We start from the raw sequence: 55265 nt of genomic DNA, 5'->3' as shown, positions 1-55265 counted from the left end.
GAAGGCCGACAGTGGCTCGGGCAAATCCGTCAGCGGAAACCAGCCGAAATCCGAGAGCTTGTCCGGTTCGGTCAGTTGAGGCTCGCCATCGACGTCGCGGGCGAGATAGAGAATCGAGATCCAGTGTTGGCGATCAGCTTCGATGATCTGCTCGGTCATGCCAAGCCGTTCTATGCGGCCGATCGTCAGGCCGGTTTCCTCTTCGGCCTCACGGCGCGCGGCAGTCTCTGCCGGTTCCATGTGATCGACCTTGCCGCCGACGATATTCCAATAGCCGGCTTCAGGTGGACGCATACGTTTGTAGAGAAGGATCCTGGCGTCGCGGAGAATCACCAAGCCGACGCCGAGACCCGGAAAATCAATGCCGGGCCTGCCCATTGGAAGTTCAGACCTTGGCGCTGCCGGCGATCAGCATGAAGGCGGGGATATCGTCGCCAAAACCGACCGGAGTCGGGCCGTCGTCGTGGTCGCGATGACGGCGGCGGTCGCGGCTGTCATCGTTTGCCGGGTAGGGCCGATTGTTGCGCGCGTTGTTCTGCGGCTTCTGCTCTGCTTTGCGCTCGTTCTTCACGATGTCGGCCTTTACTGGTGCTGCTTCGATCACGTCTACGCCATTATCCTGTATGTCGATATCAGATTTATGACTCGCGGCAGCGCGATTGCCGCGTCCGCGCCCACGATCCTTGTCGCCATTCTCTCTCGGCGCACGATCTCGGCCTGCACCATCTCTGGCGCCACGTTCGCGGCTGTTGCGGCGCGGGCGTTCGCTGTCCCGGCTGTCTTCTGCCGGCGGCGGCAGCGACGTCAAGTCACCGCTCAGCCATTCGACCTTCTGGCCGATCAGCTTCTCGATGGCATCGACGAATTTGGTGTCGCGCTTGGTAACAAGCGTGAAGGCGGCACCCGAGCGGCCGGCACGGCCGGTGCGGCCGATGCGGTGGACGTAATCCTCGGAATGGATCGGCACGTCGAAATTGAAGACGTGGCTGACATCGGGAATATCGAGGCCGCGGGCGGCGACGTCGGAAGCGACCAGAAGCTGGAGATTGCCGTCACGGAAGCTCTGCAGCGTCATCGTGCGGGAACGCTGGTCCATGTCGCCATGCAGGGCGCCGACCGAGAAGCCGTGACGCTCAAGCGACCGGAAGAGATCGGCGACATCCTTCTTGCGGTTGCAGAAGATGATGGCGTTCTTGAGTTCGGTCTGGGCGCGGACGAGTTCGCGCAGGACGGCGCGCTTCTCGTAATCCTTGCCGTGCGAAGCAACGAAACGCTGCGTCACGGTCGCGGCGGCGGAAGCCGGCTTTGCAACCTCGATACGCTCTGGATTCTGCAGGAATCGATCGGCGAGCTTCTGGATCTCCGACGGCATGGTTGCCGAGAAGAACAGCGTCTGGCGGGTGAACGGGATCATCTTGGCGATGCGTTCGATATCGGGGATGAAGCCCATGTCGAGCATGCGGTCGGCCTCATCGATGACGAGGATCTCGACGCCGCTCATCAGGAGCTTGCCGCGCTCGAAATGGTCGAGCAGGCGACCGGGGGTGCAGATCAGTACGTCGGCGCCGCGCTCGAGCTTGCGGTCCTGGTCCTCGAAGGAAACGCCGCCGATCAGAAGGGCGACGTTGAGGCGGTGGTTCTTGCCGTATTTCTCGAAATTCTCGGCGACCTGGGCAGCGAGTTCGCGCGTCGGTTCGAGAATCAGCGTGCGGGGCATGCGCGCACGCGCACGGCCCTTCTCCAGAAGCGACAGCATCGGCAGAACGAAGGATGCCGTCTTGCCAGTGCCGGTCTGCGCGATGCCGCAAATATCGCGGCGCTCGAGCGCAAACGGGATGGCGCCCGCCTGAATAGGCGTTGGGATCGTGTAGCCCGCGTCCGTAACAGCGGATAGCACTTTTTGGCTTAAGCCAAGGTCAGCAAATGTCGTCAAAGGGAAAACTGTTTCCATTCCGTTCGGCCGAGCTCTGAACGAGTCGGCGGGATTGCATGCCGCAATGCAGCGCGACATAGCCCCGAATGGCCGGCAAGTCAAGAAATAGAGACGCCGCACCCATTGCAGAGTGAAGCGTTGGTTACCGGGCAGGAGTTACTTGATATAGGTGGCGAGTTTAAGGCCGGCATTCATGAAATATACTGGATCGACGGCATGACCGTCCTGGCGCACTTCATAATGCAGGTGTGTGCCTGTCGAGCGGCCGGTGCTGCCGGCAAGGCCGATGACGTCGTTGCGGTCGACCGTGTCGCCGACCTTGACCAGAACCTCCGACATATGCCCGTAACGCGTCGAGATGCCGTTGCCGTGATCGACCTCGACCATGTTGCCGTAGCCGCCGGTCCATCCGGCCGAAATCACCTTGCCGGGCGCCGTAGGACGGATCCTTTCGCCCGGCGAAAAGCGGAAGTCGATGCCGGAATGGAGCGCGAGGCGGCCGAGGAACGGATCACGGCGATTGCCGAAGGGGCTGGTCACGTCCTTGCCGATAGCGGGATTGCGGAAGGGCAGGGATTCCGCGGTACTGCGCACGGCTTCGAGCCGGGTCAGTGCGCCGTCGAGCGCCGCCAGCGAATTGTTGAAGCCGTCGTTGCTTTCAGGCTCGACATAGGGGCCGCCGACGGCATCGTCTTCGTCTTCGTCTTTCCTGGCAGCGGTCTCGGGCATCGGAATCTTGAAGCGGGTCAGCACCGTCTCGATGGCGTTGGCGGCATTGCCGGCATCGCTCGTCAACTGTTCGACACGGCTGCGCTGATCCTGTTCGACATCTTTGAGCGACAGCGTCACCTTGGAGAAGATGCGGTCGGCACGGTCGCCGACTGTGTCGGTGGCCGGCACATAGGCAAGCGTCGAATTGTCGGGCGTCGCGTCGGCAGGCGCGCCGTTTGCCATCATCTTCTCGATCGCCTCGGCGCCGCCGCTGAGCGAGGCGCGCTTGTCCTTGACATCGGGGGCGTAGGATTGGGCAGGCGATGACGGCGCGGGTACGGCGCCATCCTTTTCCGTCAGGCCGGAGCTTTCGGCCCGGTCGAGCAGATTGTCGAGCTTGCCATGGCGCGAGGTCAGCGCCATCTGCTGCTCCATCAGCTTGTCGACCTTGTCTTCGACCACCTGCTGGTCGAGAAGCTGGCGGGAGGTGATGCGATCGACCTGCGCGCGGAGCGCGGCGATGCGGTCTTCATAATCGTGCTGCATGCGGGCCTGGCGGGCCATGCTGGCGCCGATCAGGTCGTCGCGCAGCACGAGATAGGACGTCGCCAGGAGGTAGCCGATCGAGAAGACGCCGACGAAGCAGAAGGCAAGTGCTGCCATCCACGGCCGGACCGTCATATGGCGGACCTTGTCGCCGCTTGCGAGGATGAGGATATGTTCCTGCGCCCGCCTGCCGAATACCCGGTGCTGTTGTCCCCTGTTCACGCAGGCTCTCCCGATTGATGCTCTACGCCTCTTTCGGAAATTAGACACCGTTATGGTTAATGAATGCTTTCATTGTTGTCGTCACATCATAAATTTCAGTGACTTCAAGCGTGGCTGATCGATGCGAGCGATCGGTAGAAGGACGGCGTCAGTCCGGCCTCGGCACGGGCAAGATCGTTGAAGGGCGGCTTCAGCGGTCCGCGGAAATTGGCGCGCACCAACTCCTGGAAGGCCTTTGCCGGATCGCGCTTCTCGCGGGCGCAGAGGAAACGGAACCATTTGGCGCCGACGGCGACATGGCCTTTCTCGTCGTTGTAGATGACGTCAAGCACCGCTGCACTTTCGAGATCGCCTGTCTGGCGCATCTTCGCCTGCAGCGATGGCGTGACGTCGAGGCCGCGGGCTTCCAGAATCAGCGGCACGACGGCGAGCCTTGCCGTCAGATCGTTGCGCGTCGAATGGGCGGCCTGCCAGAGCCCGTCATGGGCGGGCAGATCGCCGTAATCAGCGCCGAGATCGTTGAGCCTGGCGCGCACCATGCGGAAATGCTTCGCCTCCTCGAAGGCGACCTGCATCCAGCCGTCGAAAAAGGAATTCGGCACCTGCTCGGTCGCGAATCGCGCGACGATATCGAGCGCCAGATCGACGGCGTTGAGTTCGATATGGGCGATGGCGTGCAGCAGGGCGATCCGTCCTTTGAGCGTATGCAGCGAGCGCTTCTCCACCTGGGTCGGCGGCGTCAGCACCGGTTTCTCAGGACGGCCGGGCCTGTCGGGCAGGGCGGCATCGCGCGGCGAGCGCAGTGACACCCGGCGGGCGAACCAGCGGGTGGCGCTTTCCTGCGCAAGTGCCGTCTTGCGATCGAGATCGGCGGAAGAGATCGCATCGATGGCGCCGCCGCGCAGCGAGGTTATCGTGAGATCCGCGCTCACGCCGCCAGGTTCCTCACGGCCTCGAGCACGGTTTCGGCATGGCCCTGCACCTTCACCTTTTGCCAGATGGTGGCGATCGTGCCGTCCTGGCGGATCAGGAAGGTGGTACGCTCGACACCCATGAAGTTGCGGCCGTACATGCTCTTTTCCTTCCAGACGCCATAGGCCTGCAGCGTCGTCTTTTCCTCGTCCGAGGCAAGCGCCACCGAAAGACGGTGCTTCTTGATGAACCTGTCATGGCAGGCAGCCGAATCGGGCGACATGCCGATGACGGCAGCACCCGCCGCTTCGAACTCGGCTGCTAATGCGGTGAAAGCCAGTGATTCGGCGGTGCAGCCCGTCGTGTCGTCCTTGGGATAGAAGAACAACACGAGCGGCTTGCCGTGGAATTCGGCCAGCGAAACGCGGCCGCCGCCGTCGCGGGGAAGGTTGAAATCAGGGGCCGAGACGCCGATGCCGGGAACCGCCATTAGGAAAACCTTTCTTTTGCCGGGTTTGTGGATGACACTTTCTCTCCCCGAATTATATAGTGGACGGATACCCGTCCAGCATGGCCGGGTTCAATTCTTCACTTAAAGGGAGAGCCCGAGGGCGCATGTCAGCCATCCGCGGCGAAAAGGTCACGTTTCGCAAGAAGGAAATCGTTGCGCTGGACCGCTTGCCGTCCGCCCAGGCCGAGGATCCGATCATCGTCCATTGCCCGCCGCCGCGTTCGCCGATGCGCCGCACGGCGAAGCTGACCGGCGGATTTCTGGGGCTGATCCTCGTTATTCTCGCTGCCATCGTTTTCACCGTCGAGAGCGGCATGTTCGACAAGCCGCTCTCGCAGCAGGCGCAGGCGGCGCTGAATGGCGTGGCCGGACCGCGCTACCGCGCCGAGGTCGGCTCCACCGTCATCCGCTTCACCTCGGATTTCCGGCTGGCGCTGGAAGCGCGCAACGTCAACATGATCGACCAGGAGAGCGGCGAGCATATGTCGACGACGCGCTCGATCAGCATGGCGCTCGATCCGCTCCAGCTTTTCCGTGGCCGCATCGCGGTCACCGCGATCGAGGCGGACGATATCGCGCTCGATACGGCGCTTCTGCCCTCGGGCGCACCCGTCACGCTCGGCGACCTGCGCATCGACGCGATGCCGGCGGCGATCGAGACGATCTTTTCGCATCTCGACCTGTTCGACAAGTTCCTGACGCGCGGTTCCACGGATTCGGTGCGCATCTCGGGCATTGACGTCAAGCTTGCCGATACCGCCAACGGCCCGCTGTCGCTCGTCATCGACAATATTGCCTTTGCCCGTGCCGGCCCGACCTCGCTGCAATTGACCGGCGAGATCGCGCTCAACGGCGAGGTGGCGGAACTCGACGTGCTGGCCGAGAAGGAAGGCGGGCATGTCTCCAAGGTCGTGGCGACGCTCAAGCATGCCGACCTCACGCCCTTTGCGCTGAAGCGCAACGATCAGGGCGTCATCCGGCAGGGGCTCAGCGCCTTCGCCGACCTGACGGTATCGGCCACCCGGGCCGCTGATGTCGTCGCGCCGACGCTTGCGGCGACGATCGACATCGATCCCGGCCTGATTTATGCGGATGGGGATTCGCAGGAGATCTCCGGCGCGCAGATCAACCTCACCTATGATTTCGACAAGCAGACGCTGGAGATCGCCCGGTCGAACGCCCGGTTCGGCGCCACCACGATTCCCTTCAACGGCGCGCTGATCGATCTCGACAAGCTCGACCCGCAGGCAGGCAAAGGCTTCGGCATCGACCTGCTCGTCAGCGGCGGCACGGCAGCACCCCGCGGCTCCGGCGAGCAGCCGCTTTCCTTCGATATCCAGGCGACCGGGCGTTATATGGTCACTGAACGGGAATTCCGGTTTCCCAACATGACCGTCTCCAGCCCGCTCGGCGCGCTTTACGGATCGCTTGATGTCAAGCTCGGCAACAAATCGCCGGAGATCAGCTTCGCCGGCCAGTCGGCGCAGCTGCAGACGACAGCGATCAAGCAGCTCTGGCCGTTCTGGATGGCGCCCAAGGTGCGCACTTGGGTGCACGGCAATCTCTTTGGCGGCACCGTCACCAACGCTACCATATCCGTCTTCATTCCTTTCGGCAGGCTGGACGAGGCAGCCGGCGGCAAGGGCCTGAAGCTCGACGCCAACCAGATCCGCATCGGCTTCGACATTGCGGAGGCGCGGATGAACGTCGCCGGCGACATTCCGCCGATCCGCGACACGTCAGCACATTTCGACCTGACCGGCCCGGTTGCGACGATCGCGATCAAGAGCGGTACCTCCTATTTCCCCTCCGGCCGGTCCGTCGGTCTCGGGCAGGGCACGTTCATCCTGCCTGCCACCTACGATAAACCGCTGATGGCCGATATCGATCTCGCGGTCTCCGGGGCGGCGGACGCCGTCGGCGAGCTTCTGACCTACCGGCCGATCCGGGTGCTGCAGCGCGCCGGCTTTACGCCCGACGATCTCAAGGGCCGGATCGAGGCGAATGTGAAGGCCCATTTCGGCCTGCTCTCCTCGCAAAACCCGCCGCCGGCCGAATGGACGGCGGCAATGAAGCTCACCGATATAGATCTTGCCAAGCCGTTTTCCGGCCGGATGATCAGCAATCTCGACGGCACCCTGAACGGCAACCCGAAACGGATCACGCTTGACGCCAAGGCCCAGATCGACGGCGTCCCGGCCGATATCGATCTTACCGAACCGGTCGAGGCATCCGACACGGCCGCCAAACAACGGGTGATCACCGCGACCCTTTCCGAGGACCAGCGCAACAAGCTGATACCCGGCCTTTCCGGCATCGTCGGCGGCAGCGTGAAGATGGTGCTGACGCGGATCGACGACGACCGGCAGGACGTCCAGCTCGACCTCACCAAGTCGCTGCTCGAACTGCCCTGGATCGGTTGGGCGAAGGGCAGCGGCATTGCCGCCACGGCCGAATTCGAAACATCCGGGCCGGCCGACAATACCCAGATCAAGAACTTCCGGCTCAAGGGCGACGGTTTCGGCGCCAATGGATCGTTGAACATCGGCAAGGGTGGGTTGATCTCGGCTGATTTCGACAGTGTCAAGCTCTCCTCGCTCGACGATTTCGCCCTGTCGGTGAAGCGCAGCAAGGGCAATTTCGACGTTTCGGTCTCCGGCGACAGCGCCGATGCGCGGCCGGTCATTGCGCGGTTGAAATCGGGCTCGGACGGTGATGGTGATGGGGATGCTGGTGACACCGGCGTATCGGTGCGCGCCAGGTTGAAAAACGTCATCGGCTTCAACGACGAGAAGGTCGGCAATTTCCAGGCGCAAATATCACTGCGGGGCGACAAGCTGCAGGCGCTCAATTTTTCCGCCGTTACCGACAGCGGCGAGGCCGTGGTCAGCCAGATGAAAGACGGCGGCGTCATCAACATCACCAGCGGGGATGCCGGCGCGGTATCGCGTTTCGCCGATCTCTACCAGCACATGCAGGGCGGGTTGCTTAATCTGGCGATCCGGCTGGGGGCGGAGGGCGGCTGGGACGGCTCGCTCGACGTGCGCCGCTTTGCGATCGTCAACGAACAACGCCTGCGCTCGATCGTCTCGACGCCCGTTGGAAGTGAGCAGCGCAGCCTCAACGAGGCCGTCAAGCGCGATATCGATACCTCGTCGCAGCGCTTCCAGCGCGGCTTTGCCCGTGTCGTCTCGCGCAATGGCATGGTCGGCATCGAGAACGGTGTGCTGCGTGGCGACCAGATCGGCGCAACCTTCCAGGGCATTGTGCGCGACCGCAAGGGCAACATGGACATGACCGGCACCTTCATGCCGGCCTACGGCCTCAACCGCCTCTTCGCCGAACTGCCGCTGATCGGCGTCATCCTCGGCAATGGCAGCGACCGAGGTCTGATCGGCATCACCTTCAAGCTGACAGGCAAGTTCGACCAGCCGAACCTGCAGATCAATCCGCTGTCGATCATCGCGCCGGGCGTCTTCCGGCAGATTTTTGAGTTCCAGTGAGGCGAGAGAATCCAGGACGGTAGAGAGGTCCTGGCGATCTCGCAAATCTCCTTGCGCCTAAGGAGATAGTCGAGGCAGCCGACGCGATACCAGCGATAGCCGTATGCATCGAGCATGACGGGGTGGCGTTTGTCTTCATCTGCCGAGCGCGATTGACAAGTCCGTCATCGACGCCCAACTTGATTTAGAGAAATCTGATATAAGATACGGTCCCGGCCTGGAACATGGGCCGGCGCAATGTCGGAGGATGCCATGCAGTGCGCCCGGACAGTTTCTTTTGCATCGGCCGCGGTGCTCGCGGTCACGATTGGCGACGCCTCGCTTTCTGCGGAAAAGAGCGTGCGGCTGAAATCGCAAGAGGCGGTCATCCGTTCCGACCACGTCCTGATGGTTCCTCTGGACGCGGTAATGACGCCGCCGATTTTCTCGATCAGCTGGTGGTCGCGGGTAAAGCCCGCTTCAAGCGTCGATCCGCCGGGTTACCTTCTTAAGAGGCCAGGCGAGATGACGAATAATACTGGCGGGGAGCAGAATGATCTTGCTCGCCGACCCGAATAGCGAGGCAAAGAAAAGCCGGCGCGGGCGCCGGCTTCGATATCGGTTCGGAATTGAAGGCCCTTACGCCGCGCGGCGGATCAGGATGTGCTTCTTCTTGCCGAGCGAGAGCTTGATCACGCCGTCAGCGGTGATTTCGCCGCTGCCGATCATCTTGCGTTCGTCGCTGACCGCCTCGTCGTTGATGCGGACCGCACCGCCCTGGACGTGACGGCGGGCTTCGCCGTTCGACGAGGCAAGGCCGGCACGAACGATCAGCGACAGCAGGCCGATGCCGCCGTCGAGTTCGGTGGCAGGGATATCGACCGAGGGCAGGTTCTCCGAGAGGCTGCCTTCCTCGAAGGTTTTGCGCGCCGTTTCGGCAGCCTGTTCAGCGGCCTCGCGGCCGTGCAGGATCGCCGTTACCTCGGTCGCAAGGATCTTCTTGACCTCGTTGATCTCCGAACCGCCGAGTGCGGCGAGACGGGCGATTTCATCCATCGGCAGCGTCGTGTAGAGCTTCAGGAAGCGCGAGACGTCGGCATCCTCGGTGTTGCGCCAATACTGCCAGAAATCATAGGCCGAGAGCATGTCGGCGTTCAGCCAGACAGCGCCCGTCGCCGACTTGCCCATCTTGGCGCCCGACGACGTCGTCAGCAGCGGCGATGTCAGCGCATAGAGCTGCGGGGTCCCCATGCGGTGACCGAGATCGATACCGTTGACGATGTTGCCCCACTGGTCCGAACCGCCCATCTGCAGGCGGCAATCGTAGCGTTTGGCGAGCTCGACGAAGTCATAGGCCTGGAGGATCATGTAGTTGAATTCCAGGAAGGACAGCGACTGTTCGCGGTCGAGACGCGTCTTGACGCTATCGAAGGACAGCATGCGGTTGACCGAGAAATGCTTGCCGACGTCGCGCAGGAATTCGAGGTAGTTCAGCGAGCGCAGCCATTCTGCATTGTTGATCATCAGCGCGTCCTTCGGACCGTCGCCGTAGTTCAGGTAATTGGAGAAAACGCGCTTGATCGAGGCGATGTTGCCTTCGATCGTATCGACGGTCATCAACTGGCGCGCTTCTTCCTTGAAGGAGGGATCGCCGACCATGCCGGTACCGCCGCCCATCAGCGATATGGCGCGATGACCGGTCTTCTGCATCCAGTGCAGCATCATGATCTGGATCAGCGAGCCGGCATGCAGGCTGGGTGCCGTCGGATCGAAGCCGATATAGGCCGTCACGGTTTCCTTGGCGAACAGGTCGTCGAGGCCGCTTTCATCGGAGACCTGATGAATGAAGCCGCGCTCTTTCAGCGTGCGGAGGAAATCGGACTTGAACTCGGACATGGGTTTCGTCTCTTGGTGTCTGCGCTCGCCCATCCGGGCATCGCGCAAGTTCGTTGTTGTTGATCTGTCGCGGCGCGTTTAGCACTGTTTTTATAAAAGTGCATCCGGGAATCGCGGGAAGGAAACCTCATGGATGTCATCAGGACCGCGATCGGTCTGATGAGCGGCACGTCGATGGACGGAATCGACGTCGCGCTGATCAGGACCGACGGCCGCGGCTTCATCGAGCGCGGGCCGTTCATGGGCGTGCCCTATGATGCGGATTTTCGCGGACAGCTCAAACGGGCGCTGGAACTGTCGCGTCCACTGACCGACAGGAGCGAACGACCCGCTGAGCTTCGCGAGATCGAGCTTGAACTCACCCTGCGGCATGCAATTGCCGTTACGGCATTCATGGAGCGTTTCGGGCTAGCGGCCGATGCCGTCGATGTTCTCGGCTTCCATGGTCAGACAGTGCTTCATCGCCCTGATGAGGGATTGACGATCCAGATCGGCGACGGCGGGGAACTGGCGAAGAGAACCGCCATATCGGTGGTCTACGACATGCGCGCCAACGACATGGTTCATGGCGGGCAGGGTGCGCCGCTGGTGCCGGCCTATCACGCAGCACTTGCGGGAAAATTCCAGCAGGCGGGACAGGCGGTGTGCTTCGTCAATATCGGCGGCATCTCCAATCTCACCTTTATCGGCACGGACGGCCGGATATCGGCGTTCGACAGCGGTCCGGGCAATACGCTGATCGACCAGTGGGTGGAGATGCAGACCGGCAGAACCTATGATCCCGGCGGTGAGATCGGCGGGCGAGGAAAGGTCGTGGCCAGCCTGGCGGAACGCTATCTGCAAAGCCCGTTCTTCCGCGGCAATGTTCGCCGTTCGCTGGACCGCGGCGATTTTGCGCCGCTTCAGTCCGAGGAAGCGAGCCTTGAAGACGGCGCCCGGACGCTGGCGCATGTCGCCGCCGCCTCGATCATCAAATCCGGCGGTTTCCTGCCGGAGACCCCAGCGCTCTATATCGTCTGCGGCGGCGGGCGCCTGAACGCCACTCTCATGGCGGAGTTCTCAGTCATGGCCGAAAGGCTGGGCTCGAGGGTGTTGACGGCCGAGGAGGCGGGCTTCGACGGCGATGCGATGGAAGCCGAGGCCTGGGCCTATCTCGCCGTCCGATCGCTGGACGGGCTGCCGCTGACATTCCCCGGCACGACGGGAGTGGGTGCGCCAGTCACCGGCGGGGTACTGGCAACACCATGAGAGAGCAAAGGGTCATACTGAAGACGCCAAGGCTTACCTTCGTCATGTGGGAAGAAGGCGATGCAGTCTTGGTACAGCGGCTGCATTCGACGATGGCGACGACCCGATATCTGTCCGGCAACGTGCCGTGGAGCCTCGATAAAGCTGAGCAGCGGCTGAGGGGCTGGTTCGAGGAGCAGGCGCGCGACGGCACGAGTAAATACAAGCTCCTCGCCGAGGACGGCAGCTTCGTCGGCCGCGCGGGGATTTCGAAATTCAGGAACGAGCAATTCGAACTCGGTTATTCCCTGCTCGAGGAGGCTTGGGGCAAGGGTCTGGCGACCGAAGCGGCGAGCGCGTTGGCCGACTGGTTCTTCGAACGGCAGTTTGCATCCGGCTTCATCGCCTTCACGCATCCCGAAAACATCGCCTCGCAGCGTGTCCTCAGAAAGATCGGCATGCATGAACGCGCGCCGATCCTGATCGATGGAGTGCTGGACACGGCTTTCGAGCTCACCGCCGATACACGGCCGGCAAAGCCCTAACTCTTTACGGCGACCGGCCGGACATGAGATTCGCGCCCAGCCTGATTGCCATCCTCGACGCCCCTGACCTGGGCGATGAACGAGAATTTCTTGCGAAGGCCGAGGATCGGCTTCTCGATGAAATGCCAGGACAGCACGGCAACGGCGAGAGCCGATGGCAGGCCGACGAGATAGAGCGCCAGCGCACCATATTTCGGATAGAGGAAAATCGACGGGAACGAGCTGATCCAGATCTGCAAAAACGGGTCATGATAGAGATAGACGCCGTAGGAATAGTCGCCTTTCCTGAAAAAGGCCGGGATGGGCACCTCGGACAGGCCGATGAAGACGGTGATGTAAACAAGAGAGGTGATGACCAAGGGCCGGTTGAGCACCGACTCCGTCGCCCGGCTGTCCAGGGTGAGGATGGCGACGATGCAGACCAGGCAGGCAGCGCCGAATATCCAGCGGGAATGCGGAATGATTGCCCTGAACTGAAAGGCGACGATGCCCATCATGAAGGCCGTTATCAGCTGGGAGCCTCGGCTCATGAACAGGAAGCGCGCGATCGGCTTGATCGAGCCTGGCAACAGATAGGGCATCTTCTGCACGACAAGCCCAATGACGATGTAGGCGATCGTCACCGCCAGCAGCTTGTAGCGCGTCTTCACGATGGCGGTGATCATCAGGAACGACATGATGATGTAGCAGAAGATTTCCCAGGGAACCGTCCACAGAGCGCCATTGACGCGCTGGCTCGGATTATCCTGGAAGACGCCCGGCAGCTCGTAATGAATCCAGCCGACGATATTCAGGAAGTATTTGAAAAACCGCTGATCGGTAAAATATTCGGAATGATAAACGACCGTGATGATCGGCCCGATGATCAGCGAACAAACGACGATATCGACCGCAAGGGCCGGGACGATGCGCAAGCCCCGGTTGATCAGAAAATTCCGCAGGCTCAGGCGCTGGGCGCTGCCGGCGATCAGAAATCCGCTCAACGCGAAGAACATCGGAACAAGAGCGTATTCAGTGAACCAGAATACTGACCCCCTGATGAAGTCATTGTTGTCGGTTAACAAAAAGGAATGGGTCAATACGATGGAAAAGGCGAGCCCTATTCGAAGGAAATCGAACCCCGGACCAATTCCCCTATACTTATCCAGGACTTCCCCGAACGACTTGGTCATTGCGGACCTCGCTTTTGTTAGGATCGCGAGGACCCTACCGCACTGCAACATGGATTGCAACACGGTAGGTGATCTGTTCCGGCACAGCCGGCCCGGTTGTGTTCCGGACCGTCATGGCATTGATGAGGCTGAGATTTGTGGTGTCAGCGAATCCGCTTGGCGGCCGGTTCCGGCACCAGTTCGCCGTTGAGGCGGCGGTCAAGATAATCCTCGCATTCGCCCATCAGCGTTTCCACCTGGCCGTTGAAGAAGTGGTTGGCGTTGGCGACGGTGCGATGGGTAATCAGGATGCCCTTCTGGGTCTTCAGCTTCTCCACAAGGCCGTTGACATCCTTCTCAGGCGCTACCTTGTCAGCCTCGCCGTTGATGATCAGGCCGGAGGAGGGGCAGGGCGCCAGGAAGGAAAAGTCGTAGGTGTTCGGCTGCGGCGAGATCGACATGAAGCCTTCGATCTCCGGCCGGCGCATCAGGAGCTGCATGCCGATCCAGGAGCCGAAGGAATAACCGGCGACCCAACAGGTCTTCGAATCAGGATGCAGGCTCTGCACCCAGTCGAGCGCCGAGGCGGCATCCGAGAGCTCGCCGGCGCCGTGGTCGAATTCGCCCTGGCTGCGGCCGATTCCCCGGAAATTGAAGCGCAGCGTCGTGAACCCGCGCTTCTGGAACATGTAGAAGAGCTGGTAGACGATCTGATTGTTCATCGTGCCGCCGAACTGCGGATGCGGATGCAGAATCAGGGCGATGGGCGCGCTTTTTTCCTTGGAGGGCTGGTAGCGGCCTTCAAGACGGCCGGCTGGGCCGTTGAAAATAACTTCGGGCATTGGTACTCCGGGTTTTATTTCGCGTTCGCGCTGCGTTGGATGACAACATGACTTGACTAGTGTTGTCAGCTTTTCTAAAACGCAGTTTAGAACAATTCGAAACTTGCATGGCGATCCACGCATCGTGGAACGTGTCATAAGGCAAGCCCGGCGGAAATTTCAAGAAAAATGAACCGCGGCCGCTGAAGCAAGCTCGTCAAGCGCAGGACTGAAGATCATGGCGCCGCCACGCCTTTATCTCGACTGGAATGCCACAGCGCCGCTGCACCCCGCAGCACGCGCGGCGATCATGCGCGCCATCGACGTATTTGGCAATCCGAACAGCGTGCATGGAGAGGGCCGCGCCGCGCGCGCTGCCATCGAAGGCGCACGACGCAAGGTGGCAGCACTTGCCGGCACCGATGCCGGCAATGTGGTCTTTACCAGCGGCGCGACCGAAGCCGCCAATCTGGTGCTGACGTCGGATTTCCGCATGGGCCGCACGCCGCTTCGCCTTGGCCATCTCTATTTTTCGGCGATCGAGCATCCGGCGGTGCGCGAAGGCGGCCGCTTCGCCAAAGAGAAGATGACGGAGATCCCGGTGACGGAAGCCGGCATCGTCGATCTCGACGCGCTCGGCCGCCTGCTCGATGCGCATGACAAGGCCGCCGGCCTGCCGATGGTCGCCATCATGCTCGTCAACAACGAGACGGGCATCGTTCAGCCGGTCGAGGCGGCGGCAAGGATCGTTCACGCCCATGGCGGGCTCTTCGTCGTCGACGCCGTGCAGGCGGCCGGCCGCATCGGGCTCGATATCGGCAAGATCGGCGCCGACTTCATGATCGTTTCCTCGCACAAGATCGGCGGGCCGAAGGGTGCCGGCGCGCTGATTGCGCGCGGCGAAGCGCTGATGCCCAGGCCGCTGATTCAGGGCGGCGGCCAGGAGCGGGGTCACCGCTCGGGGACACAGAATTCGCTGGCGCTGATCGGCTTCGGCGCGGCAGCCGAAGCGGCGGTCGACGAACTCGAGGCGCGCAATGCGGCAATCGGCGCGTTGCGCAAGCGGCTCGAAGCCGGCATGCGTCAGGCGGCAGCCGATGTGATGATCCACGGCGAGGGTGGCGAGCGTGTCACCAATACGATCTTTTTCACCCTGCCGGGGCTGAAGGCCGAGACCGGGCAGATCGCCTTCGATCTCGAAGGCGTTGCACTTTCCGCAGGTTCGGCCTGCTCATCGGGTCGGCTTGGCGAAAGCCATGTGCTGACGGCGATGGGACGTGACGCCAAGCTCGGCGCTCTTCGTATCTCGCTCGGCTTTTCGACGACGGAAGAGGATATCGACAGGGCGATTGCGGCTTTCGCCAAGATCGCCTGCCGGCGAAGATCGGCTGGCGAGGCGGCTTGAGCCGCTTCAAAACTTGCGGAAATGCAAATTTCCGCTTGCCAATTGGGCTGAAAAGTCCCTTTTGGCCTCTTACATAAAGGGCAAGACAATTGCCCAAACGCTACAAGCTGCCGGACCTTGTATCCGGCGAGATTGGAGAATGAGATGGCTGCGGTGCAGGAAACAATCGACCAGGTGCGCCTGATCGATGTGGACCAGTATAAATACGGTTTCGAGACCGTCATCGAGATGGACAAGGCGCCGAAAGGCCTGTCCGAAGATATCATCCGCTTCATTTCGGCGAAGAAGCAGGAGCCGGAGTGGATGCTGGAATGGCGTCTCGAGGCCTATCGTCGCTGGCTGACGCTGGAAGAGCCGACCTGGGCGCGCGTCGACTATCCGAAGATCGATTTCAACGACATCTATTATTACGCCGCGCCGAAGAGCACGCCGGGTCCAAAGTCGCTCGACGAGGTCGATCCGGAGCTGTTGAAGGTCTATGAGAAGCTCGGCATCCCGCTGCGTGAGCAGGAGATTCTTGCCGGCGTCGAGAAGCCGAAGATCGCCGTCGATGCCGTTTTCGACAGCGTCTCGGTCGTCACCACGTTCAAGGCAGAGCTGAAGAAGGCCGGCGTGATCTTCATGTCGATCTCGGAAGCCATCCGCGAGTATCCGGAACTGGTGCAGAAGTACCTCGGCTCCGTCGTTCCGACGAGCGACAACTACTATGCGACGCTGAATTCGGCGGTCTTTACCGACGGCTCCTTCGTCTTCGTGCCGAAGGGCGTTCGTTGCCCGATGGAGCTGTCGACCTATTTCCGCATCAATGAGAAGGGCACCGGCCAGTTCGAGCGCACGCTGATCATCGCGGAAGAGGGCGCCTACGTCTCCTATCTCGAAGGCTGCACGGCGCCGCAGCGCGACGAAAACCAGTTGCATGCCGCCGTGGTCGAACTGGTTGCGCTCGACGACGCCGAGATCAAATATTCGACGGTGCAGAACTGGTATCCTGGCGACAAGAACGGCAAGGGCGGCATCTACAACTTCGTCACCAAGCGCGGCGATTGCCGCGGCGACCGTTCGAAGATTTCCTGGACGCAGGTCGAAACCGGCTCGGCGATCACCTGGAAGTATCCGTCCTGCATTCTGCGCGGCGACGACAGCCGCGGCGAGTTCTATTCGATCGCCGTGTCCAACGGCCATCAGCAGATCGACAGCGGCACCAAGATGATCCATCTCGGCAAGAACACGTCGAGCCGTATCGTCTCCAAGGGCATCGCCGCCGGTGTGTCCAACAATACCTATCGTGGCCAGGTTTCGGCTCACCGCAAGGCGTCGAACGCGCGCAACTTTACCCAGTGCGATTCGCTGCTGATCGGCGACAAGTGCGGCGCCCATACCGTGCCTTACATCGAGGCGAAGAATTCGACGGCGCAGTTCGAGCATGAGGCGACAACCTCAAAGATCTCCGAGGATCAGCTGTTCTACTGCCTGCAGCGTGGCATCCCGACCGAAGCGGCGATCGCGCTGATCGTCAACGGTTTCGTCAAGGAAGTTCTGCAGGAGCTGCCGATGGAATTCGCCGTCGAGGCGCAGAAGCTGATCAGCATTTCGCTTGAGGGCTCTGTGGGTTGAGATGAGCGAAGCGGACAAGAAGCGCATTCTTGAACGTCTGACGAATATGCGCGGGGAGATATTGGCGAAAATTCGCCCCCGCGAGCTAAGAAACGAGACCGAAACGCCGCCGGAGCAGCCTTATGTGTTTCTCCGGCAGCGCATGGAAAAACCGGGAAAGATCATTCAGGGGATCTCGGATTTTCTCGAATGGGTTGGGCTCGTAACGGTCGCGGTTTTCCGCGTCGTCCGTTTTTTTGCACGATAGCGCCGAGCGCAACATGTCGATGTCCCTTAGAAATTACGCGAGGCTCTTAGTGAGCTGCGCAGAGAAAAACGCAGGAACCAAAGATGCTTGAAATTAAGAACCTTCATGCCCGTATCGCAGAAGACGGCACCGAGATTATCCGTGGCCTGAACCTGACGGTGAAGGCTGGCGAAGTTGCCGCTATCATGGGGCCGAACGGCTCCGGCAAGTCGACGCTCTCCTATGTGCTGTCCGGCCGCAGCGACTACGAAGTCACAGAGGGCGACATTCTCTACAATGGCGAGAGCATTCTCGAGCTCGATCCGGCCGAACGCGCCGCCAAGGGCATCTTCCTTGCCTTCCAGTACCCCGTCGAAATTCCGGGCGTTGCCACCATGCAGTTCCTGAAGGTGGCGATGAACGAGCAGCGCAAGGCGCGCGGCGAGGACGAGTTGACGACGCCGGACTTCATGCGCCGCGTCAAGGATGCCGCCGGCAAGCTGCAGATCAATACCGAGATGCTGAAGCGGCCGCTGAACGTCGGCTTCTCCGGCGGCGAGAAGAAGCGGGCCGAGATCCTGCAGATGGCGCTGCTCGAACCGAAGCTCTGCGTGCTCGACGAAACCGATTCCGGCCTCGACATCGATGCGCTGAAGATCGTCGCCGACGGCGTCAACGCGCTGCGTTCGCCGGACCGCGCGGTCGTGGTCATCACCCACTACCAGCGCCTGCTCGACTACATCGTGCCGGATACCGTCCACGTGCTCTACAAGGGCCAGGTGATCAAGTCGGGCGACAAGACGCTGGCGCATGAGCTGGAAGCCAACGGCTATGCCGACATCATCGGCACGGCGGCCTGAGTTTCGGGTGGAAAGGACGACGTCCATGAACATGCAGACGACGAGCCGCCTGACTGCGGCCGAGACGGCGCTGATCGAGGCTTTCAACCAGCAGATCGGCGAGCTGCCGGGCAATGGCGCGGTGACGGCACTGCGCGACCGGCTTCTCGACGACCTGAAGAAAGCCGGCCTGCCGACGCGCCGCATCGAGGCCTGGCACTATACCGACCTCAAGAACCTGCTGCGCACGGTCCCGCAGCAGGCGGGCGATGCCGGCTCGCAGGCTTTGGAGCCGCTCGTTGATGACGCCACGGTGCTGGCGGTGATCCAAGGCCATTCCAACCAGAAGGCTACGGTCGACGGTCTTGGCGTTTCGGCCTATTCCGAACGTCTGCTTGACGGCTCTGCCGCGGGCGGGCTCGATGCGCTCGGCAGCGACGACGCGGTAGGCCGCATCAATGGCAGCTTCGTGCGCGACGGCTATGTCGTCGACGTGCCTGCCGATACCGAGCTTGAAACCCCCCTTGAAATCCAGTTCATCCATGCCGGCGGGCAGACGCATACGCGCCTTCCCGTGTCCTTCGGCGCCGGCGTCAAGGCGACCGTCATCGAGCGTCACCTCACGGTGACCGGCGATGCGGCCCTCGTGTCCCATGTCAGCGACATCACGGTGGGCGAAGGCACGGAACTGACCTGGATCATCCTGCAGCAGCAAGGGGCCGACGATACGCATCTCGGCCAGATCCGCATCGATCTCGGCGCTGACGCCAAGCTCCGACTTTTCGTCATCAATGCCGGCGGCAAGCTGGTGCGCCAGGAACTGCATATCAAGGTGACGGGCGAGGGCGCCGATCTGACCCTGCGCGGCATCAACCTGCTCGGAGCCGAAAGCCATACCGACGTGACGATGGTGCTCGGCCACGATGTACCGAATACCGGCTCGACCGAAGTCATCCGCAACGTCGTCTTCGACCGTGCCAAGGGCGTCTTCCAGGGCATGATCCGAGTGGCGCCCGATGCGCAGAAGACCGATGCGAAGATGGCCTGCAACACACTGTTGATGTCCGACGATGCCGAATTCTCGGTCAAGCCCGAGCTCGAAATCTTCGCCGACGACGTGCAATGCGGCCACGGCGCCACGGTGACCGATATCGACGCCAACCATCTCTATTACATGATGGCGCGCGGCATTCCGGAGAACAAGGCGCGGGCGATGCTCGTCAATGCCTTCGTCGCCGAGATCGTCGAGGAACTTGATGATGAAGCCCTGGTCGAGGCGCTGGAAGGCGTGATTTCGGCCTGGCTCGAAAAGCACGCCTGATCGGATATATCAATGGACAAGATAGCGCCGGCCACCCAATACGACGTCGAATCCATCCGCCGGGATTTTCCGATCCTGGCGGAGAAGGTGCACGGCAAGCCGCTGGTCTATCTCGACAACGGCGCATCGGCGCAGAAGCCGCAGGTGGTGATCGACGCCATCTCGCATGCCTATTCCCATGAATATGCCAATGTGCATCGCGGCCTGCACTATCTCTCGAATGTGGCGACGGATGCCTACGAGGCAGCGCGCGAGAAGGTCCGCCGCTTCCTCAATGCGCCTTCGGTGAATGACATCGTCTTCACCAAGAATTCGACGGAAGCGATCAACACCGTCGCCTATGGCTGGGGCATGCCGAAGATTGGCGAAGGCGACGAGATCGTGCTGACGATCATGGAGCACCATTCCAATATCGTGCCCTGGCACTTCATCCGCGAGCGGCAGGGGGCCAAACTCGTCTGGGTGCCTGTTGACGACGAGGGCGCCTTCCATATCGAGGATTTCGAAAAGAGCCTGACGGAGCGCACCAAGCTCGTCGCCATCACCCATATGTCGAATGCGCTCGGCACGATCGTTCCCGTCAAGGAAATCTGCCGGATCGCCCATGAGCGCGGCATTCCGGTGCTGATCGACGGCAGCCAGGGCGCCGTGCATCTGCCTGTTGATGTGCAGGATATCGATTGCGACTGGTACGTCATGACCGGCCACAAGCTCTACGGCCCGTCCGGCATCGGCGTGCTCTACGGCAAGAAGGAGCGGCTTTTCGAGATGCGGCCGTTCCAGGGCGGCGGGGAGATGATCTTCGAGGTCGCCGAGGATATGGTCACTTATAACGACCCGCCGCATCGCTTCGAGGCCGGCACGCCGCCGATCGTGCAGGCGATCGGGCTCGGTTATGCGCTCGACTACATGGAGAAGGTTGGCCGCGAGGCGATCGCCCGCCATGAGGCCGATCTTGCCACCTATGCGGTCGAGCGGCTGAAATCCGTCAATTCGCTGCGTGTCTTTGGGACGGCGCCTGACAAGGGAAGCATCTTTTCCTTCGAGCTTGCCGGCATTCATGCCCATGACGTCTCGATGGTGATCGACCGGCAGGGTGTTGCGGTGCGCGCCGGCACGCATTGCGCCATGCCGCTCTTGAAACGCTTCGGCGTCACCTCCACATGCCGAGCATCCTTCGGCATGTACAATACCCGCGCCGAGGTCGATGCCCTGGCCGATGCGCTTGATTATGCGCGCAAGTTCTTTGCTTGAGGAGTGTCCGTGATGAGCCTGGACGAAAGCGAACAGAAGATCGACGTGCGCGAAGGCATCGTGCATTCCAGCATTCCGGCCGATGAGCTGGCGCGGCTGAGCGACGACGTCATCAGCGCGCTGAAGACTGTCTACGATCCGGAAATTCCCGCCGATATCTTCGAGCTCGGTCTGATCTACAAGATCGACATCGAGGACGACCGGATGGTGAAAATCATGATGACGCTGACCGCACCCGGCTGCCCGGTAGCAGGTGAAATGCCCGGCTGGGTCGAAAACGCAGTCGGCGCCGTCGAAGGCGTGTCGGGTGTCGAGGTGGCAATGACTTTCGACCCGCCGTGGACGCCGGACCGCATGTCGGAAGAGGCGCAGGTCGCTGTCGGCTGGTACTGACATCCCGCGGTATTGATCCGTTTACGAACGGGTACTACATTTGAGTCACGATGCGCCGGATCTTGACCCCGGTTGCGGAAGGAGAATGAGCCGATGGGCTTTGCAATCATGAGCATGACGGACGGTGCTGCGGCTCGCGTCAAGGCGATCGTCGAGAACTCGGGACCGGATGCCAAGGGTGTCCGCGTCGGCATCAAGAAGGGCGGCTGCGCCGGGATGGAATATACCATCGACCTGGTGACCGAGCCCAACGCCAAGGACGACCTGATCGAGCGCGACGGTGCCAAAGTCTGGGTCGAGCCATCCGCAGCTCTCTATCTGCTCGGCACCGAGATGGGCTTTGAGACGACGACGCTCCGCTCCGGCTTTACCTTTACCAATCCAAACCAGACGTCGGCCTGTGGCTGCGGTGAATCCGTCGAGCTCAAGCCTGCCGATCTCGCGGCCCTTGCCGCACAGCGCCAGGGCGAGCCGGTGCATTCCTGATAGGCTTCAGGGCGGCGGAAAATTCTCCGCCAGCAAGTCTCCGATGAAATCGGGCGTGTTCAGTCGCGCTTGATGCTCATGAGCATTTCCCACATGTCGGCGCCGGTCTCGAAGACCACGGCGTTCGCTTTGTAGCTTTGCTCGGCTTCGATCAGGTCGGCCAGTTCGGTGGCCGGATCGATATCTGACGCAGTCGGACTGACGACGGCCTGCACGCCGCCTGGTTCAACGGAGGTGAGGCTGGTGTTCAGCCTGGCATAGCCCGGCGTGCTGCTATTTGCGATGTTGTTGGCGATCGCGCTAACCCGCGTCGTCTGCGCTCGCATTCCCGAAAGAGCAGTGCTCGCAATACCCGATATGCTCATCAGCCGTTTCCCCAGAACTGGATGAAATTCTTGTACACGCAAGGGTTTAGGGAATGCTGAAGGCGTTGCGTTAGCAAAGACCTATAGGTTCGCGCATCTTAACATCCATCTGTTCCGGATTGGCACGGAACGGGGTCTGGAGCGGAGCCATGGCGAGCTTCGCTATCGCGACGCCACCCAGTCGTGCCAATCGCTCTCGTTGCCGTTGAACACGTTGAGGTCGATCTTGCCGTCGACGCCTTCGGAAAGGCCGGATCCGGAATACTGCCAGAAGACCCACTTGCGGCCGGGATAGACCTTGGAGGGATGAGCGGCCACCGAGCGCAGCCAGAAGGGATAGTTGAGCAGCTGACCCTTCAAATTGTCGCGATAGAAATCCGGCGCGGTATAGATGATCGGGCGCTGACCGTAATGGCGCTCCAGCTTATCCATGAAAACCTGCATCTTTTCCCGGACACGTGTGGGGGAGATGCGCCTCTTGCAGCTCGATTCGCCGTTCCATTCGACGTCGATGACGGGCGGAAGAGCGTTGGCTTCCCTTGGCACGTTGCGGATGAACCAGTCGGCCTGCTCGCCGGCTGTCCGGCACCAGTAGAAGAAGTGATAGGCGCCGTGTTTCAGCCCGGCTTCCTTGGCCCGGCGCCAATTCTTCTTGAACATCGGATCAAGGTGATCGCCGCCGTCGGTCGCCTTGATGTAGACGAAGTTCGCGCCTTGCCGCCGCAACGTCTCCCAGTCGATCTCGCCCTGCCAGCGCGACACGTCGACGCCGTGCACGGCAAGCTTTCTCGGCGAAGTGGAACCGAAGTTGATCGGCTTGGCATCGCGGAAGCGGTGGCCGTAAATTTGTCCGCGTGTCGGCGATCTCGTGCCGACATCGGGCATTGTATTGCCCGCGGGATTGGCCGGCATCAGCAGCGCGACCGGCTTATCTGTCGGCAGCGGCATGCCGACAGGCCTGTCGGCGGGCACGAGCGCCTTCGGCTCCGGAACCTCTCCCGCCCAGCGCAACGCCTGCTGCGGCGGGCTTGCCTGCGGCGCAGGATCGCCAACGGCGGCGGCAGGAATCGGGCCGCTCGGCTGGGCGATGGCATTGGTCGTTTCCGGCGACGGCACGTTGCCCAGCACATCTTCGGCGCCAGAACTGGCAGCGCATCCCGACAGGATCAGGGCGGCGAGGAGGATTGCTGGCACTGCCGATGGACGCATAAGAACCTGCACGCAAAACAAGGGATCGACGGTGATCCACTCTGATGGAAGCCGCCTTTCTGAATTGCTAACAGAGACTTGCTAAGAAAGGTTAAATTTGATCCTTGCGCGCCAATATGAGCACTGCCGGGGCCGAACCTCCTGCCATGGAAAGGCCAGCCCGCGAGCAGCCCCTCCCAACCCGTGGGAGGGGCTTGCCGAATTCCTGCTATTCTGCCGCCTCGGCGTAGCTTTCCACCGGCGGGCAGGTGCAGATCAGGTTGCGGTCGCCATAGACGTTATCGACGCGGTTGACCGGCGACCAGTATTTGTCGACGCGGAACGCGCCGGGCGGGAAGCAGGCCTGTTCGCGCGAGTAGGGCCTGTCCCATTCGCCGACGAGATCTTCCACCGTGTGCGGGGCGTTCTTCAGCGGGTTGTTCACCTTGTCCATGCGGCCATCCTCGATGGCGCGGGCTTCCTCGCGGATCGCCAGAATCGCCTCGCAGAAACGGTCGAGTTCGGCCTTGGTCTCGCTTTCCGTCGGCTCGATCATCAGCGTGCCGGCGACCGGCCAGCTCATGGTCGGCGCATGGAAGCCGCAGTCGATCAGGCGCTTGGCGACGTCGTCGACGGTGACGCCTGAGCTGTCGACCAGCGGACGGGTGTCGATGATGCATTCATGCGCGACACGGCCGGTCTCCGACTTGTAGAGCACGTCGTAGGCGCCCCTCAGCCGAGCGGCGATATAGTTGGCATTGAGGATCGCCACCTTGGTCGCCTGCGTCAGGCCTTCGCCGCCCATCATCAGGCAATAGCTCCAGGAGATCGGCAGGATCGAGGCCGAGCCGAAGGCGGCGGCCGAGACCGCACCCGGACGGCCGTCGGTTTCGGGATGGCCGGGCAGATAGGGAGCCAGATGCGCCTTGACGCCAATCGGGCCCATGCCGGGTCCGCCGCCGCCATGCGGAATGCAGAAGGTCTTGTGAAGGTTCAAGTGCGAAACGTCGGAGCCGATGTCTCCGGGGCGGGACAGGCCGACCATGGCATTCATGTTGGCGCCGTCGAGATAGACCTGGCCGCCATGCTCATGCACGAGATCGCAGATTTCCTTGACGGTCTCCTCGAAGACGCCGTGCGTCGAAGGGTAGGTGATCATGCAGCAGGCGAGGTTTGCTGCATGCTGCTCCGCCTTGGCACGGAAATCGTCGAGATCGATATCGCCGTTTTCACGCACCTTGACGACGACGACCTTCATGCCGACCATCTGGGCCGAAGCCGGATTGGTACCGTGCGCCGAGGTCGGGATCAGGCAGACGTCGCGATGGCCGTCGCCATTGGCGATATGATAGTTGCGGATCGTCAGCAGGCCGGCATATTCGCCCTGAGCACCGGAATTCGGCTGCATGGAGAAGGCGTCGTAGCCGGTGACGGCGCAGAGCTTTTCGATCAGGTCGTCGATCATCTCGCGGTAGCCGAGCGCCTGGTCGGCCGGCACGAAGGGATGGATGTCGGAAAACTCCGGCCAGGTGATCGGCAGCATTTCCGCCGTCGCGTTGAGTTTCATCGTGCAGGAGCCGAGCGGGATCATCGAGCGGTCGAGCGCCAGATCCCGGTCGGAAAGCCGGCGGATGTAACGCGTCATCTCGCTTTCGGCGCGGTTCATGTGGAAAATCGGATGGGTGAGGTAATCGCTGGTCCTGAGCAGGCCCTTCGGCAGGCGGTAGGAAGGCTCGAAATCGGCAATGGTGAAATTGCCGCCGAAGGCGCGCCAGACGGCTTCGAGCGTCGCCGGTCGGGTGCGTTCGTCGAGGCTCATGCCGATTTTGGTTTCGCCGACCTTGCGCAGATTGACGCCTTCGGCGACGGCGGCACGCAGGATGAGACCCTGCATATGGCCGACATCGACGGTGATCGTGTCGAAGAAGGTCTCGGGTTCGACCTTATAGCCGAGCTTTTCCAGGCCCTTGGCCATCAGCACGGCCTTCTGGTGCACCTGCTGGGCGATCGCCTTGATGCCCTTCGGGCCGTGGAAGACGGCGTACATGGAGGCCATGACGGCCAGCAGCACCTGCGCGGTGCAGATGTTCGACGTCGCCTTTTCGCGGCGGATATGCTGTTCGCGGGTCTGCAACGACAGGCGATAGGCGCGGTTGCCGCGGGCATCGACGGAAACGCCGACGAGGCGGCCGGGCATGGAGCGCTTGATGGCATCCTTGACCGACATATAGGCTGCATGCGGGCCGCCGTAGCCGACCGGGACGCCGAAGCGCTGCGAGGAGCCGACGGCGATATCTGCACCCATTTCGCCGGGCGATTTCAGCAGCGTCAGCGCCAGGATATCGGCGGCGACGATCGCTATGGCGCCGGTCTGATGCAGGCGCGAGATCAGGCCGGTAAAATCATGCACGTGACCGTGCGTGCCGGGATACTGGAAGATCGCGCCAAAGACGTCGACGGGATCGAGATCGGTGACGGGATTGCCGACGATGACGCTCCAGCCGAGCGGCTCGGCGCGGGTGCGGATCAGGGCAATGGTCTGCGGATGGCAGTCGGCATCGACGAAGAAGGCCTTCGCCTTCGACTTGGCGACGCGCTCGGCGATCGCCATGCCTTCGGCGGCGGCGGTCGCCTCGTCGAGCAGCGAGGCGTTGGCAACGTCGAGGCCGGTGAGGTCGCAGATCATCGTCTGATAGTTCAGCAGCGCTTCCAGGCGGCCCTGGCTGATCTCCGGCTGGTAGGGCGTATAGGCGGTGTACCAGGCCGGGTTTTCCAGGATGTTGCGCTGGATGACAGGCGGCGTGATGGTGCCGTAGTAGCCCTGGCCGATCAGCGAGACCAGCACCTTGTTCTTATTGGCGGTCTCGCGCAGCTTGTCGAGTGCCTCGCGCTCGGTCATCGGCGCGCCCCAGACGAGCGGCGCCTTCTGGCGGATCGAGGGCGGCAGCGTCGCGTCGATCAGGCCGTCGAGGCTGTTATAGCCGATCACCTTCAGCATATCGGTCATCTCAGCCGGCGAGGGGCCGATATGGCGGCGATTGGCGAAATCGTAGGGCTGATAGTCGGTGAACTGGAATTCTGTCGGCGTCGTCATTACGCAGTGAGCTCCTTGTAGGCCGCCTCGTCGAGCAGGCCATCGGCGTCGGCAGCATTTGCAAGCTTCAGCTTGAAGAACCAGCCGGCGCCCTGAGGATCGGAATTGACCAGCGACGGATCTGCAACGATGGCCGGATTGACCTCGGTGATCTCGCCATCCAGCGGACAATAGACATCGGAAGCAGCCTTGACGGATTCAACGGTCGCGGCATTGCCGTTCTTGGAGAAGGTCGCGCCGACTTCCGGCAATTCGACGAAAACCAGGTCGCCGAGCTGCTCGACGGCATAGGTGGTGATGCCGACCGTTGCAACGCCGCCTTCGATCTTCAGCCATTCGTGTTCTTCGGTAAATTTCAACATAGTTCGTCCTCTCTGGAAAAGGTTTAGCGTTTGTAGGTCGGTGTGACGAAGGGTAGGGCGCTGACGGTGATCGGCAGATATTTGCCGCGCACCTCCGCATAGACCAGCGTGCCTGCCGCAGCATGGGAGAGCGGTACGTAACCCATGGCGACCGGGCCTTCGACGCTGGGTCCGAAGCCGCCTGAGGTGACTTCGCCGATTTCGACCTTGCCCTCAGCATCGGCATAAAGCTTGGCATGGCCGCGCACCGGCGCCTTGCCTTCCGGCTTCAGGCCGACGCGCCGGCGCGAGGCGCCGTTTTCGAGTTCGGACAGGATGCGGCCGGAGCCCGGGAAGCCGCCGGCGCGCGCACCGTTGCCGCGCCTTGCCTTCTGCATGGCCCATTCCAACGCCGCCTCGACCGGCGAGGTGGTCGTATCGATATCGTTGCCGTAGAGGCAGAGGCCGGCTTCCAGGCGCAGCGAATCGCGAGCGCCGAGGCCGATCGCCTGGACGTCGGGATGTTCGAGCAGCCGCATGGTGGCATCCACGGCCTTGTCTGATGGAATCGAAATCTCGAAGCCGTCTTCGCCGCTATAGCCGGAGCGGGAGACCAGACAGGAAACGTCGTGCAGGCGGCAGTGGCGCACGTCCATGAATTTCATCGCCGCGACGTCGGCCCAGAGTTCGGCGAGAACCTCGACCGCGCGCGGCCCCTGCAGCGCGATCAAAGCGCGATCGAGCACGGTGATGTCGCACTGGTCGCCGATATGGGCCTTGAGATGGGCGACATCGGCTTCCTTGCAAGCGGCGTTGACGACGATGAAAAGGTGGTCGTCGAGATGGGTGATCATCAGATCGTCGAGAATGCAGCCGGTATCGTCGGTGAAGAAGCCGTAGCGCTGGCGGCCTTCGGCAAGGCCTAGGATATCGACGGGCACCAGACTTTCGAGCGCGAGAGCGGCATCCTCATAGCTGCCCGACTTCGCCTTCACGATGACCTGGCCCATATGGGAGACATCGAACAGGCCGGCCTCAGTGCGGGTGTGAAGATGTTCCTTCATCACGCCGGCGGGATATTGCACCGGCATGTCGTAGCCGGCGAACGGCACCATGCGGGCGCCGAGCGAAAGATGCAGGGCATGCAGCGGGGTTTTCTTCAGGGCAGCAGTATCGTCCAAAAGACGCCTCCGGGGTTTGCGCCTTCCCTAGAAGGCGCGGGCTCAAATCTGAAGGCGCGGTTGCGCACTTCTCTCCTGAGCCCCCTCTGTCCCTTTGCCTGAGATTGTTATCCCTTCGGCGAGCGTTTCAAGAACGCTTCTCTCCAGAGTTCCGTCTGCCCCTTGCTGGTCCTTTTGCCTGAGAGTTTCCGGGGCGGTTGCTCCTTCGGCACCGGTGGCGAAAGCACCGGCTTCTCCCAACAAGGTTGGCGCAATTATCCGGCGGGTGCAGCACTTGGCAAGACCAAATGTCGTGACCGGACAAATTTTTGTCGCCATATGCCGGCTGAGCCCTGATCTGCAGCAAATCTGATTTTGCATTTCGCGGAGAAAACGGCTATCGCGACATGCTGTTGAAGAGGATTTCATGCGACAGACCGGACTGAAAGCGAGGCTCTTCCTGCGCATGCTTTGCGCATTAAGCCTGCTTTTGCTCGGCCTCGCCCATCAGGCGCCGCAGGCTGTCGCCTCCGAAGGTTACGATGCCGCGGCCTATGTGCTGCCCGACGGCACTTTCGCCTCACTCTGCATCACCGTGAAGGACGCCGACGGCAAGACCTTCGCCTTCAAGTCGAATTGCGAAGCCTGCCGGTTGTCGGCCTCCACCCTCCTGCCGATGCCGGATGCCGGCTCCTGGCTCGAGCGCAAATTCGCCTCGCTGATCAACGCGCCGATCGAAACCTCAGCCGTTGCCGGTGCAAGCGCTGTCAGCCGGGCGAATTCGCGCGCGCCTCCCATCCTCGTCTGATCTTCCTCCACCGCCTATGATTCAGCATGCCGGTCCGCTCGAGAGAAGTCCGCGGCCGACGAGGAGACATCCGATGAAAGCCATCAAGAAATTTGGCAAGACATTTGGCAAGTCATTCGGGCTTGCCGCCCTTCTTTCCGTGGCCGCCTTTGCCAGCGCCGAGGCGCATGTGACCTTCCTCGACAGAGAGGCGAAGCAGGAGAGCACCATTCTCGCTACGCTGCAGGTGCCGCATGGCTGCGACGGCAAGGCGACCACGGAAGTGCGGGTCAAGCTGCCGGAAGGCTTCGTCTTCGCCAAGCCGCAGCCGAAGGCCGGCTGGGAGCTCGAGGTGATCAAGGGCGACTACCAGAAGACCTACGACAATCACGGCGACAAGGTGAAGACGGGCGCGATCGAAGTGCGCTGGAAGAACGGCAATCTCTCCGATGATTTCTACGACACCTTCGTCATCCAGGGTAAGGTATCGGGCGTTGAAGCCGGCACCTCGCTCGCCTTTCCGGTCACGCAGATGTGCGGTGATACACTCACGGCCTGGGACCAGGTGGCGAAAGAAGGCGGCGATGCGCATGGGATGAAAAGCCCAGCGCCGCTGTTGAAGGTCGTTGCCGGCGAAGATCATGGTCACGATCACGACGATATGGCCGGCATGGACATGTCTGGCATGGGCGGGGCCGCGCCGGCTGGCGAAACGGTCAAGGCCGGCGATCTCGAAATTTCCGGCGGCTTCGCCAAGGCAATGCTGCCCGGCCAGCCGGTCGGCGGCGGCTTTTTCACGGTGAAGAATAACGGCCAGACGGACGATCGCCTGTTGTCCGTCAGTTCGCCCGCAGCTGGCGAGGTTCAGATCCACGAGATGGTGACGAAGGACAATGTCATGCGGATGCGCCAGCTGAAGGACGGTATCGCCATCGGTGCCGGCGAGATGGTCAAGCTCGAGCCCGGCAACCTGCACCTGATGTTCCAGAAGGTGAAGACGCCGTTCAAGCAGGGCGATACGGTGCCGGTGACGCTGACTTTCGAAAAAGCCGGCAAGGTCGATTTGGTCCTGCAGGTACTCTCCGCCCAGGGCAAGTGAGAGCAGCGATTCAAAGTGCCACAGCGTCCTTTGCGCGTCTGAAAAGACGCACGACGCTGTCGTTTGGAAGGCGATGGCCTCAGAAGTCTTCGTAGGATCGCAGCGCCTGTTTCAGGCCGGCCTGCGGCTGGCGGTTGCCTTTGGCCATCAGGTCGAGGGCCACTTCGGTCGACTGGATGATGCTGGAGGGCTCGTCTATTTCCTGAGAGCCTTCGGCCTTCAACTGCCGATCGGCAACGCGGCGCGCATCGCGAGCGGCGGTGCTCGTCGCGACACGCTGCGGGATTCGGAGCGAGTCGAAGGCAACGGCGGCGGTGTTGGCCGATATGGACAAGAGTTGGGTCATGCCGGTCACCGTATCGGCATGAGCTTGGCGCCATCATAAGAAAATCATTGGCATTTTACAAAATGGTAAGAATTCATATGAGTTCGATTGGAATCACTTTTGTAACGCGGTAAATCCTGCTCATGATCCAGGCTATCCTTGTCGCCTTCGGCGGCGCTATCGGTTCCGTTCTCAGATATTATGTTGGCCAGTGGGCGCTGAGACTCATGGGGTCGGCATTTCCCTGGGGCACGCTCGCCGTCAATGTCGTTGGCTGCTTCGTCATCGGCGTCTTCGCCGAGTTGATCGCGCGGAAGTTCGACGCCTCGGTGGAGCTGCGCCTCCTGCTGATCACCGGCTTCCTCGGCGGCTTCACAACCTTTTCGGCCTTCTCGCTGGATGCGATCTCGCTGTTCGAGCGCGGCGAGGCCGTCGCCGGCGGTATTTACATCGCTGCGAGTGTCGGGCTTTCGATGGCGGCCGTCATCGCCGGGCTTGCCGTCATGCGCGCTTTGGCCTGATTTCTTTTCCGGTTTCCGTTTTGCTTGAAAATGCTCTAAAGGCTGCGGCAAGAACGCCGGCTCGGCCTGCGCTGCAATTTCCGAAAGATTTTTTATGGCTGGCATAGAACATATCAAGGTTGAACCCGACGAAGCCGGCATGCGGCTCGATCGCTGGTTCAAGGTGCACTTTCCCGGGCTCGGCTTCGGTCCGCTGCAGAAGCTCTTGCGCTCCGGCCAGGTGCGCGTCGACGGTGGACGTGTCAAATCGGATGCGCGCGTGCAGCCCGGCCAAACGGTGCGCGTGCCGCCGATGGATGTCGATGCGAAGCTGAAATCCGGACCGATCGCCGGCAAGGATCTCAAACATTCGACGGATTTCGAACTCTTGTCGCGCATGGTGCTGCACGAGGACGAAAAGGTGATCGTGCTCAACAAGCCCCCTGGTCTTGCGGTGCAGGGTGGTTCGGGTGTGGCCAGGCATATCGACCAGATGCTCGAAGCCTGGACCAGCCCGAAGGGCGAGAAGCCGCGGCTCGTCCATCGTCTCGACCGCGACACCTCGGGTGTTCTCGTCATCGCCCGCACCCGCGGCGCGGCGCAGAAGCTGACGGCGGCGTTCCGCGAGCGCGACACCAAGAAGACCTACTGGGCGCTGGTCAAGGGCGTGCCGCGCAAGCACGAGGACAAGATCTCGACCTGGCTCGTCAAGGAGCCGACCGCCGACGGCGACCGCATGCGCATCGCCAAGCACGGCGAGGACGGCGCCGACCATGCGATTTCCTTCTACCGCGTGCTGGAGACGGCGGCACAGAACCTCGCATGGCTGGAGATGGAGCCCTATACCGGCCGTACCCATCAGTTGCGCGTCCATGCCCTGCATATCGGTCATCCGATCATCGGCGATCCGAAATATTTCGACGACGATCCGAATTGGGATTTTCCAGGCGGCGTCCAGAAGAAGCTGCATCTGCACGCGCGTCACATCGACATCCCGCACCCCTCCGGCGGCCGCCTGCGCGTCAGCGCGCCGCTGCCGTCGCATATGGTGCAGACCTGGAATCTTTTAGGCCTCGATCTCGCGAGTGCCGAAAGGGAAGCCGAATGAAACTGGCGCTTTTCGATTGCGACGGTACGCTGGTCGATAGCGCCGGCCTGATCCACGAAACCATGCGCCGGACCTTCGACAAGTTCGGCAGGCCGGAACCGCGTTTTGAAGACACCAAGGCCATTATCGGCCTGTCCCTCGATATTGCGATCGCCCGCATGCAGGGCAGGCCGCATGTGGAGCAGCAAGACATCGACATGACGGCGCATTACAAATCGCTGTTCTCGATCGTGCGCCAGGATCTCGATTACAAGGAGCCGCTGTTTCCCGGCATCCGCGAAATGATCGACGCGATCAGCGGGCGCGATGACCTGCTGATCGGCGCGGTGACGGGCAAATCCAGGCGCGGGCTCAAGTTGGTGATGGAGACGCATGGTTTCGACAAGCATTTCATCGTCGCGCGCACCGCCGACGATTGTCCCTCCAAGCCGCATCCGGCCATGGTGACCGAATGCTGCGATGAAACCAGCATGAATGCTGCCGACACCATTGTCATCGGCGATGCTGTTTACGATATGCAGATGGCAAAGGCTGCCGGCGCCAAGGCGATCGGCGTTGCCTGGGGCTATGCCAGCGTGGATGAGCTGATCGCCAACGGCGCTGATGCGATCGCCTACCATCCGAACGAGATATTGCGTCATTTTTCCTGAGGTGAGCCCATGCGTGATCTGCTGAACGACCTTTCCGAAGGCTTGAGCCATCCCGATCCCATCCGCCGCGCGCAGATCCAGATGCAGAAGCCGCTGCCGAAGCGCTTCTACGCCGAGGTCTCCATCGCCCAGCACGAGGGTGGTTTCGCGATCACGCTCGACGGCAAGATGGTGCGCACGCCGGCACGGCAGGTTCTCGCCGTGCCGACCGAGGCGCTCGCGCGGCTTGTCGCTGCCGAGTGGCAGGCGCAGGGCGAGGAGATCAATCCCATGAGCATGCCGGTGACACGGCTCGTCAACACCGCACTCGACGGCGTTACCGCCAACGCGCAGGCGATCTTCGAAGATATCCTGCGCTTTTCCTCCAGCGATCTCATCTGCTACCGCGCCGAGGAGCCGGAACGGCTGGTCGAGCGCCAGGCCGAGCGCTGGGATCCTGTGATCGACTGGGCGGCGAATGATCTCGGCGCCCGCTTCATCCTCGTCGAAGGCGTCATGCACCATGAGCAGCCGCGCGAGGCGATCGCCGCCTTTGCCGTTACGCTCGCGAGACATGATAGCCCGATTGCGCTTGCCACCCTCCACACAGTCACCACGCTGACCGGCTCGGCAATCCTGGCGCTCGCCTTCGCCGAGGGCCGGGTGACGGTGGAGGAGGCTTGGTCGATTGCCCATCTCGACGAGGACTGGACGATCGAGCGTTGGGGCCGAGACGAGGAAGCCGAGGAGCGGCGGGCCAAGCGCTTTGCCGAGTTCAAAGCCGCAGCGGATGTTTTTTTCGCCCTAAGCGCCTGAAACATATTGCCTTCCAATGCATTATGACGAAGTCTGCGACTCCAACGGGGTGGTGCGGGATTTTGCAATGAATTGGCTGAGGTCGTGTTTTTGCCGGGCGACACTCGTCTGTGCCGCGCTCACGGCTTGCGGCAGCCTCTCGGCCACCAAGCCGGCGGCGCCGGTTTATGATGTGCGCAGCGCCGTTGTTCTCTCAGGTCCGAACATGCCGGCCGAGGTGCTTTCCGGTATCAACGACCGCGTCAACGCGGCGATCAACGCCACCGTGCGCGACACCGTGCTGCCGCGGGTGGTGCTGACGATCCGCGTGGTTTCCGTCCAGAAGGGCCTCGGCTTCCAGAAAGACCGCAACGTCGCCAAGATCAGCATCGACGCGGCCTCGGTCGAGGACGGCTCGGTCATCGCCGTCAGCGCCTTCGACGTCACCAGTATCGCTGCCGATCCCAAGCTTGCCGACGAGATCCTGGCCGAAGACGCCGCCGCAAGGATACGCTCGGTTTTCTCACTCAGCGGGCGCGGCGCCAAATAATTGGAGCATGATGTTGTCCGAAAACCGCTGACACTTTTCGGCAACATGCTCTAGCGCATAATCTAACCGCCGGATTGCCGCCCGCAGCGGCGAGGGAGATCGCATGAAGGAAATTCTCGAAGAACTGGAACGGCGCCGCGGCATCGCCCGCCTCGGCGGCGGCGAAGCGCGCATCGCCGCCCAGCACAAGCGCGGCAAGCTGACGGCGCGCGAGCGCATCGATCTCTTCCTTGACGAAGGCTCGTTCGAGGAATTCGACATGTTCGTCGAACATCGCTCCACCGATTTCGGCATGGACAAGAGCCGGATTGCCGGCGACGGCGTCGTCACCGGCTGGGGCACGGTCAATGGCCGCACCGTGTTCGTCTTCGCCAAGGACTTCACCGTCTTCGGCGGCTCGCTGTCTGAAGCGCATGCCGAGAAGATCATGAAGGTGCAGGACATGGCGCTGAAGAACCGCGCGCCGATCGTCGGTATCTATGATGCGGGCGGCGCTCGTATCCAGGAGGGCGTGGCGGCTCTTGGCGGCTATGCCGAGGTGTTCCAGCGCAATGTGCTCGCCTCCGGCGTCATTCCGCAGATCTCGGTGATCATGGGTCCCTGCGCCGGCGGCGACGTCTATTCGCCTGCGATGACCGATTTCATCTTCATGGTGCGTGATACTTCCTACATGTTCGTTACCGGTCCCGACGTGGTGAAAACCGTCACCAACGAGACGGTGACGGCCGAGGAACTCGGCGGCGCCGTGGTGCATACCGTGCGCTCGTCGATTGCCGACGGCGCCTTTGAGAATGATGTCGAAACGCTACTGCAGGTGCGCCGGCTGATCGATTTCCTGCCGCTTTCGAACACGGCGCCGCTACCGGAGATCGAATGTTACCAGTCGGTGACAGATATCGATGCCTCGCTCGATACGCTGGTGCCGGCGAGTTCCAACAAACCTTATGACATCAAGGAGCTGATCCGGAAGGTGTCGGACGAGGGGGATTTCTTCGAGATCCAGGCGAGCTTTGCCAAAAACATCGTCTGCGGCTTCGGCCGCGTCGAAGGCTCGACTGTCGGTTTTGTCGCCAACCAGCCGATGGTGCTAGCCGGCGTGCTCGACAGCGACGCCTCGCGCAAGGCGGCCCGCTTCGTGCGCTTCTGCGACTGCTTCAACATTCCGATCGTCACCTTCGTCGACGTGCCGGGCTTCCTGCCGGGTACGGCGCAGGAATATGGCGGCCTCATCAAGCATGGCGCCAAGCTGCTCTTCGCCTATGCCGAGGCGACGGTGCCGAAGCTCACCGTCATCACCCGCAAGGCCTTCGGCGGCGCCTATGACGTGATGGCGTCGAAGCATCTGCGCGGCGACCTCAACTATGCCTGGCCAACGGCGCAGATCGCCGTGATGGGCGCCAAGGGCGCTGTCGAGATCATCTTCCGCAAGGATACTGCCGATCCGGAGAAGATCGCCGCGCACACCAAAATGTACGAGGACCGGTTCCTCTCGCCCTTCGTCGCCGCTGAGCGCGGTTATGTCGACGAGGTGATCATGCCGCATTCGACCCGGCGGCGGCTGGCGCGCGGTTTGAAGATGCTGCGTAACAAGGATCTCGCCAATCCGTGGAAGAAACACGACAACATCCCGCTTTGACCATGGCGCGGGCGAATAAGACCGTCCATTCAGGCGTTTAGCTGCTGTCGAAAAAGTGAACGGATGTCAGCAATCCGTGTGTTCAATCATTGGCGAGGACAGGTTAACGCTCGGCTGTGTCTTTTAAAGAGGGGTTTTAATGTCAACTTTCGACCGTCTTTTCGCCTATCAGCCCTATGGGCTGGCTGCTCTCAGGATCATCACCGCACTGCTGTTCATCGAACACGGCACGATGAAGCTTTTCGGCTTCCCCGCTTCGCAGATGTCCGGCTCGCTGCCGCCGCTGATGCTTTTCGCCGCCCTTCTCGAGCTTGTCGGCGGCATCCTCATTCTCGTCGGCCTGCTGACGCGCCCTGTCGCCTTCCTGCTGGCCGGCGAAATGGCGGTCGCCTATTTCATGGCGCATGCCCCGAGCAGCTTCTTCCCGGCCGTCAACCAGGGCGACGCCGCCATCCTGTTCTGCTTCGTTTTCCTTTACCTGGTCTTCTCCGGTCCCGGCGCTTTTGCCGTCGATAACCGCAAGACAGCCTGAACGAACATCGAGGGGCGTCGGCGACGCCCCTCGATCTCATATCAGGCGGTAAGCTTGAGGCCGGCGATGCCGGCGACGATCAGCGAGATGCAGGCAAGGCGGGAGACACTTGCCTCATCGCCAAGCAGCCAGATGCCGAGAAAGACGGTGCCGACGGTGCCGATGCCGGTCCAGACCGCATAGGCGGTACCGATCGGCAGATGCTTCACCGCCAGGCCGAGCAGCACGATGCTGATCACCATCGATATGACGGTCATTGCCGTCGGCATCGGCCGTGTGAAACCCTCGGTATATTTAAGGCCGATCGCCCAGCCACATTCAAAAAGACCGGCGAGAAAAAGCAGAAACCAGGCCATGCGACTCTCCTTGTTCAAGAGCGAGGCCGTCCCCGCGACAGTTGCATCCCAGAGGATGCCGCAGTCGTCTGCGATAGTGCCTATATGCGTGAGGAAACGCCCGACTTCAAGGTAGGAATCGGCATGGCTGCCATGCCACCAGTTTCTTGCGAGCCTGTGCGAGCCACATCAAGATTGCCCGCCAGCCTCCGCGGCAAGGCTCTTGGCGCGGCGGCAGAGGCGATCGAAGGTTTCGAGGAAGCGTGAGCGGTCCTTCGGGCTGAAAGCGGCGTTGTAGCCCTTGCTCTCGCCGGTTTCGCGCAGGTGCGCGCCGAGATCGCGCATGGCGCTCGCCATGCCGATATTGGTCTCGTCGAAGACGCGCCCCGTGGGGCCGCTGACGAAGGTGCCGGTCGCGACACAGCGCACGGCAAGTGGCACATCGGCGGTGACGACAACATCGCCCGCGCCGGCGCGTTCGGCGATCCAGTTGTCGGCGGCATCGAAGGCGTTGGAGACGATGACGTTGTGAATCATTGGATCGCGCGAGGGGCGCAAACCGGAATTGGCAACGAAGGTGACTTCAAGGCCGTGACGTTCGGCGACCTTCAGGATTTCCGGCTTCACCGGGCAGGCATCGGCGTCGACATAGATCATGGTAATATCCTCATGCCGGTTGCGTGGCCTGCTGGCGGACCATATCGATGTGGGGAATGCCGTCTTCCAGATATTCCTGTGACACCGCTGTGAAACCGAAAGATTCGTAGAACCGCCGCAAATGGGCCTGTGCCGACAAGGCAATAGGATTTTCCGGATAAAGCCGCTCGCAAGCGGCAATCGCCTCGCTCATCAGTACATCGCCCAGCCGCTTGCCGCGATGGTCAGGCGAGACGACAACGCGGCCGATCTTCGACGGATCCTGTGGCTCATACGGTTTCAGGATTCGCGCCGCGCCGAGGAGTTCGGCACCGTCCAGCAGCCGCAGATGCAAGGCATCGATATCCTTGCCGTCAAGTTCCGGGTAGGGGCAGTTCTGCTCGACGACGAAGACATCGACGCGCATTCTCAAGAGGTCGTAGAGTTCCCGCGCGGGAAGTTCATCGAGACTCCTGAGGTCTACCCTATAGGTGGCAGCAGCCCCCGTCGCCTTGACCTCCACCACCAGCACTTCGCCGGCCGCCGACCCCTCCAGCTGCACGGTCGTCACTTCCAGCGGTTTTGCTGCCTGAGCGGTAACGGCGGCGCGAACGTCCATTTGATATCTCCCTGCTGATTTTGTCAGTACCCAGCTGCCTGTCAGGCTGAGCTTGGCATGGTCGGCAAGCCGGGCCGATGTGAAGCCGGCCGCCTGGCTTGTCTCTCAGGCGAATTCCATGATCACGGCATCGACGGCCAGGCTTTCGCCGGCTGCGGCATTGATCTTCGAGACGACGAGATCGCGGTCGGCGCGCAGCACGTTTTCCATCTTCATCGCTTCAACGATCGCAAGCGTCTCACCCGCCTTGACATCCTGGCCCTCGGCCACCGCGATGGCGACGACGAGGCCGGGCATCGGGCAGAGCAGGAGCTTGGAAGTATCGGGCGGCAGCTTCACCGGCATCAGCCTGTCGAGTTCGGCATGACGCGGCGAGAAGACCTTGGTATTCACCGAAACCCCCTGCCAGTCGATACGCAAGCCGTTCAGAACGGGGCGAATCTGCGCGGTGATGTCGCGACCGCCGACCTTGCCCCTCCAGACAGGATCACCCGGTCTCCAATCGGTGACAACGCTCTTGCTCTCGCCCTCTATCGCCCCCTCGATCGCGATATCCATATCGAACGGGATGGTGACGAGGCCGTCGAGCAATCTTGCAGCGACGTGGTTGTCGCCGATCTTGACCACCCAATCCTCGCGCAGCGCGCCCGCTGCGGCGCGCAGGCGATCGGCGAAACGTTCGCGGCGGTTGGTCTCGATCAGGCAGGCGGAGAGCGCGATGCCGGCAAGCACGGCTTCTTCCGCCTGGTCCGGTTTCATCGGCGCAAAGCCATCGGGATATTCCTCGGCGATGAAGCCTGTGGAAAGCCGGCCCTCGCGCCAGCGCGGATGTTTCATCAGCGCCGACAGAAAAGGAACATTGTGCTCGATACCATCGACGACGAAGCCGTCGAGCGCTTGTCCCATGGCCTCGATCGCTTCCAGCCGCGTCGGCGCCCACGTGCAGAGCTTGGCGATCATCGGGTCGTAATACATCGAGATCTCCGCACCTTCGAAGACGCCGGTATCGTTGCGGACGACGACATTGCCGGTCCGTCCTTCCGCCGGCGGCCGGTAGCGCGTCAGGCGGCCGATCGAGGGCAGGAAGTTGCGATAGGGATCCTCGGCATAGAGCCGGCTCTCGACCGCCCAGCCGTCAAGCCTGATGTCCTCCTGGGCAAAGGGAAGGGGCTCTCCCGCTGCGACACGGATCATCTGCTCGACGAGGTCGATACCGGTGACGAGTTCGGTCACGGGATGTTCGACCTGCAGGCGGGTGTTCATTTCGAGGAAATAGAAATTGCGGTCCCGGTCGACGATGAATTCGACGGTGCCGGCGCTCTGATAGTCGACGGCCTTGGCAAGCGCCACCGATTGCTCGCCCATCGCCTTGCGGGTCGCTTCGTCGAGGAAGGGCGAGGGCGCCTCTTCCGCAACCTTCTGGTTCCGCCGCTGGATCGAGCATTCGCGCTCGCCGAGATAGACGACGTTGCCATGCGCATCGGCCAGGACCTGGATCTCGATATGACGCGGCTCGACGACGAACTTTTCGATGAAGACGCGGTCGTCACCAAAAGAGCTTTTCGCCTCCGAGCGGGCGCGCTCGAAGCCGTCGCGCACTTCCGCCTGGTTCCAGGCAATGCGCATGCCCTTGCCGCCGCCGCCGGCCGAGGCCTTGATCATGACGGGATAACCGATCCCGGCTGATATTACTTCCGCATGGGCGGCATCCTCGATGATGCCGAGGTGGCCGGGCACGGTGGATACACCGGCGGCATTGGCGAATTTCTTCGATTCGATCTTGTCGCCCATCGCCATGATGGCTTTCGGCTTCGGGCCGATGAAGATGATTCCCTGTTTTTCCAGTTCAGTGCAGAAGGAGGCGCGTTCGGACAGGAAGCCGTAGCCGGGATGCACCGCCTCGGCGCCGGTTGCCTTGCAGGCGGCAATGATCCTTTCGGCAACCAGATAACTCTCCGACGCCGCGGCCGGGCCGATATGAACGGCCTCGTCGGCCATCTCGACATGCAGCGCGTCCCGATCCGCATCCGAATAGACCGCGACGGTCAAAATACCCATGCGGCGCGCAGTCTTGATCACGCGGCAGGCGATTTCGCCGCGATTCGCGATCAGGATTTTCTTGAACATCGAGACTCCACCCAGAAATGCATCCCGGAGTTTTACGCACAAAACACCGGAACGCACAATCAGGCTTGCGGAGCGTCAGGCGACGGCAGCTTCTGCGACGGGTTCCTCGTCGACGATACGCAGCCAGCGGCTGCGACGCGGCTCGGCATAGTCGCGCAACTCGACGGCGGCCATGATCCCCGCCCAGTGCGGATGATTGGCGCCGCGCAGCGTTGCCTGCTCGATCTGCTGGAGAACGCCGTACTCGACCGACGAGACCGGGATGACGCCGCCTTCGGCGACGCTTCTGAAGATGCGCATCGCATAGTCGATGTCCTGGCGGGTGATGCCCCGGCGATCGATGGCGCGCGACAGCTTGTAGCCACCGATATTGTCGGTGATCGCCAGGCGGAGCTGATCGAGGGCGAGCGCTCTCAACTCGACTGGGACATCGGCCGAAATCTCCATGACATGGAGAATGAGTTCGAGCTCGAGCGCCGAGTTGACGACACCATCGGTCGTGAACATGCGCATGATCCAGGCGACGTTGATTTCATCCAGCGAGCCCTGCGGATAGGTGTAATGGACAATGAAACCGGCGAGCTGTTCCACGAAGAAAGCGTTCCAGTCGGCACATTTTTCAGGGCAGGAATTGTTGAGCGCCAACATCGCCACGACATCGTCGGATGTCCGGATACCCTCCGGAAAACTATGTTTGCGCAGCAGTACTATATCTTCGGCCGTCAGCCGATGCTTGCCGGCCACGACACAGGCCGGAAAAGCGAGACGAAATTCGCTCATGTTTTAACTCCAGGCTTCATCATGAAACCGGAGACAGTTTTACCGTCTGCGAATTGACGATCCCTCAAGAAGAGGAGTTAACCCGATATTCCCCGGGTCCGGAAGATTTTAACGATTGCGCCTGCAGCCGCTCACGCCAGATGATGAAGAGGCCTGACGCAACGATGATGAAGATGCCGATCCATTTGGAAAAGCTCGGGAAATCGTTGAAAAACGCATAGCCGAGAACGGTCGCCGAGATGATCTCGAAGTACTGGAACGGCGCAAGCAGCGACAGCGGCGCGAGGCGGAAGGCCCGGACGATGAGCATATGCGCATATCCCGAGATCGAGCCAAGGGCGAGAAGCAGAACAAGGCCGAGGCTGGAGGAGGGTAGAGAGACGGCAAAATCGGCATTGCCGGAACTGTTGCCGAGGAAAAGGGCGGCCGCCATGAAGACCGTTCCGCCGATGCCGGCCATCGTCTGCATGGTCAGTGGCGAATCGGCTTCGCCGATGGCGCGGTTGAGAAAGAGATAGAGCGAGAACAGAAAGGCGCAGGCGACCGGCAGCAGCGCCTTCAGGCCGAAGATTTCGTAGCTCGGCTGAATGACGATCATCGCGCCGCCGAAACCGACGACGATCGCCACCCAGCGCCGCCAGCCGACTTTCTCTCCGAGAAACAGCGCCGACAGGGCGGCCAGCATGAAGGGCTCGACGAAATAGATGGCGAAGACATCGGCGAGCGGCATGTATTTGACGGCGACGAAGAACAGCAGGCTCGCACCACCATGCAGCACACCGCGCAGCAGGTTCATCCACGGCCGTTGGGCCGACAGCGCCTTCAGCCCGAAAAGGGCGAAAAGAATCGGCAGGGTGCAGGCGATCTGGATGAAGAATCGATAGAAGGTCACCTGACCCGGCGACATCGCCTCGAAGGTCGCCATGTATTTGGCGATGGCATCCATGATCGGCAGGATGAGCATGGCGCCGGACATGATGGCCATGCCCTGCAGGGAATTTTGGTGGGGCTCTGACATGGCTGCTGATTCTTGCGAGGATGACGCCATCAACCATGAGAAGGCAGGGCAATCAAGCCGAGCTATCGCAAATGGCTTCGAGGTGAAAACGAATTCGTCGCTTAGAGAGCGTTTCCCTGAAGGGAAATGGTGCGGTCGAGAAGACTCGAACTTCCACGGGTTGCCCCACAGCGACCTCAACGCTGCGCGTCTACCAATTCCGCCACGACCGCATCGTGGTAGGTGCCGATTTGCGTCGGCGGGGCAGCATGTAGCAAAAGCATCTGGGGTGCACAAGGGCGATATGACAGTTTTTTTGAAAACCGCTCACAGCATTTGAATTGGCCCCGAAACGGGTCCATATAGCTGTGCTGCCGCCCCTATTTTACAGGCATTTCGGGGAGAGCGGCAAGGAATGGCCATGCTTCGCACCGATCTCGAATTCTCCATGCTTCCCCAACTCGGTACCCGACCGGTCCGCTGGCGCTTTGCGGACGGCCTCGTTCCCTATGAGGAGGCGGTGGAGACGATGGAGCGCGAGGTGGCGTTAATCGCCGATGGCGGTGATGAACTCGTTTGGCTCGTCGAACATCCGCCGCTCTATACTGCCGGCACCAGCGCCAATGCGAGGGACCTCGTCCAGCCGAACCGGTTTCCGGTCTTTGCGACCGGGCGTGGCGGTGAATACACCTATCATGGACCCGGCCAGCGCGTCGCTTATGTCATGCTCGATCTGAAGAGGCGGCGCCAGGACGTGCGCGCCTTCGTCGCCGCCCTCGAAGATGTCGTCATCCGCACGCTTGACATGATGAATGTGCGCGGCGAGCGACGTGAAGATCGCGTCGGCGTCTGGGTGCGCCGGCCGGAAAAACCATTGCTGGCCGATGGGACGATGGCCGAGGACAAGATCGCCGCCCTCGGCATAAGGCTGCGGAAATGGGTGACCTTCCACGGACTGTCGCTCAACGTCGATCCGGATCTCGATCATTTCGGCGGCATCGTGCCCTGCGGGATCTCAGCCTATGGCGTGACCAGCCTCGTCGATCTTGGCCTGCCTGTGATGATGGCTGATGTCGATATCCGGCTGCGCACCGCCTTCGAGGCGGTTTTCGGCGAAACGACGGGCGAAATCTGACGCTTAAGGGAACATTCGCCGGCGTAGAGATGGATTGAAAAAGAGAGGGCCGATTTCCGGCCCTTTCCTTTATCGGATCCCAGCCTTTGTTGGATCAATGCGTCGCGCGGCATGCTTCGGTGCGGGAGGCGCCGCTGTCTGCACCCTTGGTGTGGGAGCCCTTCGGGCCAATCATGCTGTGGCATGGGGGCAGGGAGTTGATGCTGGCCGTTGCAGTCTTGTCGACGGCAGGAGCCGCCATGGCGCTTGGGGCGAAGCCGTCGCTGTCGTTGGTGTAGTCGCTGGAATAGGCCGGGGCCTTGCGGCTGCTATAGTGGACCGGAGCCGGCTTCGACATCGGGCTTGGGGCGAAGCCGTCGCTGTCGTTGGTGTAATCGCTGGAATAGGTCGGCTGGGCGAAGGCAGCGCCTGCAAGGCTGACGGCGAACAGGGACGCGGCAAGGGCAAATTTGATGCGCATGGGTCTATCTCCTCAATCTGCTGTTGAATTCCACAACATAAACTAACCCTCGGCGCATACGAGTTCGCGCCCCAATTCAGGCAATTTTGTGATAATATGACGGCGCAGCCGCGACCATTTGTCCTAATAAAATCACAGTGTTGTCAACGGAATTGATGTTCTCGTGACAGAAGCCGCCTAACAGAAATTGGCAATTGGTCTCGTGAATAAGACAGTTGTTGCTACAATCACAAATTGTTAACTTTTGGTAATGTTGAGAACGATCATCAACGGAAGGCGGCAGCCCTCCCGTTGATGATCTGCGCTGTGCGTAATGCGTTAGTCCTCGTTCGGGATATGCGCGTCGACACCGGTCAGCTGCAATTTGTTGCGGACATGATGGACGCCGTCGACCGAAAGCGCGCCGAGTTCGACCTTGCGGGCGATGCCGATCGTCTCCACCGATCCTTCCAGTGTAACGACGTGACCGTCTGCATGAACCTCGACGCTGTCGATATCGACCTCGGGAATGTTTTCGAGATTGTCGTTCACCCGCGCTTCGAGATCGTCGCTTTCATCGCGGTCGATCGTATCGGCGCGCAGCAAATCTTTCAGGCGGTTCTCGTTGCCGTCTTCATCCGTGCCATCTACCCGGAAGCCTTTGTTGGGATCGCTGTCGAAATTGGCCGCGGTCTCGCCGTAAGGACGATTATCCGGGCCGCCGGTGCCGGCGCCGCTGCCATCTGCATAGGGCCAGCCTTCGTCGAGATTGCGCTCTTCGAGGTCGCGATAATCTCCCTCCCGGGAAAGCTCAGGCTTCTCCCGGGAAAACTGGGTCTTGTCACCGATCCTTGCCATTGCATTCGCTCCTTGTTTCTTTGCTGGAAACGCCGGCAACGGCGAATGGTTCGGCGTGGACGGCGATTTGTCAGCCCATGATTGCTAGCCCTGGGCCTTCTCCCATTTCTTCACGAGACGGTCGCGCTTCAGCCGTGAGAGGCGCTGCAGCCAGAAAATGCCGTCGAGTTGGTCGACTTCGTGCTGGATGCAGATGGCGAGGAAATCTTCGGCACCGTCCTCGTGCACGGCGCCCTCGGCATCCTGATAGCGGAAGCGGATCGCCCGCGGGCGGGTGACCTCGTCTGTCGCGCCGGGCATCGAGACGCTGCCTTCGGTATGGTCCATCGTCTCCTTCGAAAACCAGGTGATATGAGGATTGAAGTAAAGGCGCACGCCGTCGGCCTTGTCGAGTTCCAGCACCGTGACACGGCTGAAGACGCCGATATGGGCGGCGGTGATGCCAACGCCGGGGGCTGCGCGCATCGTCGCCAGCAGGTCCTCGGCAAGCGCTGTGAGCGAGGAATCGAAGACCGTCACCGGCGCGCAGACAGTCTTCAGGCCCGGATGCGGATAACGCAGAATCGGACGGATGGGCATGGGGCAGGCTTCCTCTGCTTGGACGGGTGAGGAAACTATCGCCGGCCGCGTGCATTGTCATCACGAAGGACGGTTTGCCGCTTTACGACATGGATGCTTTGGGCTAGCAGGGGCCAAGAATTCCGGTTGCGGGAGCCTCGCGCGGGATTTGCTTATCCGCTTGTTGACAATGTGTTTTCGGCCGACATTTGCGAATGCGGCGCGGCAGTCGTTGAAATTCGAACCAGATGCGAGGGCGGCAGATGACGACGACCGACGGGGAAGACCGCATTCGCAGGCGTCCCGATGACGAGGAAGCCGATATCTACGACGAGGACGGCAATGTCCGCGGCGATTTCCTGGCGCTCGTGGGTGCTGCGATCGCCGACCGCGATACGTTGTTCCTGCGCCAGAACGTTGCCCGCCTGCATGAATCCGAAATAGGCGACCTGCTGGAGGCGATCCAGCCGGATCAGCGCCTGGCGCTGGTGCGCCTGCTAGGCGACGATTTCGACATGACGGCGCTGACCGAGGTCGACGAGGCGATCCGCCGCGAAATCGTCGACCAGATGCCGAACGCGCAGATCGCCGCTGCGATCGGCGAGCTCGATTCGGACGATGCCGTCTACATTCTCGAAGACCTCGACAAGGAGGACCGGGAAGAGATCCTCGCCCAGCTGCCGTTCACCGAGCGGGTGCGGCTGCGCCGAGCGCTCGACTATCCCGAAAGCTCGGCCGGGCGCCGCATGCAGACGGAATTCGTCGCCGTGCCGCCGTTCTGGACGGTCGGCCAGACAATCGACTACATGCGCGACGAAGAGGATCTGCCCTATTCCTTCTCGCAGATCTTCGTCATCGATCCGACCTTCAAGCTGCTCGGCGCCGTCGATCTGGACCAGATCCTGCGCACCAAGCGGCAGACGAAGATCGAGCAGATCATGCGTGAGACCAACCATCCGGTTCCGGCCGAGATGGACCAGGAGGAGGCGGCCCAGCTCTTCGAGCAGTACGACCTTCTCTCGGCCGCCGTCGTCGACGAAAACGGCCGGCTGGTCGGCGTGCTGACCATCGACGACGTCGTCGACGTCATCCACGAGGAGGCGGACGAGGATATCAAGCGCCTCGGCGGCGTCGGTGACGAAGAACTGTCCGACAACGTGCTCTCGACGGTGCGTTCGCGCTTCCTGTGGCTTTTGATCAACCTCGGCACGGCAATGCTGTCGGCAAGCGTCATCGGCCTGTTTGACGGCTCGATCGAGAAGATGATCGCGCTCGCCGTGCTGATGCCGATCGTCGCCTCGATGGGCGGCAATGCCGGCACGCAGACGATGACGGTGACGGTGCGCGCGCTCGCCACCCGCGATCTCGACATCTATAATGCCGGTCGCATCATCCGCAGGGAGGCGGGCGTCGGCGTCCTCAACGGCATCGTCTTCGCCTCGATTATGGGCGTGATCGCCGGCACGTGGTTTCACGACTACCAGCTCGGCGGGGTGATTGCGGCGGCGATGGTCATCAATCTGATGGCGGCAGCCCTTGCCGGCATCCTGCTGCCGCTGCTGCTCGACAAGATGGGGGCCGACCCGGCGATCGCCTCTTCCGTCTTCGTCACGACGGTGACGGACTGTACCGGCTTCTTCGCCTTTCTTGGTATCGCCACATGGTGGTTCGGCATCTGAACCGCCCAAAAATTGACTATTACGTAAAAGTCAATATTATCGTCTGTCCGACGACGGGGAACACATGCCGGTGAACAAATATTATAGCATAACGGAACTGACGCGCGAATTCGGGGTCTCGACGCGCACGCTCCGCTTCTACGAGGACGAGGGACTGATCCATCCGGAGCGGCGCGGGCGCACGCGTCTGTTCCGGCAAGCCGACCGGCGGCTGATCGGGGAAATTCTGCGCGGCCGGCGCATCGGCTTCACCATCGCGGAGATCCGCGAGATCATCCAGGTCTACAAGGAGCCGCCGGGTGAACTCGGCCAGCTGAAGCTCCTGATGAAGCGCGTCGACGAGAAGCGCGACGACCTGCGCCAGAAGCGCAAGGATATCGACGACACGTTGGCGGAACTCGACGCTATCGAGGAGACCTGCCTCGGCCGCCTCGCCGAAATCGGCGTCACTACCTGATCACGCGCCGAATTGTCGGCGAATTCATTCAGCCTCGGCGCTGCATTCGGCAGCGATCGTCTGGACCCGCTCGTCGTTCTGTATATCGATCGCGCCCTCCTGCAGCGGCGTGAACAGGGCTTGCGCCTGCAGTTTTCCCAACGTGCACTGGCAGAAGCTGTGGCAGAGCGCTTCGCCTTGCTGCATGACGCAAGAGGCGTTGCATTGCCTTAGGTAAGTTGCGACCGGATCCGGCGCCTGCGGCGGGACGACGAGAGAAATCCCATAAGCGATGGCGATCAACACCGGCTGGTGGATGAGATAGAAGGCAAGGCTGTGGCGGCCGAGCCTTGCCGGCCACCAGGAGCCGGTGCCGATGGCGGCAAGCCGGTGCAGCAGTCTGGTTCTGATGGCGATCGAGGCGATACTCAATCCAGCGAAGAAGGGCGTTGCCCAGGGAAACAGCGGCACATAGTCGTTGGACCGTTCCGTCACCACGGCAAGGCCGATCCAGGCGAGATATCGAGGATCGAAGAAGGATGAGCGAAGCAGGCCGGGTGGCCCGAAATTATCGGTGATCCAGGCGGCAAAGAGCGCGAGCGTGGCGATGAGCGTGAAGGCGAGCGGCAGTCTCAGGAAAACGACGCCGATGAGCGTGAGCACCGCAATACAATGCAGGATACCGAAATAGATCCACTCGTTCGGCATCGCGATGCGCGTGGCGATCGAGATCACCGCGGCTGCCGCGGCGATCATGCCGAAGCGCTTCCAGTAGGAGGGCCAGCGAATCTCAGGCGTGCTCGACAGCGCCAGGCTGATGCCGACGATGAAGAGAAAGGTCGTGGCGATCGCCCGGGCATAGATCTTCAGCCAACCGGTCTCGGCCGTGCCTGGCGCGAGATAGCCCATGAACTCCATGTCCCAGCTGAAATGGTAGCTCGCCATGGCGATCAGCGCGAGGCCGCGCGCCGTATCCAATAGACCGATGCGCGGCGGTCTTGCCGCCGCGTCGGTTTCCCTTGCCGGCAATGTCATCAAAGTCCCTCGGACAAATCATTTCCGTCGCTCGACGGCCTATCGCGGCGAATAGCAGAAAGGTGGAGATTTGATGGCGGGCCGGTATCCATGATCGCCAGTCGCGCTTGCGAGAAAAATTGCCGGCGTGTCAGCACGAAGATGACGATCGCCGTCGTCAGCATGAAGACATAGGGGTTGATGAACCAGCCGAGATAGCCGATCGACAGGAAGATCGCCCTGAGGCCCTCGTTGAAATTGCTGCCGGCAATGACGTTCATGCGGATGACGCGTTCGGCGGCCCGCTCGGCGGCGATGACGTCGCGCTCGGTGTCGCGCATCATCGGGATCGAGCCGAAGAGGATGGTGCAGTAGTTGAACAGCCGATAGGACCAGCCGAATTTGAAGAAGGCGTAGCCGAAAAGCGCTGCCAGCCCGCCGACCTTCATCTCGAAGACGGCATGGCCGCCATGGAAGACGAAGGGCAGGTCGGCGAAGACGGCGTCGACCTTCTCCGTCGCGCCGAGCAAAGCAAAGCAGCTGCCGATCGCGAAGATCGAGGTCGAAGCGAAGAAGGCGGTGCCGTTCTGCAGGCCGGCCATGATTTGCGTGTCGATCATCTTCAGGTCGCGGCGCAGCGAATTGTAAATCCACTGCCGGCGCCGTTCGGTCATGGCATGGGTCAGGCTGGTGCGCCCGAAGAAGGTACGGCCATGCAGCAGCCAGGAATAGCCCATCCAGACAAAGGCAAAGAAAGCCAGAGCGATATAATCCGCCGTCGTCATCAGTGATTCAGTCTCCGCATGAACGCGACCACTATGCCGCAAGTCGGATTATGCCGCATGGCCGAGTTCGGCGGCTTTACGCGGGCTTTCGGCCATGCGGCAGTTCGGCATAATCGAGCCGTCGGGAAACGACAAGGCTTGGTGGATAGCCGACCGGCATCTTCTGGAATGAACGACGGCAATGCGGTCATCCGTCAGCTTGCGGATTCGGGGCGGCAACCCAAAGAAGAAGAAACAAGACGGCGCTACACCTCCAGCGCCTCAATCATCCCCACCCGCGTCGCATGCCGGCCGCCCTCGAAACGAGCGGTCAGGAACGCATCCACGATATCGAGCGCCAGCCCTTCGCCGACCACGCGCACGCCAATCGAAAGCATGTTGGCATCGTTGTGCTGGCGGATCATGCGGGCTGAGAATGGGTCTGCGCAGACGCCGCAACGGATGCCCCTTACTTTGTTCGCCGCCATCATGATGCCCTGGCCGGTGCCGCATAGAATGATGCCAAACCGGCAATCGCCGGAGGCGACGAGACGCGCAGCCGCTTCGCCGTGCTGCGGATAGTGTGTGCTCTCCGGCGTTGTCGGTCCGATATCGACCGCTATCCAGCCTTGCGCCACGACATGGCCGGCAATGGCCTGCCGGAGCTGAATGGCGGCGTGGTCGCTGGAGAGGGCGATGCGGTTGGTGGCTGGCATGGAGAAGTGGTCCCGTTTTCCAAAGCAATTTTCTGTCCGGACGATGCACGCTGGCGCGAGGCCAGTCTAGAGGCGCGCCAGCAGGGTGCCGCGTTAACCGCTTATAAAGTCGTGATGGCCAATTCTTCAGGACTGAACCTGAACTCCGAATTCAAAAGTGACCCATGAGTCGGCCGGATTACATCCCGAGTCTTGATGGCCTGCGCGGTGTCGCTGCGCTTCTGGTCGTTGGAGCCCATATTGGCCTTATCTTTCCGATCAGAGCTCCACATCTCGTGACGATGGGCGACGAAGCTGTCGGTTTGTTTTTTGCTCTCAGCGGCTTCCTGATGGCTCATCTCTACGGCTCACGGCCGGTCACGAGAGAAAACGTGCTGGATTTTCTTGTGAGCCGCTTTGCCCGCATCTATCCGGTTTACCTGGTGGCCGTCGTTCTCGTAGCGATGCTGTCGAGCATGCAAAGTCTAGATTTTGTTCAGCCAATAGCTGGCGGCACGGATTTTGTGCGCCATGTCTTTCTGCTCGGCTCGAGTGGTGTTTTCTGGTCGATACCGCCCGAGATCCAGTTCTATCTGCTCTTTCCTGTCCTGTGGCTTTGCTTGGCCCAGCCGTACCGCTATAGCGGCATTATTGTGGGCCTCACCGTGGCCGTCGTCGTGGACGGCCTGGTTGAATTGCCAGGCCCGGGAATAGTGCTCGTCTCCAAGCTTCCTTACTTTCTTTTCGGCGCACTTGCCGGGATCATGCATTCCCACTGGAATAGATGGATCCCATCTGCCTTCACCGGAATATCAACGCTTGTCCTTCTGGCGGTGTTTTTCACTTACCGGCATATCTTGCCCGGTTTTTCCCCGGAATTCTGGAGCCTGCAAAGTGCGGTGGCCGCGGCCGTTATTGTCGGGCTCGTCGCTCGACAGCCTCCCATCGCAGCCCGTGTCCTGGCAGCTGCACCAGTACGGTTTTTCGGAAAGATCAGCTTTTCACTTTACCTTTTCCATGTCCCCATCATGTTCCTGGCGCGTCTGACCTTTGATGCCTTGATGCCGGAACCGGCGCTCATCCTGGTGACGCTTTGCGTTGCGGTCGTCGGGGCATGGTTCATCCACGAGACAATAGAGGTTCCAGGCCGGCGGCTGCTGGTCCTAATATGGCAGGATAATCGCTGGCGTCTGGTTTCGCGCGAGACTCCAGCCGACCAAATGGACCGCGCAATTCTCGACCTGCAGGAGATCGAAAAGCGGATGCTAAGCGACGCAACGTCAGCCACGGCCGATCAACCGCAAATCTCTGCGACGGCCGAACCCCGGGATGGAGCCGACGGCACGGTCATTCAAGATGATCGCGACGAGAAGCTTCGCGCATAGGTCAGCCAAGCTCTTGGGCGAGTCCGATGAGAAGCCCTCCAGGCCCGCGGATGTAGCAGAGCCGATAGGTGTCTTGATAATCCACGACTTCGCCGACGAGCTGCGCGCCGCGCTTGCGGAGCCTCTCAAGCGTCTCGTCGATGTCATCAAGCGCGAACATGACGCGGAGGTAGCCTAGAGCGTTCACCGGGGCATTGCGGTGATCCGCAACGGCAGGCGGCCTGAGGAAGCGGGAGAGCTCGAGCCGGCTGTGGCCATCAGGCGTGCGCATCATGGCAATCTCGACGTGCTGATCGCCCAGTCCAGTGACACGTCCAGCCCATTCTCCTTCGATCGTGGCCCGCCCTTCGAGTTCGAGGCCGAGGTCGCGAAAGAAATCAATCGTCTCTTCGAGGTCATCGACGACGATTCCCACGTTGTCCATCCGTTTGAGCGCCATGTATCCAATCTCCCAATCTACAAGATGTCGTCTAGCATCGACGTCAGCAGGACATTGGGAGTTGGTGCAGACTGTCAAGATAAGGCTACCAGTTCTTCCTCCGCATAGGCTTCATTGAATGCAGCAATGATTGGCAAGGCGGGCTGCTTGGTTTAGCGCATGACCGCGAAAATCGGATTCGATTTTCGGGAAGGATTATGCGCACACTCAAAGTGCCTGCGCGTCCTATTGGACACGCGGCGCTCCAGTGTGCAGCCGGAATGTCGCACCGGCTCCATGCGATGTCGGTGTGCTACACGGATTCGAAACCGACCTCGCTTAAGCTTGCATCCTCGTATTCAGAAGGCGCACCCATGTTTCTCTCGGTATTCGATGTCTTCAAGATCGGTGTCGGGCCGTCGAGCTCACACACGATGGGTCCGATGTCGGCGGCCAACCGGTTTCTCGAGTTGATCCTCTCGAACGAATGGCCGCGCCCGTCATCGGGCGTGCAGGTCACAGCCATCAAGGTCAGCCTGCACGGCTCGCTCGCCCATACCGGGATCGGCCACGGCACGGGCAGGGCTGTCATTCTCGGGCTGATGGGCGAAGCGCCCGATAGCGTCGATCCCGACAGAATGGACGGCATCGTCGACGCCGTGGAGCGCACCGGCCGCATCACGCCGGAGGGCCATCCCGCTTATCAGTTCCAGCCGAAGACCGACCTGATCTTCGACAAAAAACAGCCGCTGCCCGGCCATGCCAACGGCATGGTCTTTTCCGCCTACGACAGAGACGGCCGGCTTCTCGTCAAGCGTATCTATTATTCGGTCGGCGGCGGCTTCGTCGTCACCGACACCGAACTGGAGCAGATGCGGGCGAAGAAGAACGCGCCCGGCGGCACGCGTGTGCCCTATCCCTTCTCCACCGCCAAGCAGATGCTCGAGATGGCGGAGCGCTCGGGGTTGTCGATCGCCCAGATGAAGCGGGCGAACGAGGAGAGCCAGCGCAGCCAAGAGGAACTCGACCAGGGGCTTGACCGTATCTGGGAGGCAATGCGCTCCTGCATCGAGCGCGGCCTCAAGGTCGAGGGCATCATGCCCGGCGGCCTCAACGTCAAGCGTCGCGCCCGCAGGATTCACGACAAGCTGGAGGAGGAGTGGCGCAGCAACCGCATCAACCCGCTGCTCGCCAATGACTGGCTGAGTGTCTATGCGATGGCCGTCAACGAGGAGAATGCAGCCGGCGGGCGCGTCGTCACGGCGCCGACCAATGGTGCTGCCGGCGTCATTCCGGCGACGATCCGCTACTACGAGCATTTCCACGAGGACTGGGACCAGAACGGCATCCGCGACTATCTGCTGACGGCCGCTGCCATCGGCGGCATCATCAAGCACAATGCCTCGATCTCCGGCGCCGAGGTCGGCTGTCAGGGCGAAGTCGGCTCGGCGGCGGCGATGGCTGCTGCGGGGCTTGCGGCCGTCATGGGCGGCACGCCAGCGCAGATCGAAAACGCCGCCGAGATCGCGCTCGAACATCATCTCGGCATGACCTGCGATCCGATCGCCGGCCTCGTGCAGGTTCCCTGCATCGAGCGCAACGCACTCGGCGCGGTCAAGGCCGTCACGGCGGCCTCGCTTGCCATCAAGGGCGACGGCCAGCATTTCGTGCCGCTCGATGCCTGTATCGAGACGATGCGCCAGACCGGCCACGACATGAGCGAGAAATACAAGGAAACCTCGACCGGGGGACTCGCCGTCAACGTCGTCGAATGCTGAGTTTGTGGATGCCGGATGCTTGGTGCTTGACGCTCGCTGCCAAAAGGATTTCAACGGCAGCATGGCATTGCATCTCATCAAACTCTGTGTCGGCGCCGACTCGATAGACGATCTGCGCGAATGGGTGGCGGAACGCTCGCTGCGCGCCATCGCCGCCGGGCTCGAGCCGCATTCGGTGCATACGACGCGCATGGCGCCGAAGCGTATGGAGGAGCTGCTTGACGGCGGCTCGCTCTACTGGGTGATCAAGGGGCAGGTGCAGGCGCGGCAGAAGCTGCTCGACATCGAGACCTTCACCGACGGCGAAGGCATTTCGCGCTGCCGCCTGATGCTCGGTCCTGAGGTCATCGAGACGGCTGTGCAGCCGAAGCGTCCCTTCCAGGGCTGGCGTTATTACACTGAGGATGACGTGCCGCGCGACCTGACAAGCCTTGGCGCCGGCATTGCCGAAATGCCCGCGGATCTGCGCCGCGAGCTTACGGACCTTGGTCTGCTCTAATCCCCGAAAATCGGAGCCTACTTCCGGAAAGTTTCATGCGTGGATTGAATGTCTCCGCGCGCCTGAAATGACGCGCGGTACTTTGCAATTCACCGCAGGCGCAGTTGCACCGGCGCGCTGCCATCAGGCGAGGTCACATGCAGATGGATGCGGGCTTCAGGTTGAGAATAGCGCCAGGCGCGTGCACCATGGCAAAGCAGCAGATTGATGAGATCCCGGGTCTTCGGAGACTTCGCCTTCGGCCGCGGCAGGCCGATCTCGGCGAGGCGCAAAGCCGCCTCGTGCAGCGGATGGAGGGATGAGCGCCCTTTAGCCGTCATGCGGCGGTCTGAAGGCACTCCTGGAAAATTCTCATTGATCGCCATTGTTTTCCCCGTACGCAATACTGATCGAGTTCAAGAACGGTGGCCGGAAACGCAAACACCGATTCCGGCCGTCACCGATGCCGCCGGCCATCTTGCAGGCAGCATCGAATAGCTCATTGGGCCGCCGCCCAGCACTTGATGCCGGCCTTCTTCAAGGCCTTGCAGGCGTTGACGGCATCACGCTGATCGTCGAAGCCGCCGAAGCGGGCGCGGTAAAGCTGGTCACCACCGGCGGCATAGGCAACTGCGAAGGGCTTTGCCGAGGCCAGCGCCTTGCCGCCCTTGCTCCTGGCGCTTTCCAGAAGGTCCATGGCCATCTGCCGGCTCGGCGAGACGCCGACCTGCACGACCCAGCCGGTCGGTCCATTGCTGGTGGAAGCAGCACGAGTCGGTGAGGGAGTGGTCGAGGCGGTCGTGACCTCATCGACCGATGTATCGCCCTGTTCCTGCGGCATGTAGGCGGGTGCCGGCGTCGGCACGGCGACCGATGCCTGTTGCTTGAAGGTCATGGTCTTGACTTTGGTTGGCGCCGGCATCGGCTGTGCTACCAGCGGATTGTCGGATTTCCGCGCGGCGGTCTCGGCATAGGCGACCTCGGTCTCGGCGATCTGGTAACGCGCATCCGGCATCGGCCCCCTGTGCGGCAGGCTGAGATCGGCGGCGGCTGCCGAAATCGGCGGCTGCGCTGCGGTGATGGTCTTCGCCATTTGCTGAGCCTTCTTGGGCTGGACCGGAGCCGGCGTCACGATCATCGCCGGGGCAGGGGCTGCCTGGGCGATCAGCGCCGACGATCCGCCACGGCTCGACGCCTTCGGCAGGTAGCTGGCGATCAGATTGCGCATCTGGGCATCGCGGGCGGGCGTCGAGGCGCCACCCATCACGACGCCGACGATCGACTTGCCGTCCACCTGCACGGAGCTTACCAGATTGAAGCCCGCAGCCCGCGTGTAACCGGTCTTGATGCCGTCGACGCCGCGCACCGAACCGACCAGGCGGTTGTGGCTGCGGATCGTGCGGCTGCCGAACTTGAAGGCGCGGGTAGAGAAATAGCCGTAATATTGCGGGAAATGCTGGCGAAGGGCGATGCCGAGCCGGGCCTGGTCGCGCGCCGTCGTCATCTGCGCCGTATTCGGCAGGCCGTTGGCATTGCGATAAGTGGTGCGCGTCATGCCGAGCGCATGCGCCTTGGCGGTCATCAGTTGGGCGAAGCGATCCTCGCTGCCGCCGCCCAGCATTTCGCCGAGTGCGGTTGCGGCATCATTGGCCGACAGGGTGACGAGACCGAGAATGCCTTGTTCGACGGTGATCGTGCCGCCAGCGCGCACGCCGAGTTTGGTCGGCGCCTGGGCTGCCGCATGGGCGGAGAAGGGGACCGGCGTATCGAGGCGGATGCGACCCTGCTCCAATGCCTCGAAGGTCATGTAAAGGGTCATCATCTTGGTCAGGGAGGCGGGGTATTGCAGCCGGTCGGCGTTCTCACTGTAGAGAACGTTGCCGGTCTTGGCGTCGACGACGATGCCTGCATATTTCGGATTTGCCGCTTCCGCGTCGGCATTCACCGAATCGACCATGACGATCGTGACGGCCACCGAAAGGATCGCCAGCAGCCTTGCGAAAAAACTGCCGGATCGGGACGATGATACGGAGGAGACTGACCTTGACACTATTCCACTCTTCGCTTGCATTTCAGATATTTGACACTTCAGATTTTGGCAGGAACCGAACACCTCCCGCCGCACAGCTCGTCTTCTAAAATTACCGGTTGGGCGTTACCAATCCGTTTATGATGAATCGTTTATTTCGCTGTCCGGAGAGCATTTTAGGGACTTGTCGCAGAACGGTTCACAAGACGCGCGTCTACAAAGGTGCGGATAGCGGCATCAATATGTTCCCAGTCGTCGAGATGGCTGCTTGAGAAGCGGTAGAGAACGCTGAGATCCCGACCGACTTTGATATCGCGCTGACAATCTCCACCCGCCGCCTTATCCGGGGCTGACGGCAATATGCAGCGCACGACGTAATCCGGCCCGCCCTTGACGGGCGCCGTCAGCAGCACCTCGTCGCCGTAACCCGCATCGGCGCGAAGACGGTGCAGCGTCAGCCCGTCGCGGTAGGGCTCCGCAGGTCCTTCGAGCAGATGCGAA

At 61.5% G+C, this 55265-nt stretch carries 57 protein-coding genes, 1 tRNA gene and 2 riboswitches (2 of these 60 cut by a window edge); of the genes, 27 read left to right on the top strand and 31 right to left on the bottom strand.

Annotation, left to right across the window (positions count from 1 at the left end; genetic code table 11):
• The 5 genes from RL_RS13375 to RL_RS13355 form a co-directional block, all read right to left on the bottom strand.
• Positions 1–378, bottom strand: partial view of an NUDIX domain-containing protein gene (locus RL_RS13375; protein WP_011652145.1) — the 5' portion only. 45 nt of this gene lie to the left of the window's left edge; only the first 378 of its 423 coding nucleotides appear in the window; it begins with the start codon at positions 376–378; the stop codon falls past the left edge of the window.
• A 7-nt stretch (positions 379–385) separates the two neighbouring features.
• Positions 386–1951 carry a DEAD/DEAH box helicase gene (locus RL_RS13370; RefSeq protein ID WP_011652144.1) on the bottom strand — a complete coding sequence of 522 codons (1566 nt, stop codon included), beginning with the start codon at positions 1949–1951 and terminating at the stop codon, positions 386–388.
• A 138-nt stretch (positions 1952–2089) separates the two neighbouring features.
• Positions 2090–3412 carry a peptidoglycan DD-metalloendopeptidase family protein gene (locus RL_RS13365; RefSeq protein ID WP_011652143.1) on the bottom strand — a complete coding sequence of 441 codons (1323 nt, stop codon included), beginning with the start codon at positions 3410–3412 and terminating at the stop codon, positions 2090–2092.
• A 104-nt stretch (positions 3413–3516) separates the two neighbouring features.
• Positions 3517–4344, bottom strand: coding sequence for a ferritin-like domain-containing protein (locus RL_RS13360; RefSeq protein ID WP_011652142.1), 828 nt, complete (start codon positions 4342–4344; stop codon positions 3517–3519).
• Positions 4341–4814 (bottom strand): peroxiredoxin, encoded by a 474-nt coding sequence (locus RL_RS13355; protein WP_011652141.1) that lies wholly within the window; start codon positions 4812–4814, stop codon positions 4341–4343. Before RL_RS13355 ends, RL_RS13360 begins: the two co-directional genes overlap by 4 nt.
• Positions 4815–4939: 125 nt before the next feature.
• On the opposite strand from RL_RS13355, the gene RL_RS13350 reads away from it, so the two are divergent.
• Both RL_RS13350 and RL_RS13345 read left to right on the top strand, forming a co-directional pair.
• On the top strand, positions 4940–8338 hold the full coding sequence (locus tag RL_RS13350) for a DUF3971 domain-containing protein (RefSeq protein ID WP_041936336.1): 3399 nt from the start codon (positions 4940–4942) through the stop codon (positions 8336–8338).
• A 237-nt stretch (positions 8339–8575) separates the two neighbouring features.
• Positions 8576–8896, top strand: coding sequence for a hypothetical protein (locus RL_RS13345; protein ID WP_063822443.1), 321 nt, complete (start codon positions 8576–8578; stop codon positions 8894–8896).
• 60 nt (positions 8897–8956) lie between these two features.
• On the opposite strand, the gene tyrS is transcribed toward RL_RS13345, so the two are convergent.
• On the bottom strand, positions 8957–10213 hold the full coding sequence (gene tyrS, locus RL_RS13340; RefSeq protein WP_011652138.1) for a tyrosine--tRNA ligase: 1257 nt from the start codon (positions 10211–10213) through the stop codon (positions 8957–8959).
• Between the two features lie 129 nt (positions 10214–10342).
• Here tyrS and RL_RS13335 point away from each other — a divergent pair, with 129 nt between their 5' ends.
• Positions 10343–11461: an anhydro-N-acetylmuramic acid kinase gene (locus RL_RS13335; RefSeq protein WP_011652137.1), complete on the top strand. Its 1119-nt coding sequence runs from the start codon at positions 10343–10345 to the stop codon at positions 11459–11461.
• Complete coding sequence (locus tag RL_RS13330; protein ID WP_011652136.1) at positions 11458–11985, top strand: GNAT family N-acetyltransferase; 528 nt, start codon at positions 11458–11460, stop codon at positions 11983–11985. Before RL_RS13335 ends, RL_RS13330 begins: the two co-directional genes overlap by 4 nt.
• On the opposite strand, the gene RL_RS13325 is transcribed toward RL_RS13330, so the two are convergent.
• Positions 11982–13157 carry an acyltransferase family protein gene (locus RL_RS13325; RefSeq protein ID WP_011652135.1) on the bottom strand — a complete coding sequence of 392 codons (1176 nt, stop codon included), beginning with the start codon at positions 13155–13157 and terminating at the stop codon, positions 11982–11984. The genes RL_RS13330 and RL_RS13325 overlap by 4 nt on opposite strands.
• 143 nt (positions 13158–13300) lie before the next feature.
• Positions 13301–13978 (bottom strand): alpha/beta hydrolase, encoded by a 678-nt coding sequence (locus tag RL_RS13320; RefSeq protein ID WP_003540001.1) that lies wholly within the window; start codon positions 13976–13978, stop codon positions 13301–13303.
• Positions 13979–14195: 217 nt separating this feature from the next.
• On the opposite strand from RL_RS13320, the gene RL_RS13315 reads away from it, so the two are divergent.
• The 8 genes from RL_RS13315 to sufA all read left to right on the top strand — a co-directional run bounded on the left by RL_RS13315 (position 14196) and on the right by sufA (position 21495).
• Positions 14196–15362 carry a cysteine desulfurase family protein gene (locus RL_RS13315; protein WP_011652134.1) on the top strand — a complete coding sequence of 389 codons (1167 nt, stop codon included), beginning with the start codon at positions 14196–14198 and terminating at the stop codon, positions 15360–15362.
• A 144-nt stretch (positions 15363–15506) separates the two neighbouring features.
• The gene (gene sufB / locus RL_RS13310) at positions 15507–16976 is read left to right on the top strand and encodes a Fe-S cluster assembly protein SufB (protein WP_003539987.1); all 1470 of its coding nucleotides are present in this window, start codon (positions 15507–15509) and stop codon (positions 16974–16976) included.
• 1 nt (position 16977) lies between these two features.
• Positions 16978–17223 (top strand): hypothetical protein, encoded by a 246-nt coding sequence (locus RL_RS13305; RefSeq protein ID WP_011652133.1) that lies wholly within the window; start codon positions 16978–16980, stop codon positions 17221–17223.
• A gap of 83 nt (positions 17224–17306) precedes the next feature.
• Complete coding sequence (gene sufC, locus RL_RS13300; protein ID WP_003539985.1) at positions 17307–18062, top strand: Fe-S cluster assembly ATPase SufC; 756 nt, start codon at positions 17307–17309, stop codon at positions 18060–18062.
• 25 nt (positions 18063–18087) lie between these two features.
• Positions 18088–19362, top strand: a complete 1275-nt coding sequence (sufD, locus tag RL_RS13295; RefSeq protein ID WP_041936335.1) for a Fe-S cluster assembly protein SufD — start codon at positions 18088–18090, stop codon at positions 19360–19362.
• Positions 19363–19374: 12 nt separating this feature from the next.
• Positions 19375–20616 (top strand): cysteine desulfurase, encoded by a 1242-nt coding sequence (locus RL_RS13290; RefSeq protein WP_011652131.1) that lies wholly within the window; start codon positions 19375–19377, stop codon positions 20614–20616.
• A gap of 12 nt (positions 20617–20628) precedes the next feature.
• Positions 20629–21009, top strand: coding sequence for an SUF system Fe-S cluster assembly protein (locus RL_RS13285; RefSeq protein ID WP_003559708.1), 381 nt, complete (start codon positions 20629–20631; stop codon positions 21007–21009).
• 93 nt (positions 21010–21102) lie between these two features.
• The gene (sufA, locus tag RL_RS13280) at positions 21103–21495 is read left to right on the top strand and encodes a Fe-S cluster assembly scaffold SufA (RefSeq protein WP_011652130.1); all 393 of its coding nucleotides are present in this window, start codon (positions 21103–21105) and stop codon (positions 21493–21495) included.
• A 59-nt stretch (positions 21496–21554) separates the two neighbouring features.
• On the opposite strand, the gene RL_RS13275 is transcribed toward sufA, so the two are convergent.
• The 5 genes from RL_RS13275 to gcvT all read right to left on the bottom strand — a co-directional run bounded on the left by RL_RS13275 (position 21555) and on the right by gcvT (position 27664).
• A complete protein-coding gene (locus tag RL_RS13275; RefSeq protein ID WP_011652129.1) occupies positions 21555–21860 on the bottom strand; it encodes a flagellar basal body rod protein FlgC in 306 nt (101 codons plus the stop codon).
• Positions 21861–22022: 162 nt separating this feature from the next.
• Complete coding sequence (locus RL_RS13270) at positions 22023–23069, bottom strand: glycoside hydrolase family 25 protein (RefSeq protein WP_041936334.1); 1047 nt, start codon at positions 23067–23069, stop codon at positions 22023–22025.
• Positions 23070–23277: 208 nt separating this feature from the next.
• Positions 23278–26142 carry an aminomethyl-transferring glycine dehydrogenase gene (gene gcvP / locus RL_RS13265; RefSeq protein WP_011652127.1) on the bottom strand — a complete coding sequence of 955 codons (2865 nt, stop codon included), beginning with the start codon at positions 26140–26142 and terminating at the stop codon, positions 23278–23280.
• On the bottom strand, positions 26142–26504 hold the full coding sequence (gcvH, locus tag RL_RS13260) for a glycine cleavage system protein GcvH (protein WP_003539971.1): 363 nt from the start codon (positions 26502–26504) through the stop codon (positions 26142–26144). Before gcvH ends, gcvP begins: the two co-directional genes overlap by 1 nt.
• 23 nt (positions 26505–26527) lie before the next feature.
• Positions 26528–27664, bottom strand: coding sequence for a glycine cleavage system aminomethyltransferase GcvT (gene gcvT, locus RL_RS13255; protein WP_011652126.1), 1137 nt, complete (start codon positions 27662–27664; stop codon positions 26528–26530).
• Between the two features lie 76 nt (positions 27665–27740).
• Positions 27741–27821, bottom strand: a riboswitch (glycine riboswitch).
• A 3-nt stretch (positions 27822–27824) separates the two neighbouring features.
• A riboswitch (glycine riboswitch) is annotated at positions 27825–27913 on the bottom strand.
• Positions 27914–28070: 157 nt separating this feature from the next.
• On the opposite strand from gcvT, the gene RL_RS13250 reads away from it, so the two are divergent.
• Both RL_RS13250 and RL_RS13245 read left to right on the top strand, forming a co-directional pair.
• Positions 28071–28451 carry a hypothetical protein gene (locus tag RL_RS13250; protein WP_011652125.1) on the top strand — a complete coding sequence of 127 codons (381 nt, stop codon included), beginning with the start codon at positions 28071–28073 and terminating at the stop codon, positions 28449–28451.
• A 73-nt stretch (positions 28452–28524) separates the two neighbouring features.
• The gene (locus RL_RS13245; RefSeq protein WP_011652124.1) at positions 28525–29529 is read left to right on the top strand and encodes a DUF1775 domain-containing protein; all 1005 of its coding nucleotides are present in this window, start codon (positions 28525–28527) and stop codon (positions 29527–29529) included.
• Positions 29530–29608: 79 nt separating this feature from the next.
• Here RL_RS13245 and RL_RS13240 read toward each other — a convergent pair whose 3' ends face one another.
• Positions 29609–29875, bottom strand: coding sequence for a hypothetical protein (locus tag RL_RS13240; protein WP_011652123.1), 267 nt, complete (start codon positions 29873–29875; stop codon positions 29609–29611).
• Between the two features lie 122 nt (positions 29876–29997).
• On the opposite strand from RL_RS13240, the gene crcB reads away from it, so the two are divergent.
• The 7 genes from crcB to RL_RS13205 all read left to right on the top strand — a co-directional run bounded on the left by crcB (position 29998) and on the right by RL_RS13205 (position 35604).
• Positions 29998–30375, top strand: coding sequence for a fluoride efflux transporter CrcB (gene crcB, locus RL_RS13235; RefSeq protein WP_011652122.1), 378 nt, complete (start codon positions 29998–30000; stop codon positions 30373–30375).
• A 94-nt stretch (positions 30376–30469) separates the two neighbouring features.
• On the top strand, positions 30470–31462 hold the full coding sequence (locus RL_RS13230) for an RluA family pseudouridine synthase (protein WP_011652121.1): 993 nt from the start codon (positions 30470–30472) through the stop codon (positions 31460–31462).
• Positions 31459–32112 (top strand): HAD-IA family hydrolase, encoded by a 654-nt coding sequence (locus tag RL_RS13225; RefSeq protein WP_011652120.1) that lies wholly within the window; start codon positions 31459–31461, stop codon positions 32110–32112. The genes RL_RS13230 and RL_RS13225 overlap by 4 nt, the downstream gene beginning before the upstream one ends.
• A gap of 9 nt (positions 32113–32121) precedes the next feature.
• On the top strand, positions 32122–32907 hold the full coding sequence (locus RL_RS13220) for an ATP12 family chaperone protein (RefSeq protein ID WP_011652119.1): 786 nt from the start codon (positions 32122–32124) through the stop codon (positions 32905–32907).
• A gap of 67 nt (positions 32908–32974) precedes the next feature.
• Positions 32975–33436, top strand: coding sequence for a hypothetical protein (locus tag RL_RS13215; protein ID WP_011652118.1), 462 nt, complete (start codon positions 32975–32977; stop codon positions 33434–33436).
• 103 nt (positions 33437–33539) lie between these two features.
• Positions 33540–35072: an acyl-CoA carboxylase subunit beta gene (locus RL_RS13210; RefSeq protein WP_011652117.1), complete on the top strand. Its 1533-nt coding sequence runs from the start codon at positions 33540–33542 to the stop codon at positions 35070–35072.
• Positions 35073–35211: 139 nt separating this feature from the next.
• Positions 35212–35604 (top strand): DoxX family protein, encoded by a 393-nt coding sequence (locus RL_RS13205; protein ID WP_011652116.1) that lies wholly within the window; start codon positions 35212–35214, stop codon positions 35602–35604.
• Between the two features lie 41 nt (positions 35605–35645).
• Here RL_RS13205 and sugE read toward each other — a convergent pair whose 3' ends face one another.
• From sugE to RL_RS13170, 7 genes are all read right to left on the bottom strand, one after another.
• On the bottom strand, positions 35646–35960 hold the full coding sequence (gene sugE / locus RL_RS13200) for a quaternary ammonium compound efflux SMR transporter SugE (protein WP_011652115.1): 315 nt from the start codon (positions 35958–35960) through the stop codon (positions 35646–35648).
• Between the two features lie 168 nt (positions 35961–36128).
• Positions 36129–36596 carry a YaiI/YqxD family protein gene (locus RL_RS13195; protein WP_011652114.1) on the bottom strand — a complete coding sequence of 156 codons (468 nt, stop codon included), beginning with the start codon at positions 36594–36596 and terminating at the stop codon, positions 36129–36131.
• A gap of 10 nt (positions 36597–36606) precedes the next feature.
• The gene (locus tag RL_RS13190) at positions 36607–37194 is read right to left on the bottom strand and encodes a GNAT family N-acetyltransferase (RefSeq protein ID WP_086935548.1); all 588 of its coding nucleotides are present in this window, start codon (positions 37192–37194) and stop codon (positions 36607–36609) included.
• 105 nt (positions 37195–37299) lie between these two features.
• The gene (locus RL_RS13185) at positions 37300–39321 is read right to left on the bottom strand and encodes an acetyl-CoA carboxylase biotin carboxylase subunit (protein ID WP_011652112.1); all 2022 of its coding nucleotides are present in this window, start codon (positions 39319–39321) and stop codon (positions 37300–37302) included.
• A 75-nt stretch (positions 39322–39396) separates the two neighbouring features.
• The gene (locus RL_RS13180) at positions 39397–40101 is read right to left on the bottom strand and encodes a hypothetical protein (protein WP_011652111.1); all 705 of its coding nucleotides are present in this window, start codon (positions 40099–40101) and stop codon (positions 39397–39399) included.
• A 64-nt stretch (positions 40102–40165) separates the two neighbouring features.
• Positions 40166–41149: a DMT family transporter gene (locus RL_RS13175; RefSeq protein ID WP_011652110.1), complete on the bottom strand. Its 984-nt coding sequence runs from the start codon at positions 41147–41149 to the stop codon at positions 40166–40168.
• Between the two features lie 97 nt (positions 41150–41246).
• Positions 41247–41331, bottom strand: a tRNA-Leu gene (locus tag RL_RS13170).
• Between the two features lie 182 nt (positions 41332–41513).
• On the opposite strand from RL_RS13170, the gene lipB reads away from it, so the two are divergent.
• A complete protein-coding gene (gene lipB / locus RL_RS13165; RefSeq protein ID WP_028741290.1) occupies positions 41514–42233 on the top strand; it encodes a lipoyl(octanoyl) transferase LipB in 720 nt (239 codons plus the stop codon).
• A gap of 94 nt (positions 42234–42327) precedes the next feature.
• Here the strand turns inward: lipB and RL_RS13160 are convergent, their stop codons facing one another.
• The 3 genes from RL_RS13160 to RL_RS13150 form a co-directional block, all read right to left on the bottom strand.
• Complete coding sequence (locus tag RL_RS13160) at positions 42328–42693, bottom strand: hypothetical protein (RefSeq protein ID WP_011652108.1); 366 nt, start codon at positions 42691–42693, stop codon at positions 42328–42330.
• A gap of 318 nt (positions 42694–43011) precedes the next feature.
• Positions 43012–43530 (bottom strand): BON domain-containing protein, encoded by a 519-nt coding sequence (locus RL_RS13155; RefSeq protein ID WP_011652107.1) that lies wholly within the window; start codon positions 43528–43530, stop codon positions 43012–43014.
• Positions 43531–43614: 84 nt separating this feature from the next.
• Positions 43615–44109 carry a peptide deformylase gene (locus RL_RS13150; protein ID WP_011652106.1) on the bottom strand — a complete coding sequence of 165 codons (495 nt, stop codon included), beginning with the start codon at positions 44107–44109 and terminating at the stop codon, positions 43615–43617.
• A 242-nt stretch (positions 44110–44351) separates the two neighbouring features.
• Here RL_RS13150 and mgtE point away from each other — a divergent pair, with 242 nt between their 5' ends.
• Together mgtE and RL_RS13140 are read left to right on the top strand one after the other, a co-directional pair.
• A complete protein-coding gene (mgtE, locus tag RL_RS13145) occupies positions 44352–45767 on the top strand; it encodes a magnesium transporter (RefSeq protein WP_011652105.1) in 1416 nt (471 codons plus the stop codon).
• Positions 45768–45831: 64 nt separating this feature from the next.
• Positions 45832–46224, top strand: coding sequence for a MerR family transcriptional regulator (locus RL_RS13140; RefSeq protein WP_011652104.1), 393 nt, complete (start codon positions 45832–45834; stop codon positions 46222–46224).
• 24 nt (positions 46225–46248) lie between these two features.
• Here RL_RS13140 and RL_RS13135 read toward each other — a convergent pair whose 3' ends face one another.
• From RL_RS13135 to rpiB, 3 genes are all read right to left on the bottom strand, one after another.
• A complete protein-coding gene (locus RL_RS13135) occupies positions 46249–47238 on the bottom strand; it encodes a heparan-alpha-glucosaminide N-acetyltransferase (protein WP_011652103.1) in 990 nt (329 codons plus the stop codon).
• Positions 47238–48002 carry a DUF599 domain-containing protein gene (locus RL_RS13130; RefSeq protein ID WP_011652102.1) on the bottom strand — a complete coding sequence of 255 codons (765 nt, stop codon included), beginning with the start codon at positions 48000–48002 and terminating at the stop codon, positions 47238–47240. Before RL_RS13130 ends, RL_RS13135 begins: the two co-directional genes overlap by 1 nt.
• A gap of 245 nt (positions 48003–48247) precedes the next feature.
• Positions 48248–48697: a ribose 5-phosphate isomerase B gene (gene rpiB / locus RL_RS13125; protein WP_011652101.1), complete on the bottom strand. Its 450-nt coding sequence runs from the start codon at positions 48695–48697 to the stop codon at positions 48248–48250.
• Positions 48698–48861: 164 nt separating this feature from the next.
• Between rpiB and RL_RS13120 the strand changes: the two genes are divergently transcribed.
• On the top strand, positions 48862–50061 hold the full coding sequence (locus RL_RS13120) for an acyltransferase family protein (protein ID WP_011652100.1): 1200 nt from the start codon (positions 48862–48864) through the stop codon (positions 50059–50061).
• A 1-nt stretch (position 50062) separates the two neighbouring features.
• Here RL_RS13120 and RL_RS13115 read toward each other — a convergent pair whose 3' ends face one another.
• Positions 50063–50500 (bottom strand): VOC family protein, encoded by a 438-nt coding sequence (locus RL_RS13115; RefSeq protein WP_011652099.1) that lies wholly within the window; start codon positions 50498–50500, stop codon positions 50063–50065.
• A 353-nt stretch (positions 50501–50853) separates the two neighbouring features.
• On the opposite strand from RL_RS13115, the gene RL_RS13110 reads away from it, so the two are divergent.
• Both RL_RS13110 and RL_RS13105 read left to right on the top strand, forming a co-directional pair.
• The gene (locus tag RL_RS13110) at positions 50854–52257 is read left to right on the top strand and encodes an L-serine ammonia-lyase (RefSeq protein WP_011652098.1); all 1404 of its coding nucleotides are present in this window, start codon (positions 50854–50856) and stop codon (positions 52255–52257) included.
• A 61-nt stretch (positions 52258–52318) separates the two neighbouring features.
• Positions 52319–52756, top strand: a complete 438-nt coding sequence (locus tag RL_RS13105) for a DUF1489 family protein (RefSeq protein WP_003559632.1) — start codon at positions 52319–52321, stop codon at positions 52754–52756.
• Positions 52757–52845: 89 nt separating this feature from the next.
• Here RL_RS13105 and RL_RS13100 read toward each other — a convergent pair whose 3' ends face one another.
• The 3 genes from RL_RS13100 to RL_RS13090 form a co-directional block, all read right to left on the bottom strand.
• Positions 52846–53121: a hypothetical protein gene (locus RL_RS13100; protein WP_011652097.1), complete on the bottom strand. Its 276-nt coding sequence runs from the start codon at positions 53119–53121 to the stop codon at positions 52846–52848.
• A gap of 113 nt (positions 53122–53234) precedes the next feature.
• On the bottom strand, positions 53235–54806 hold the full coding sequence (locus RL_RS13095; protein WP_011652096.1) for a D-alanyl-D-alanine carboxypeptidase: 1572 nt from the start codon (positions 54804–54806) through the stop codon (positions 53235–53237).
• Between the two features lie 134 nt (positions 54807–54940).
• On the bottom strand, positions 54941–55265 hold the 3' end of the coding sequence (locus tag RL_RS13090; protein WP_041936331.1) for a hypothetical protein. It continues 461 nt past the right edge of the window; the window shows 325 of its 786 coding nt (coding positions 462–786); the start codon falls outside the window, past its right edge; the stop codon is at positions 54941–54943.

It is taken from the genome of Rhizobium johnstonii 3841, assembly GCF_000009265.1.
Lineage (GTDB): Bacteria > Pseudomonadota > Alphaproteobacteria > Rhizobiales > Rhizobiaceae > Rhizobium > Rhizobium acaciae.
This window is presented reverse-complemented; position numbering and strand designations above follow the sequence as displayed.

What these genes read in the sequence shown, in the direction of transcription:
- RL_RS13220 (WP_011652119.1), top strand. Translation starts at nt 32,122, where the DNA reads ATGCGTGATCTGCTGAACGACCTTTCCGAAGGCTTGAGCCATCCCGAT.
- RL_RS13330 (WP_011652136.1), top strand. Translation starts at nt 11,458, where the DNA reads ATGAGAGAGCAAAGGGTCATACTGAAGACGCCAAGGCTTACCTTCGTC.
- RL_RS13100 (WP_011652097.1), bottom strand. Translation starts at nt 53,121, where the DNA reads ATGGCGATCAATGAGAATTTTCCAGGAGTGCCTTCAGACCGCCGCATG.
- RL_RS13345 (WP_063822443.1), top strand. Translation starts at nt 8,576, where the DNA reads ATGTCGGAGGATGCCATGCAGTGCGCCCGGACAGTTTCTTTTGCATCG.
- RL_RS13175 (WP_011652110.1), bottom strand. Translation starts at nt 41,149, where the DNA reads ATGGCGTCATCCTCGCAAGAATCAGCAGCCATGTCAGAGCCCCACCAA.
- RL_RS13250 (WP_011652125.1), top strand. Translation starts at nt 28,071, where the DNA reads ATGCGACAGACCGGACTGAAAGCGAGGCTCTTCCTGCGCATGCTTTGC.
- RL_RS13355 (WP_011652141.1), bottom strand. Translation starts at nt 4,814, where the DNA reads ATGGCGGTTCCCGGCATCGGCGTCTCGGCCCCTGATTTCAACCTTCCC.
- RL_RS13205 (WP_011652116.1), top strand. Translation starts at nt 35,212, where the DNA reads ATGTCAACTTTCGACCGTCTTTTCGCCTATCAGCCCTATGGGCTGGCT.
- sufA (WP_011652130.1), top strand. Translation starts at nt 21,103, where the DNA reads ATGGGCTTTGCAATCATGAGCATGACGGACGGTGCTGCGGCTCGCGTC.
- RL_RS13180 (WP_011652111.1), bottom strand. Translation starts at nt 40,101, where the DNA reads ATGAGCGAATTTCGTCTCGCTTTTCCGGCCTGTGTCGTGGCCGGCAAG.
- RL_RS13120 (WP_011652100.1), top strand. Translation starts at nt 48,862, where the DNA reads ATGAGTCGGCCGGATTACATCCCGAGTCTTGATGGCCTGCGCGGTGTC.
- RL_RS13195 (WP_011652114.1), bottom strand. Translation starts at nt 36,596, where the DNA reads ATGATCTATGTCGACGCCGATGCCTGCCCGGTGAAGCCGGAAATCCTG.
- sufD (WP_041936335.1), top strand. Translation starts at nt 18,088, where the DNA reads ATGAACATGCAGACGACGAGCCGCCTGACTGCGGCCGAGACGGCGCTG.
- RL_RS13210 (WP_011652117.1), top strand. Translation starts at nt 33,540, where the DNA reads ATGAAGGAAATTCTCGAAGAACTGGAACGGCGCCGCGGCATCGCCCGC.
- RL_RS13155 (WP_011652107.1), bottom strand. Translation starts at nt 43,530, where the DNA reads ATGGCAAGGATCGGTGACAAGACCCAGTTTTCCCGGGAGAAGCCTGAG.
- RL_RS13335 (WP_011652137.1), top strand. Translation starts at nt 10,343, where the DNA reads ATGGATGTCATCAGGACCGCGATCGGTCTGATGAGCGGCACGTCGATG.
- lipB (WP_028741290.1), top strand. Translation starts at nt 41,514, where the DNA reads ATGGCCATGCTTCGCACCGATCTCGAATTCTCCATGCTTCCCCAACTC.
- RL_RS13230 (WP_011652121.1), top strand. Translation starts at nt 30,470, where the DNA reads ATGGCTGGCATAGAACATATCAAGGTTGAACCCGACGAAGCCGGCATG.
- sugE (WP_011652115.1), bottom strand. Translation starts at nt 35,960, where the DNA reads ATGGCCTGGTTTCTGCTTTTTCTCGCCGGTCTTTTTGAATGTGGCTGG.
- tyrS (WP_011652138.1), bottom strand. Translation starts at nt 10,213, where the DNA reads ATGTCCGAGTTCAAGTCCGATTTCCTCCGCACGCTGAAAGAGCGCGGC.
- RL_RS13150 (WP_011652106.1), bottom strand. Translation starts at nt 44,109, where the DNA reads ATGCCCATCCGTCCGATTCTGCGTTATCCGCATCCGGGCCTGAAGACT.
- RL_RS13095 (WP_011652096.1), bottom strand. Translation starts at nt 54,806, where the DNA reads ATGCAAGCGAAGAGTGGAATAGTGTCAAGGTCAGTCTCCTCCGTATCA.
- RL_RS13185 (WP_011652112.1), bottom strand. Translation starts at nt 39,321, where the DNA reads ATGTTCAAGAAAATCCTGATCGCGAATCGCGGCGAAATCGCCTGCCGC.
- RL_RS13225 (WP_011652120.1), top strand. Translation starts at nt 31,459, where the DNA reads ATGAAACTGGCGCTTTTCGATTGCGACGGTACGCTGGTCGATAGCGCC.
- RL_RS13245 (WP_011652124.1), top strand. Translation starts at nt 28,525, where the DNA reads ATGAAAGCCATCAAGAAATTTGGCAAGACATTTGGCAAGTCATTCGGG.
- RL_RS13315 (WP_011652134.1), top strand. Translation starts at nt 14,196, where the DNA reads ATGGCGCCGCCACGCCTTTATCTCGACTGGAATGCCACAGCGCCGCTG.
- RL_RS13270 (WP_041936334.1), bottom strand. Translation starts at nt 23,069, where the DNA reads ATGCGTCCATCGGCAGTGCCAGCAATCCTCCTCGCCGCCCTGATCCTG.
- RL_RS13140 (WP_011652104.1), top strand. Translation starts at nt 45,832, where the DNA reads ATGCCGGTGAACAAATATTATAGCATAACGGAACTGACGCGCGAATTC.
- RL_RS13290 (WP_011652131.1), top strand. Translation starts at nt 19,375, where the DNA reads ATGGACAAGATAGCGCCGGCCACCCAATACGACGTCGAATCCATCCGC.
- RL_RS13275 (WP_011652129.1), bottom strand. Translation starts at nt 21,860, where the DNA reads ATGAGCATATCGGGTATTGCGAGCACTGCTCTTTCGGGAATGCGAGCG.
- RL_RS13130 (WP_011652102.1), bottom strand. Translation starts at nt 48,002, where the DNA reads ATGACGACGGCGGATTATATCGCTCTGGCTTTCTTTGCCTTTGTCTGG.
- RL_RS13110 (WP_011652098.1), top strand. Translation starts at nt 50,854, where the DNA reads ATGTTTCTCTCGGTATTCGATGTCTTCAAGATCGGTGTCGGGCCGTCG.
- mgtE (WP_011652105.1), top strand. Translation starts at nt 44,352, where the DNA reads ATGACGACGACCGACGGGGAAGACCGCATTCGCAGGCGTCCCGATGAC.
- RL_RS13285 (WP_003559708.1), top strand. Translation starts at nt 20,629, where the DNA reads ATGAGCCTGGACGAAAGCGAACAGAAGATCGACGTGCGCGAAGGCATC.
- sufB (WP_003539987.1), top strand. Translation starts at nt 15,507, where the DNA reads ATGGCTGCGGTGCAGGAAACAATCGACCAGGTGCGCCTGATCGATGTG.
- RL_RS13325 (WP_011652135.1), bottom strand. Translation starts at nt 13,157, where the DNA reads ATGACCAAGTCGTTCGGGGAAGTCCTGGATAAGTATAGGGGAATTGGT.
- gcvP (WP_011652127.1), bottom strand. Translation starts at nt 26,142, where the DNA reads ATGACGACGCCGACAGAATTCCAGTTCACCGACTATCAGCCCTACGAT.
- RL_RS13160 (WP_011652108.1), bottom strand. Translation starts at nt 42,693, where the DNA reads ATGCGCATCAAATTTGCCCTTGCCGCGTCCCTGTTCGCCGTCAGCCTT.
- gcvH (WP_003539971.1), bottom strand. Translation starts at nt 26,504, where the DNA reads ATGTTGAAATTTACCGAAGAACACGAATGGCTGAAGATCGAAGGCGGC.
- RL_RS13115 (WP_011652099.1), bottom strand. Translation starts at nt 50,500, where the DNA reads ATGGCGCTCAAACGGATGGACAACGTGGGAATCGTCGTCGATGACCTC.
- RL_RS13215 (WP_011652118.1), top strand. Translation starts at nt 32,975, where the DNA reads ATGAATTGGCTGAGGTCGTGTTTTTGCCGGGCGACACTCGTCTGTGCC.
- sufC (WP_003539985.1), top strand. Translation starts at nt 17,307, where the DNA reads ATGCTTGAAATTAAGAACCTTCATGCCCGTATCGCAGAAGACGGCACC.
- RL_RS13190 (WP_086935548.1), bottom strand. Translation starts at nt 37,194, where the DNA reads ATGGACGTTCGCGCCGCCGTTACCGCTCAGGCAGCAAAACCGCTGGAA.
- RL_RS13305 (WP_011652133.1), top strand. Translation starts at nt 16,978, where the DNA reads ATGAGCGAAGCGGACAAGAAGCGCATTCTTGAACGTCTGACGAATATG.
- RL_RS13350 (WP_041936336.1), top strand. Translation starts at nt 4,940, where the DNA reads ATGTCAGCCATCCGCGGCGAAAAGGTCACGTTTCGCAAGAAGGAAATC.
- RL_RS13370 (WP_011652144.1), bottom strand. Translation starts at nt 1,951, where the DNA reads ATGGAAACAGTTTTCCCTTTGACGACATTTGCTGACCTTGGCTTAAGC.
- RL_RS13320 (WP_003540001.1), bottom strand. Translation starts at nt 13,978, where the DNA reads ATGCCCGAAGTTATTTTCAACGGCCCAGCCGGCCGTCTTGAAGGCCGC.
- RL_RS13105 (WP_003559632.1), top strand. Translation starts at nt 52,319, where the DNA reads ATGGCATTGCATCTCATCAAACTCTGTGTCGGCGCCGACTCGATAGAC.
- rpiB (WP_011652101.1), bottom strand. Translation starts at nt 48,697, where the DNA reads ATGCCAGCCACCAACCGCATCGCCCTCTCCAGCGACCACGCCGCCATT.
- crcB (WP_011652122.1), top strand. Translation starts at nt 29,998, where the DNA reads ATGATCCAGGCTATCCTTGTCGCCTTCGGCGGCGCTATCGGTTCCGTT.
- RL_RS13240 (WP_011652123.1), bottom strand. Translation starts at nt 29,875, where the DNA reads ATGACCCAACTCTTGTCCATATCGGCCAACACCGCCGCCGTTGCCTTC.
- RL_RS13135 (WP_011652103.1), bottom strand. Translation starts at nt 47,238, where the DNA reads ATGACATTGCCGGCAAGGGAAACCGACGCGGCGGCAAGACCGCCGCGC.